General features: G+C 67.9%; 53 protein-coding genes and 1 pseudogene (2 of these 54 cut by a window edge). 19 read left to right on the forward strand and 35 right to left on the reverse strand.

The window, feature by feature from the left end; genetic code table 11:
* The 4 genes and pseudogenes from NQV17_RS05440 to NQV17_RS05455 all read left to right on the forward strand — a co-directional run.
* Positions 1-916, forward strand: partial view of a TrkA family potassium uptake protein gene (locus tag NQV17_RS05440; RefSeq protein WP_257769856.1) — the 3' portion only. The gene continues 179 nt to the left of window position 1, outside the view; the window shows 916 of its 1,095 coding nt (coding positions 180-1,095); its start codon lies beyond the left edge, outside the window; it ends in the stop codon at positions 914-916.
* 142 nt (positions 917-1,058) lie between these two features.
* Positions 1,059-2,537, forward strand: a complete 1,479-nt coding sequence (locus NQV17_RS05445; protein ID WP_257769858.1) for a sensor domain-containing diguanylate cyclase — start codon at positions 1,059-1,061, stop codon at positions 2,535-2,537.
* Positions 2,538-2,615: 78 nt separating this feature from the next.
* A pseudogene (locus tag NQV17_RS05450) lies at positions 2,616-2,873 on the forward strand (MFS transporter); the annotation flags it as partial.
* Positions 2,874-2,977: 104 nt separating this feature from the next.
* Positions 2,978-3,310, forward strand: a complete 333-nt coding sequence (locus NQV17_RS05455; RefSeq protein WP_044843221.1) for a cupin domain-containing protein — start codon at positions 2,978-2,980, stop codon at positions 3,308-3,310.
* A gap of 13 nt (positions 3,311-3,323) precedes the next feature.
* On the opposite strand, the gene NQV17_RS05460 is transcribed toward NQV17_RS05455, so the two are convergent.
* The 3 genes from NQV17_RS05460 to NQV17_RS05470 form a co-directional block, all read right to left on the reverse strand.
* Complete coding sequence (locus tag NQV17_RS05460) at positions 3,324-4,301, reverse strand: helix-turn-helix domain-containing GNAT family N-acetyltransferase (protein ID WP_257769862.1); 978 nt, start codon at positions 4,299-4,301, stop codon at positions 3,324-3,326.
* Positions 4,302-4,434: 133 nt separating this feature from the next.
* Complete coding sequence (locus tag NQV17_RS05465; RefSeq protein ID WP_257769865.1) at positions 4,435-5,193, reverse strand: SDR family oxidoreductase; 759 nt, start codon at positions 5,191-5,193, stop codon at positions 4,435-4,437.
* Between the two features lie 113 nt (positions 5,194-5,306).
* Positions 5,307-6,251, reverse strand: a complete 945-nt coding sequence (locus tag NQV17_RS05470) for a LysR family transcriptional regulator (RefSeq protein WP_257769867.1) — start codon at positions 6,249-6,251, stop codon at positions 5,307-5,309.
* A 183-nt stretch (positions 6,252-6,434) separates the two neighbouring features.
* Here NQV17_RS05470 and NQV17_RS05475 point away from each other — a divergent pair, with 183 nt between their 5' ends.
* Positions 6,435-7,649: an NAD(P)/FAD-dependent oxidoreductase gene (locus NQV17_RS05475; RefSeq protein WP_257769869.1), complete on the forward strand. Its 1,215-nt coding sequence runs from the start codon at positions 6,435-6,437 to the stop codon at positions 7,647-7,649.
* Positions 7,650-7,752: 103 nt separating this feature from the next.
* On the opposite strand, the gene NQV17_RS05480 is transcribed toward NQV17_RS05475, so the two are convergent.
* On the reverse strand, positions 7,753-9,153 hold the full coding sequence (locus tag NQV17_RS05480; RefSeq protein WP_124520711.1) for an LLM class flavin-dependent oxidoreductase: 1,401 nt from the start codon (positions 9,151-9,153) through the stop codon (positions 7,753-7,755).
* Positions 9,150-10,415 (reverse strand): acyl-CoA dehydrogenase family protein, encoded by a 1,266-nt coding sequence (locus NQV17_RS05485; protein WP_257769882.1) that lies wholly within the window; start codon positions 10,413-10,415, stop codon positions 9,150-9,152. Before NQV17_RS05485 ends, NQV17_RS05480 begins: the two co-directional genes overlap by 4 nt.
* Positions 10,416-10,708: 293 nt before the next feature.
* Between NQV17_RS05485 and NQV17_RS05490 the strand changes: the two genes are divergently transcribed.
* A complete protein-coding gene (locus NQV17_RS05490; protein WP_257769884.1) occupies positions 10,709-11,947 on the forward strand; it encodes an SfnB family sulfur acquisition oxidoreductase in 1,239 nt (412 codons plus the stop codon).
* Between the two features lie 130 nt (positions 11,948-12,077).
* Here the strand turns inward: NQV17_RS05490 and NQV17_RS05495 are convergent, their stop codons facing one another.
* Positions 12,078-13,022, reverse strand: a complete 945-nt coding sequence (locus NQV17_RS05495) for an esterase family protein (protein ID WP_257769886.1) — start codon at positions 13,020-13,022, stop codon at positions 12,078-12,080.
* A gap of 61 nt (positions 13,023-13,083) precedes the next feature.
* On the reverse strand, positions 13,084-14,187 hold the full coding sequence (locus NQV17_RS05500; protein WP_257769888.1) for an OpgC domain-containing protein: 1,104 nt from the start codon (positions 14,185-14,187) through the stop codon (positions 13,084-13,086).
* A gap of 381 nt (positions 14,188-14,568) precedes the next feature.
* Here NQV17_RS05500 and NQV17_RS05505 point away from each other — a divergent pair, with 381 nt between their 5' ends.
* Entirely contained in the window at positions 14,569-15,723 is a 1,155-nt protein-coding gene (locus tag NQV17_RS05505) for a porin (protein WP_257769891.1), read from the forward strand.
* A gap of 51 nt (positions 15,724-15,774) precedes the next feature.
* Here the strand turns inward: NQV17_RS05505 and NQV17_RS05510 are convergent, their stop codons facing one another.
* On the reverse strand, positions 15,775-16,686 hold the full coding sequence (locus NQV17_RS05510) for a LysR family transcriptional regulator (protein WP_257769893.1): 912 nt from the start codon (positions 16,684-16,686) through the stop codon (positions 15,775-15,777).
* Positions 16,687-16,826: 140 nt separating this feature from the next.
* Here NQV17_RS05510 and NQV17_RS05515 point away from each other — a divergent pair, with 140 nt between their 5' ends.
* Together NQV17_RS05515 and NQV17_RS05520 are read left to right on the forward strand one after the other, a co-directional pair.
* Complete coding sequence (locus NQV17_RS05515) at positions 16,827-17,843, forward strand: aldo/keto reductase (protein WP_257769915.1); 1,017 nt, start codon at positions 16,827-16,829, stop codon at positions 17,841-17,843.
* A 212-nt stretch (positions 17,844-18,055) separates the two neighbouring features.
* Entirely contained in the window at positions 18,056-18,796 is a 741-nt protein-coding gene (locus NQV17_RS05520) for a sulfite exporter TauE/SafE family protein (RefSeq protein WP_257769918.1), read from the forward strand.
* Positions 18,797-18,815: 19 nt separating this feature from the next.
* Here NQV17_RS05520 and NQV17_RS05525 read toward each other — a convergent pair whose 3' ends face one another.
* A complete protein-coding gene (locus NQV17_RS05525) occupies positions 18,816-19,202 on the reverse strand; it encodes an ester cyclase (protein WP_044843235.1) in 387 nt (128 codons plus the stop codon).
* A 51-nt stretch (positions 19,203-19,253) separates the two neighbouring features.
* Positions 19,254-20,150 (reverse strand): LysR family transcriptional regulator, encoded by an 897-nt coding sequence (locus NQV17_RS05530; protein WP_257769921.1) that lies wholly within the window; start codon positions 20,148-20,150, stop codon positions 19,254-19,256.
* Between the two features lie 536 nt (positions 20,151-20,686).
* On the opposite strand from NQV17_RS05530, the gene NQV17_RS05535 reads away from it, so the two are divergent.
* From NQV17_RS05535 to NQV17_RS05545, 3 genes are all read left to right on the forward strand, one after another.
* Positions 20,687-21,532 (forward strand): peptidoglycan DD-metalloendopeptidase family protein, encoded by an 846-nt coding sequence (locus NQV17_RS05535; RefSeq protein WP_257769923.1) that lies wholly within the window; start codon positions 20,687-20,689, stop codon positions 21,530-21,532.
* A 189-nt stretch (positions 21,533-21,721) separates the two neighbouring features.
* Positions 21,722-22,612, forward strand: a complete 891-nt coding sequence (gene bla, locus NQV17_RS05540) for a class A beta-lactamase (RefSeq protein ID WP_257769925.1) — start codon at positions 21,722-21,724, stop codon at positions 22,610-22,612.
* Between the two features lie 222 nt (positions 22,613-22,834).
* The gene (locus NQV17_RS05545; protein WP_257769935.1) at positions 22,835-23,707 is read left to right on the forward strand and encodes a LysR substrate-binding domain-containing protein; all 873 of its coding nucleotides are present in this window, start codon (positions 22,835-22,837) and stop codon (positions 23,705-23,707) included.
* Between the two features lie 31 nt (positions 23,708-23,738).
* Here NQV17_RS05545 and NQV17_RS05550 read toward each other — a convergent pair whose 3' ends face one another.
* The 9 genes from NQV17_RS05550 to sapR form a co-directional block, all read right to left on the reverse strand.
* Entirely contained in the window at positions 23,739-24,074 is a 336-nt protein-coding gene (locus NQV17_RS05550) for a type 1 fimbrial protein (RefSeq protein WP_257769937.1), read from the reverse strand.
* A gap of 364 nt (positions 24,075-24,438) precedes the next feature.
* Positions 24,439-24,693, reverse strand: coding sequence for a GlsB/YeaQ/YmgE family stress response membrane protein (locus NQV17_RS05555; protein ID WP_057924918.1), 255 nt, complete (start codon positions 24,691-24,693; stop codon positions 24,439-24,441).
* A gap of 145 nt (positions 24,694-24,838) precedes the next feature.
* Positions 24,839-25,600 carry an ABC transporter ATP-binding protein gene (locus tag NQV17_RS05560; RefSeq protein WP_257769939.1) on the reverse strand — a complete coding sequence of 254 codons (762 nt, stop codon included), beginning with the start codon at positions 25,598-25,600 and terminating at the stop codon, positions 24,839-24,841.
* On the reverse strand, positions 25,597-26,511 hold the full coding sequence (locus NQV17_RS05565) for an ABC transporter ATP-binding protein (RefSeq protein ID WP_124921250.1): 915 nt from the start codon (positions 26,509-26,511) through the stop codon (positions 25,597-25,599). The genes NQV17_RS05560 and NQV17_RS05565 overlap by 4 nt, the downstream gene beginning before the upstream one ends.
* Before the next feature lies 1 nt (position 26,512).
* Positions 26,513-27,427, reverse strand: a complete 915-nt coding sequence (nikC, locus tag NQV17_RS05570; protein ID WP_124492228.1) for a nickel transporter permease — start codon at positions 27,425-27,427, stop codon at positions 26,513-26,515.
* Positions 27,428-27,493: 66 nt separating this feature from the next.
* On the reverse strand, positions 27,494-28,564 hold the full coding sequence (locus NQV17_RS05575; protein WP_044843245.1) for an ABC transporter permease: 1,071 nt from the start codon (positions 28,562-28,564) through the stop codon (positions 27,494-27,496).
* A gap of 10 nt (positions 28,565-28,574) precedes the next feature.
* A complete protein-coding gene (locus NQV17_RS05580) occupies positions 28,575-30,176 on the reverse strand; it encodes an ABC transporter substrate-binding protein (RefSeq protein ID WP_257769958.1) in 1,602 nt (533 codons plus the stop codon).
* Between the two features lie 64 nt (positions 30,177-30,240).
* Positions 30,241-30,804: a D-alanyl-D-alanine dipeptidase gene (ddpX, locus tag NQV17_RS05585; RefSeq protein WP_257769979.1), complete on the reverse strand. Its 564-nt coding sequence runs from the start codon at positions 30,802-30,804 to the stop codon at positions 30,241-30,243.
* Positions 30,805-30,818: 14 nt separating this feature from the next.
* Positions 30,819-31,694, reverse strand: coding sequence for a sap1 transcriptional regulator SapR (gene sapR / locus NQV17_RS05590; protein WP_257769981.1), 876 nt, complete (start codon positions 31,692-31,694; stop codon positions 30,819-30,821).
* A gap of 257 nt (positions 31,695-31,951) precedes the next feature.
* Here sapR and NQV17_RS05595 point away from each other — a divergent pair, with 257 nt between their 5' ends.
* Both NQV17_RS05595 and NQV17_RS05600 read left to right on the forward strand, forming a co-directional pair.
* A complete protein-coding gene (locus NQV17_RS05595) occupies positions 31,952-32,200 on the forward strand; it encodes a helix-turn-helix transcriptional regulator (protein ID WP_044843249.1) in 249 nt (82 codons plus the stop codon).
* 3 nt (positions 32,201-32,203) lie between these two features.
* Positions 32,204-33,538, forward strand: coding sequence for a type II toxin-antitoxin system HipA family toxin (locus tag NQV17_RS05600; protein WP_257769994.1), 1,335 nt, complete (start codon positions 32,204-32,206; stop codon positions 33,536-33,538).
* A gap of 36 nt (positions 33,539-33,574) precedes the next feature.
* On the opposite strand, the gene NQV17_RS05605 is transcribed toward NQV17_RS05600, so the two are convergent.
* The 6 genes from NQV17_RS05605 to NQV17_RS05630 all read right to left on the reverse strand — a co-directional run bounded on the left by NQV17_RS05605 (position 33,575) and on the right by NQV17_RS05630 (position 41,045).
* A complete protein-coding gene (locus NQV17_RS05605; RefSeq protein WP_257770006.1) occupies positions 33,575-34,828 on the reverse strand; it encodes a hypothetical protein in 1,254 nt (417 codons plus the stop codon).
* Positions 34,829-34,854: 26 nt separating this feature from the next.
* Positions 34,855-35,397, reverse strand: a complete 543-nt coding sequence (locus tag NQV17_RS05610; RefSeq protein WP_257770017.1) for a class I SAM-dependent methyltransferase — start codon at positions 35,395-35,397, stop codon at positions 34,855-34,857.
* Between the two features lie 79 nt (positions 35,398-35,476).
* The gene (locus NQV17_RS05615; protein ID WP_257770019.1) at positions 35,477-37,066 is read right to left on the reverse strand and encodes an ABC transporter substrate-binding protein; all 1,590 of its coding nucleotides are present in this window, start codon (positions 37,064-37,066) and stop codon (positions 35,477-35,479) included.
* 138 nt (positions 37,067-37,204) lie between these two features.
* Entirely contained in the window at positions 37,205-37,537 is a 333-nt protein-coding gene (locus NQV17_RS05620) for a sugar ABC transporter ATPase (RefSeq protein ID WP_124489635.1), read from the reverse strand.
* Positions 37,538-37,787: 250 nt separating this feature from the next.
* Entirely contained in the window at positions 37,788-38,708 is a 921-nt protein-coding gene (locus tag NQV17_RS05625) for a bestrophin family protein (RefSeq protein WP_257770034.1), read from the reverse strand.
* Positions 38,709-38,720: 12 nt separating this feature from the next.
* On the reverse strand, positions 38,721-41,045 hold the full coding sequence (locus NQV17_RS05630) for an FdhF/YdeP family oxidoreductase (RefSeq protein ID WP_257770036.1): 2,325 nt from the start codon (positions 41,043-41,045) through the stop codon (positions 38,721-38,723).
* A 153-nt stretch (positions 41,046-41,198) separates the two neighbouring features.
* On the opposite strand from NQV17_RS05630, the gene NQV17_RS05635 reads away from it, so the two are divergent.
* The gene (locus NQV17_RS05635) at positions 41,199-42,620 is read left to right on the forward strand and encodes a PLP-dependent aminotransferase family protein (protein WP_257770038.1); all 1,422 of its coding nucleotides are present in this window, start codon (positions 41,199-41,201) and stop codon (positions 42,618-42,620) included.
* A 55-nt stretch (positions 42,621-42,675) separates the two neighbouring features.
* On the opposite strand, the gene NQV17_RS05640 is transcribed toward NQV17_RS05635, so the two are convergent.
* On the reverse strand, positions 42,676-43,917 hold the full coding sequence (locus NQV17_RS05640; RefSeq protein WP_044843259.1) for a mechanosensitive ion channel family protein: 1,242 nt from the start codon (positions 43,915-43,917) through the stop codon (positions 42,676-42,678).
* A gap of 312 nt (positions 43,918-44,229) precedes the next feature.
* On the opposite strand from NQV17_RS05640, the gene NQV17_RS05645 reads away from it, so the two are divergent.
* A complete protein-coding gene (locus NQV17_RS05645) occupies positions 44,230-44,481 on the forward strand; it encodes a hypothetical protein (RefSeq protein WP_257770285.1) in 252 nt (83 codons plus the stop codon).
* On the opposite strand, the gene NQV17_RS05650 is transcribed toward NQV17_RS05645, so the two are convergent.
* Positions 44,478-45,353, reverse strand: a complete 876-nt coding sequence (locus tag NQV17_RS05650) for a LysR substrate-binding domain-containing protein (protein ID WP_257770041.1) — start codon at positions 45,351-45,353, stop codon at positions 44,478-44,480. The two genes, NQV17_RS05645 and NQV17_RS05650, sit on opposite strands and share 4 nt — an antisense overlap.
* Positions 45,354-45,448: 95 nt before the next feature.
* On the opposite strand from NQV17_RS05650, the gene NQV17_RS05655 reads away from it, so the two are divergent.
* Entirely contained in the window at positions 45,449-46,045 is a 597-nt protein-coding gene (locus NQV17_RS05655) for a LysE family translocator (protein WP_257770043.1), read from the forward strand.
* A gap of 34 nt (positions 46,046-46,079) precedes the next feature.
* Here NQV17_RS05655 and NQV17_RS05660 read toward each other — a convergent pair whose 3' ends face one another.
* The 6 genes from NQV17_RS05660 to NQV17_RS05685 all read right to left on the reverse strand — a co-directional run bounded on the left by NQV17_RS05660 (position 46,080) and on the right by NQV17_RS05685 (position 50,562).
* Positions 46,080-47,534 (reverse strand): DHA2 family efflux MFS transporter permease subunit, encoded by a 1,455-nt coding sequence (locus NQV17_RS05660; protein WP_257770045.1) that lies wholly within the window; start codon positions 47,532-47,534, stop codon positions 46,080-46,082.
* Positions 47,531-48,094 (reverse strand): isochorismatase family protein, encoded by a 564-nt coding sequence (locus tag NQV17_RS05665; protein ID WP_257770048.1) that lies wholly within the window; start codon positions 48,092-48,094, stop codon positions 47,531-47,533. Before NQV17_RS05665 ends, NQV17_RS05660 begins: the two co-directional genes overlap by 4 nt.
* A gap of 59 nt (positions 48,095-48,153) precedes the next feature.
* On the reverse strand, positions 48,154-48,609 hold the full coding sequence (locus NQV17_RS05670; protein WP_124666681.1) for a MarR family winged helix-turn-helix transcriptional regulator: 456 nt from the start codon (positions 48,607-48,609) through the stop codon (positions 48,154-48,156).
* A gap of 164 nt (positions 48,610-48,773) precedes the next feature.
* Positions 48,774-49,010, reverse strand: coding sequence for a hypothetical protein (locus tag NQV17_RS05675; protein WP_044843266.1), 237 nt, complete (start codon positions 49,008-49,010; stop codon positions 48,774-48,776).
* Positions 49,011-49,056: 46 nt separating this feature from the next.
* On the reverse strand, positions 49,057-50,130 hold the full coding sequence (locus NQV17_RS05680) for a serine hydrolase (RefSeq protein ID WP_257770083.1): 1,074 nt from the start codon (positions 50,128-50,130) through the stop codon (positions 49,057-49,059).
* 195 nt (positions 50,131-50,325) lie between these two features.
* Positions 50,326-50,562 carry a hypothetical protein gene (locus tag NQV17_RS05685; protein WP_257770085.1) on the reverse strand — a complete coding sequence of 79 codons (237 nt, stop codon included), beginning with the start codon at positions 50,560-50,562 and terminating at the stop codon, positions 50,326-50,328.
* A 93-nt stretch (positions 50,563-50,655) separates the two neighbouring features.
* On the opposite strand from NQV17_RS05685, the gene NQV17_RS05690 reads away from it, so the two are divergent.
* Both NQV17_RS05690 and NQV17_RS05695 read left to right on the forward strand, forming a co-directional pair.
* On the forward strand, positions 50,656-51,531 hold the full coding sequence (locus NQV17_RS05690) for a LysR family transcriptional regulator (RefSeq protein WP_257770088.1): 876 nt from the start codon (positions 50,656-50,658) through the stop codon (positions 51,529-51,531).
* Positions 51,532-51,602: 71 nt separating this feature from the next.
* Complete coding sequence (locus tag NQV17_RS05695; RefSeq protein ID WP_257770090.1) at positions 51,603-51,887, forward strand: transcriptional regulator; 285 nt, start codon at positions 51,603-51,605, stop codon at positions 51,885-51,887.
* 52 nt (positions 51,888-51,939) lie between these two features.
* On the opposite strand, the gene NQV17_RS05700 is transcribed toward NQV17_RS05695, so the two are convergent.
* Together NQV17_RS05700 and mgtA are read right to left on the reverse strand one after the other, a co-directional pair.
* Complete coding sequence (locus NQV17_RS05700; RefSeq protein WP_124570619.1) at positions 51,940-52,683, reverse strand: transporter; 744 nt, start codon at positions 52,681-52,683, stop codon at positions 51,940-51,942.
* A 68-nt stretch (positions 52,684-52,751) separates the two neighbouring features.
* On the reverse strand, positions 52,752-55,531 hold the 3' portion of the coding sequence (gene mgtA, locus NQV17_RS05705; protein WP_257770110.1) for a magnesium-translocating P-type ATPase. The gene runs 1 nt beyond the window's last position; the window shows 2,780 of its 2,781 coding nt (coding positions 2-2,781); the start codon is cut by the window's right edge — 2 of its three bases fall inside, at positions 55,530-55,531; the stop codon is at positions 52,752-52,754.

The following is a 55,531-nucleotide window of genomic DNA, read 5'->3' on the forward strand; positions in this document are numbered from 1 at the left end:
GTATCTCGATCGCGACGGCCTGCGCGATTCGACCAAGAGCACGCCGATGAACGTCGCCGATCTCGTGTACTTCACGATGGTCACGGTCGCGACGGTCGGCTACGGCGACATCGTGCCGGTCACCGCGCGCGCGCGTCTGATCGATGCGTTCTTCATCGTGCCGATCCGCATCGGCATCTGGTTCATCTTCCTGGGCACGGCGTATCAGTTCGTGATCCAGCGCGTCATCGAGGAATTCCGCATGAAACGCCTGCAGAAGCAACTGTCCGATCACATCGTCGTGTGCGGCTACGGCCTGTCGGGGTCGATCGCCGTGCGCGAGCTGCTCGAAAGCGGTGTCGATCCGTCGACGGTCATCGTGATCGATGCGCAGCAGCAGGCGCTCGAGGCCGCGACGTCGCTCGGCGTGACAGGGCTGCTCGGCGATCCCGCGCACGAGGATCTGCTGCAGCAGGCGCAAGTGCGCTCGGCGAAGGCCGTGATCATCTCGGTGACCGACGACCCGACCGCGATCCTGCTGACGCTGTCGGTGCGCAGCATCGCGCCCGAGACGAAGATCGTCGTGCGGATCCAGGAGAACCTGTATCAGCGGCAGCTGCGGCAGGCGGGCGCGGACGTGATCGTGTCGTCGACGAAGATCGGCGCGCTGCTGCTCGCGGATGCGGTGCACAGCCGCTACATCGTGCCGTTCGTGAACGACATGCTGTCGACGCGCGGGCGCGCGACGCTGCTGGAGCGCGAGGCATTGCCGCACGAGATCGGCTGCATGACGAACGTCGTGCCGGGTGCGATCGTCGTCGGGCTCGATCGCTGCGGGAAGATCCATTCGTTCTACGAGGATCCGCCGTGCCGGATCGAGGCGGGGGATACGCTGGTCGTGATTCAGTCGGCGCGGATTCCGGATCCGGATGTGTGAGGGCCGGTTGTGCAGCATCCCGGCATCGCGTGCCCTGCCGCGAGGTGACCGGGGCAACCCCGCTTGATATGTCCCCGCACGTTATTTAGTATGAGGTAATCGCGTCGTGCGCCGCGCACGAGCGTGATCATCGAGGAGACACATGCAATTCAGGTCGGCGGCGCCCTATACCATCGTCGTGATCGGTATCGTGATTGCCTGCGCGCTCATGGGTCTGTGCGTGCTGCAGCTGTTCCAGAGCCGCAACGACGCGCTCGAGCGGGCCAGCGAAACCTCCCGCAATCTCGGGCTGATCGCCGAGCGCGACATCGAACGCAATTTCGAACTCTACGACCTGTCGCTGCAGGCTGTCATCGCGGGGCTTCAACGTCACGACGTGATGACCGCGCCCGCGAGCTTGCGGCGTGCCGTGCTGTTCGATAACGCCATGACGGCAGAGTTTCTCGGCTCGATGCTGGTGCTCGACGCCGGCGGCAACATCGCCCTCGATTCGGGCAGCGACGAGCCGCGCCACGGCAATTTCGCCGATCGAAAGTACTTCACCGTCCACCGCGACAATCCGGATGCGGGGCTCTATGTCAGCGACCCGTTCCACTCCCGCCTGCGTGGCGGCTCACCCAGCATCGGGCTCTCGCGGCGGATCTCGAACCCGGACGGCTCGTTTGCCGGCGTCGTGCTCATTGCGGTCAACCTCGAGTATTTCCACCAACTGTTCGCCGGCCTGTCGCTCGGACAGCACGGCTCGATCTCGCTGATCGGCAACGACGGCGTGATGGTGATGCGCCAGCCGTACGACGTGCATACCATCGGGCGCAACATCAGCAAAGCCGCGACCTTCCGGCGATTCCAGACCGCGCCGGAGGGTTCGTTTTCCGAAACGTCGTCGATCGACGGGGTGCGCCGTCTCTATTACTTCAAACATCTACCCAAGCTCCCGCTGATCATCATGGTCGCGGAAGCGGAGCAGGATATCTATGCGGCCTGGCGGCACCGCGCCGCGACGATCGGCGCGCTGGTGGCGACGTTCGGCGCCGCGTTCATCGGGGTGTCCTTCATGCTCGGCACGCAACTCCGGCACCGGATGCGCGCCGAGTCGGAACTCGTGCTGCTTGCCCGCACCGACGGCCTCACCGGCCTGAACAATCGCCGCAGCTTCGCGGAAGTGCTGGACCGCGAATGGCGTCGCGCGCGGCGCGCGCGATCGGTGTTCTCGTTACTGTTCGTCGATGTCGACCGCTTCAAGTCCTACAACGATACCTACGGCCACCAGGCGGGAGACGATGCGCTGGCTGCGGTTGCGCGCTGCATCGGCGACAACATTCGCCGGCCGGCCGACACCGCAGCCCGCTATGGCGGAGAGGAATTCGTCGTGTTGCTCCCCGATACCGCCGAGACGGGGGCCGCCCAGATTGCCGAGCGGATCCGCGCGGCGATCGACGAGCTGCCGCTCGAACACGCCGGCAGCGAACACGGGCACGTCACGGCCAGTATCGGCCTGGCGAGCTGGACGCCCGAGCACGATGCCGAGGCCGACGCCGTGATCAAGGCTGCCGACGAAGCGTTGTACTACGCGAAAGCGACCGGCCGGAACAAGGTCGTCGCGTTTCAGCCGCCGGCATGACGCGTGGCGCGACACGCAGGCGCATGGCCGCGCTCGAATTGCCTCGGGCCCGCCGCGGTCGCGATTGCGGCTGCGCGTGGCTGCCAGGCGCAGATGATGATCTATCCCACGCTGTCCTATCCGGCGGCGATCCGCGGCACCGGTGTCGGCTTCGGGCGCTCGCTGTGCGGGATCGGCCAGGCGCTCGCGCTGTTCGTGCTGCCGATCCTGCAGGCCCGTCTCGGCACGGACATGTTCTGGGTCGTCGCGGTCAGTGCGGCCATGCCGATCGTGTTCCTCCTGATCGTGCGTCATGAACCGACGGCGCGCGATATCGACGCCGAGGCGGCCGCGTGAATGCAGCGCTTGCCGGAACCCGCAAACAAGTTCGCCGCGATGCCGGCCTTCGCGCTACATTGGCGTCATTCGCCTTCAGCCGAAGGCCGACCCGGAGTCGAACCATGCAACGCCAGACCGGCAACCTGTTCAGCCTCGAAGGCGCGCGCGGCGACGACGAGCGCGTCGACGTGCTCGTCGCGGGATCGCGCCTGAACGTCGAGCGGATCGTGTCGATGGGGCACACGAGTCCCGATGGATTCTGGTACGACGATTCGCGTGCCGAATGGGTCGTGCTGCTGTCAGGCGCCGCGGTGCTCGAGTTCGAAGCGGATGCGACGCTGCACGACATGCGCCCCGGCGACTACGTGCTGATCGAACCGCATTGCCGGCATCGTGTCGCGTGGACGCATCCTGAAGAACGGTCGGTCTGGCTCGCGATCTATCACGATCGATGAAACGTGCGGCGACTTATCGACCTGGCCGCCGCCGGCTGAAGCGCTGCTCGATGACATTGGTTCCCCACTGAGCGCCCTCCGATTCGCTGGTCAGCGTAAAGCCGAACGATTCGTACAGGTGGCGTGCCGAATCCAGCCCCTTGAACGTCCATAGGTAGGTCTCGTCGAACTGCTGCTCATCGACGAAATGCATAGCGCGCGTCATCAGTTGTCGCCCGATACCGGCGCCGCGCAATCCATCGTCGACGATGAACCACCGCAAATGTGCGATTCCCGTGGCTTTATTCCCGTCTATCGCGACCGAGGCGAGCGCGCGGCCGTGTTCGGCATGGAGCCACAGAGCCTTGCCCTCGGCCGGCAGGGTGCCGGCAAATTCCGCGAGTTCGGTCGCCACCTTTTTCTCGAAGAAAGCGCCGAACCCCCAGTGTTCCGAATAGAACCGCGCGTGAAGGCTTGCTATGTCGCCGATACAGCCGGGCTGGTAGCCGTCGACGATCTGCGTGGTGTCCGCTTTAGGCGTGCGCGCGTCGGTGGCATTGTCTTGCGCGAGCGCATCGCTATAAAGCGCGAGGGCGCGGACGAGGGTTTGCTGGTCCGCCGGAACCATCCGGCGTAACGCATTCGACACCTGACGTGTCGCAAACTGGTCGATCTTCTTGCGCAGTTTCTGCCCGTCGGCAGTCAGGTACAGCTGCGTCGCACGCGCATCGTCGGGCGAGATGCGGCGCGTCACGAAGCCGGCCGTTTCGAGCCGGGAAAGCTGCCTGCTCGTGTTTGATTTGTCCAGACGCAGAATGCTGCCCAGATCCTTTGCGCTGATGCCGGGCGCCATGCCTATCTCGAGAACGGCGTGAACGGCAGACGGCGCCAGATCGCTGTCGGCCAATGTCGCCCGCATGAAACCCAGTTCGCGAACCAGTTTGCGCGAGAAGTCCCGAAGCTCGAGGATCGTCGCTTCGCGCGTCTTCGACGGAATATCGATGAGGTCCATGGCGAGCCCGGGAAAGTTGCGTGTCGCAAGTAATATTAGTTGCGACACGCAACTTGTCAAGGACGAGCGTCGCCGGGCAGCCGGGCGACGTGCCCGGCATCGCGGCCCGGCGCGGCAGAAGCGGCGCCGGGCTTTATCCCCGTCCCACGAACGGCATCGTCGTCGCCATGATCGTCATGTTCAGGATGTTCGTATCCAGCGGAAGATTCGCCATCTGAACGACCGCATTCGCGACATGCGTGACGTCCATCCGCGCCTCGGGCGCCATGCGGCCGTCGGCCTGCAGCACGCCTTCCGTCATGCGATCCGTCAGCGACGTCGCCGCGTTGCCGATGTCGATCTGGCTGCACGCGATGTTGTATGCACGGCCGTCGAGCGCGAGCGACTTGGTGATGCCGGCCACCGCATGCTTGGTGGCCGTGTACGCGATCGTGTTCGGGCGCGGCGTATAGGCGGAGATCGAGCCGTTGTTGATGATCCGGCCACCCTGCGGCGTTTGCGCCTTCATCAGGCGCCACGCGGCCCGCGCGCACAGAAAGACGCCCGTCAGGTTCGTCGCGACGACGTCGTTCCACACGTCGAACTCGTGTTCGTCGAGCGGCACGGCCGGCGCATTGCGCCCGGCATTGTTGAAGAGGACGTCCAGCCGCCCGAATCGCTGCGCGATCTGCGCGAACGCGTGTTCGACCGACGCTTCGTCGGTGACGTCGGTCGGAAACGCGTGTGCGTCGCCACCGTCGGCGACGATCGCCTCTTTCGTTTCACGCAGCGAGGCTTCCTTGCGTCCGATCAGCGCGACGGCAAATCCGGCGTTCGCGAGCGCGATCGCCGCGGCACGACCGATGCCGGATCCGGCGCCCGTGACGGCGGCGAACTTCTTCGAGGCAGACATGGCTTGATTTCCTGCGGGTTGGGTGAGGAAAGCGGCGGCGGGCGCGCGATGGACTCGCCGCGCCGGTCGAAGCGACATCCTACCGCGCACGCCGGATTTCGCGACGCGAGCGGCTATGCCTTGCGCGTCGGCGCGGCCTTCCGTCCGCGCGTTCCGGCTTGCGCGAACAAGCTGACCACGACATCCCGGAGCCACCGGTTGCCTTCATCCTGATTCACGCGCGCATGCCACAGCATGTGGATCGGCGCGCCCGGCAGCGTGACCGGCAACGCGCGCCAGCCGAGCGAAAACGGCGCGGCGAGCTGCAGCGCCAGGTGTTCCGGCACGGTCGCGATCAGGTCGGTGCGCTGCAGGATATAGCCGACGCTCATGAAATGCGGCACCGTCAGCCGCACGCGGCGCTTCACGCGGCGGCGTTTCAGCCATTCGTCCACCTGGCCGTGACCGGTGCCCGCCGACACCACGACGAGATGCTCGGCCGCCCGCCATGCGTCGACGGTCAGCGGCGCGTCCGCGAGCGGATGCCCGCGCCGGAACAGGCACACGTAGCGCTGATCGAACAGCCGGCGCTGATAGAACCCGCCCTGCAACTGCGGCAGTAGGCCGATCGCGAGATCGACGCGGCCGTCGGCCATCTCGTCGGCGAGGTTGACGCTCGTGTTGCGCACCGTATTGAGCGCGATGCCCGGTGCCGTGCGCGACAGGTGTTCGAGCAGCGCGGGCAGGAACACGACTTCGCCGATATCGGTCATCCCGATCGTCATCGTGCGCGATGCGCGCAGCGGATCGAAACCGGTCTCGGGGTTGAGCGCGGCATGCAGCGTCGACAGCGCGTGCGCAACCGGTTCGGCCAGGCGCAGCGCGAACGGTGTCGGCACCACGCCGCCCGGCCCGCGCACGAACAGCGGATCGCCGAGCCGGCGGCGCAGCTTCGCGAGCGCGTTGCTGACGCCCGGCTGGCTCATGTTCATCTGCTCGGCGACGCTCGACACGCGCCGTTCCTGCATCAGCCGCTGAAACAGCAGCAACAGATTGAGGTCGATCTCGCTCAGTTCCATGGTTCCGGGTTGTCTCCGATCATTCCGGTCAGTGATGAAGCAGATTCCCTGCATTTTATTGTGGGATAAGGGGGCGCTGCTGAAAATACCGATACGGCGCTCGCATTCGACAGGCGCGCCGGGCGGGGCGCGCGCACCGCGGCCTCGACCACTCACCATCTGAATATCGGAGACACGTTCATCATGCAGACGAATCTGAGGATCGCGATCGTCGGGGCCGGCATCGGCGGCCTGACGCTGGCGCTTGCATTGCGCGAGCTGGGCATCGACGCGCAACTGTACGAGCAGACCGACGTGCTGCGCGAGGTGGGGGCGGCCGTCGCGCTGTCGGCCAACGCGACGCGCTTCTACGAACGGATGGGATTACGGCCGGCTTTCGACGCGGTGTGCGCGGAGATTCCCGGCCTCGTCTATCGCGACGGGCGCAGCGGCGCGGTGATCGGCCATCATCGCGGCGAACCCGACTATCGCCGGCAGTTCGGCGGCGCGTACTGGGGCGTGCATCGCGCGGACCTGCAGGCGATCCTGTCGAAGGCGGTCGGTGTCGAGCAGATTCATCTCGGCCATCGGCTCGTCGATCTCGCGCAGCATCCGGATCGCGTCACGCTGAGCTTCGCCGACGGCGCACGCGTCGACGCCGATCTCGTGATCGGCGCGGACGGCGCGCGTTCGATCACGCGGCGCTGGATGCTCGGCTACGACGACGTGCTGTATTCGGGGTGCTCGGGCTTTCGCGGCGTGGTGCCGGCCGAGCGGATCGACCTGTTGCCCGATCCCGAGACCATTCAGTTCTGGGTCGGGCCGCACGGCCATTTGCTGCACTATCCGATCGGCGACAACGGCGACCAGAACTTCCTGCTGGTCGAGCGTCATCCGTCGCCGTGGCCGTCGCGCGACTGGGTCATGCCGGCGCAAGAGGGCGAGCAGTTGCGCCTGTTCAAGGACTGGCATCCGGCGGTGGTGCAGATGATCACCGCGGTGCCGATCAGCCAACGCTGGGGGCTGTTCCACCGGCCGCCGCTCGGCCGCTGGAGCCGCGGGCGCGTGACGCTGATCGGCGACGCCGCGCATGCGCTGGTGCCGCATCACGGGCAGGGCGCGAACCAGTCGATCGAGGACGCGATGGTGCTGGCCGCGCAGCTGGCGAAGGCCGGGCGCGGCAATTGGCGCGAGGCGCAGGAAGCGTACGAGCGGCTGCGGCGCGGCCGCACGCGCAAGGTGCAGTACGCGTCGATCTCCGCGGCCGACGTGCTGCATCTGCCCGACGGGCCGGCCGCGCAGGCGCGCAATGCGCGTCTCGGCGAGCGCGACAGCGTGCTGCATCACCTGGACTGGATTCACGATTTCGACGCGCTCGCCGATGAACCGAACGAGCGGCAGGGCGGGACGTGGCTGTGAGCGGCAGGGCGCGGCGCGATTGGCGGCAGCGCGTCGAGCGACCGGTCGAATCCGGCCCAGGCACGCGGCCGTTCGTCGGGCATGCTCGCAGCCCGGCTGGCCGTCACGCGTAGTCGGCCACCTGTTGCGCGTCGCGCTTGACCTGTTCGATGTCGCGAAACCGCGCGGCCGGATGGGCGTCCGGCAGCCGCGCCGACGCACCGAACAGCTTCTCGCGCAGCGTGCCCGGCGCATATTCGGTCGGATAGACGCCGCGCCGCTGCAACTCCGGCACGAGGTAGCGCACGATGTCCTCGAAGGTTTCGTGCGCAACGGCATACGCGAGATTGAAGCCGTCGACGTCGGTCGCGGCGACCCATTCCTGCAGGATGTCCGCGACGGTCTGCGCGGAGCCGACGAACACGGGCCCCATCCCGCCGATGCCGCCCCACGCGGCCAGTTCCTCGATCGTCCACGCGGTATCGCCGCCGGCCAGATGCTCGACGGCCGACACGATCGCGTTCGTCTCGACGCGCCGGACGGGATCGGTCGGCGCGTACTGGCCGAAATCGATGCCGGTCCAGCCGGACATGAACACGAGCGAGCCGTCGTACGACACATAGCGGCGGTACTCGTCGAACTTGGCCTGCGCCTTCTCGTCGGTCTCGTCGACGATCACCGTGACGAGGTTGTAGATCAGCACGTCGTGCGGGTCGCGGCCCGCGGCGGCGGCCTGCGCGCGCACGTCGGCGACATAGCGCGCGAGTTGCGGGCGGGTCGGCGCGGCGACGAACACGCATTCGGCGTGCTGCGCGGCGAATGCCTTGCCGGGGCCGGACGCGCCGGCCTGGAACAGCACCGGCGTGCGCTGCGGCGACGGCTCGCACAGGTGATAGCCGGGCACGTCGAAGAAGCGCCCCTTGTGGCCGATCTCGTGCACCTTCTCCGGATGCGTGAACACGCGGCCGTCGCGATCGCGCACGACCGCGCCGTCTTCCCAGCTGCCTTCGAACAGCTTGTACAGCACCTCGACGTATTCGGCCGCGACCGCATAGCGGTCGTCATGGGTGCGCAGTCCGTTGTCGCCGACGTTCTTCGCGCCGCTTTCCAGGTACGACGTGACGATATTCCACGCGAGCCGGCCCTTCGTGTGATGGTCGGCGGTCGACAGCCTGCGCGCGAACGTGTACGGATGCTCGAACGTCGTCGACGCGGTAATGCCGATACCGAGATGCTCGGTCGCCATCGCGATCGGCGCGGCGAGCTGCAGCGGATCGTTGACGGGGATCTGCGCGGCCTGGTGCAGCGCGTGGTAGTTGCTGCCCTGGTAGACGTCGTAATAGCCGATCACGTCCGCGATGAAGATCGCGTCGAAGATCCCGCGTTCGAGCACGCGGGCGAGATCGGTCCAGTAGTCGAGATCCTTGTACTGCCACGAACGATCGCGCGGATGCGCCCACAGGCCGGGCGACTGATGGCCGACGCAATTCATCTCGAACGCGTTGAAGCGGATGGTCTTGCTCATCGCGCGGCTCCCGTTTCCGCGCCGGCTTGCGCACCCGCACCGTTGCCGACGCGCCAGACGAACGGCGGCGTGCGTCCGTTGATGACCCAGTCGCCGACGATCCGCGCCTTGTAGACGAGCGGATTGTGCGACGACACCGTGCGCGCGTTGCGCCAGTGACGGTCGAGCGCGGTCGTGCTGCGCGTCGCGGATGCGCCGAGCGCGTCGAACAGGCGCGTCGCCGCGCGCAGCACGAGTTCCGACACGACGAGCTGGCTCTGCGCGGATTCGATTTCGGCGGCGACGTTGGCGGCATGTTCGGCTTCGTCGTCGCCGCCGAAGCGTGCGACGTATGCCTGCTGCAGCGGCTGCGCGGCGCGCAGCGTGAGCGCATCGGCCGCATAGGCCCACGATGCGATTTCGCCGATCACCTGCTGGAGCTGCGCATCGTCGCCGGCGCGCGCGGCGTTGCCGTGGCTGTACACGCGCGTGCGGCCGCGCACGAGCTCGCCCGCGTCGCGCACGATCGCATGGCCGATGCCGGCCAGCGTAGCGACGTGGAACAGCTGGTAGAACGCGGTCTGGTATTTGAAGCGGCGTGCGAAATCGATCACGTGGTCGGCGTCGACCGCCGCATTCTCGAAGCGCGTCGTGCCGCTGCCGGTCGTTCTCTGGCCGAAGCCGTCCCAGTCGTCTTCGAGTATCACGCCGGGCTGCCCGGTGGCGATCGCGACGATCACGTCGCTGCCATCCTCTTCGCGCTGCGCGAACACGTCGATCCAGTCCGCGAACAGGCTGCCGGTGCTGTAGAACTTCCGGCCGTTCAACACGAGCCGGCCGTTGTGCTCCGATACCTTGGTGATCGTCTGGCCGAGCGGAACGTCGCCGGTCTCCGACCACGCATTGCCGACGAGCTGGCCGCTCGCGAAACGATCGAACCACGTCGTGCGCTGCGGCCCGGGCGGCGCGTTCAGCCAGTCCTCGACGAACGCGAAGTGGCCGCGCAACGCTTGCGGCAGATTGGAGTCGGCGGCGGCGAGTTCGGTCAGCAGCCGGAACAGCTGCGGCAGCGACGCGCCGGCGCCGCCGTCACGCACCGGCAGCCGTAACGCGCCGAAGCCGGCGGCCTTGAGCCAGCCGATCGCTTCGTGCGGCAGTTCGTGGCGGCGTTCGCGCTCGGCGGTGCCGGCGGCAATCCGGTCGAAGATCGGCCGGAACCGGCTCGCGAGTGCGTCGTAGTCGGTGCCGGTGGACAGTTCGGTATCTGCTTGCGACGAAGTCATGCGGGGTTCCTCGTAGGGCGGGGCCGTTTGCACCGGGAGCCCAGTATAGGAAGCACGACGCGCACGTTCCAATAACGGATTCGCAGATCGTTATCGTCGCTGCGCATTACGCGAACGGCGCCGTGAAACGTCGACGCCAGGGCATCGATTGCGACGCCGAAGCGCGGAAGCGGATGCGGTGCCGTGCGATGTCGTTTGTTATCCGAAGGAATATCGTTACGAGAATCGCTCGGTTTGCCGGCCTGCAGCGCGCTGCTAGATTGAATGCTTTCGTGATTCGACAGGAGAGCCCGATGTCAGATACGAGCGCGACGATTCAGGACCGGCCGGCCGACGCAAGACCGCAGGTGGCCCGCGTGATCGCCGACGACGCGCAGGCGATCGCGGTGGCGCAGGCACTCGCGCAACGGCTGGCCGAAGGGGCGGCCGAGCGGGATCGCGCGCGCCGGCTGCCGCGCGACGAGATCGAATGGTTCTCGCAGTCGGGGCTGTGGGCGATCACGGTGCCGAAGGCCTACGGCGGCGCGGGTGTATCGAACGTGACGCTCACCGAGGTGATCAAGATCGTCGCGGCGGCCGATGCGTCGCTCGGGCAGTTGCCGCAGAACCACTTCGGGCTGGTCGACGTGATCGCGCTGACCGGCACCGACGCGCAGAAGCGCCACTTCTTCGCGGAGATCCTGAGCGGCAAGCGCTTCGGCAACGGCTTCTCGGAGAAGGGCACGAAGCACGTGCTCGACCTGAAGACGCGCGTGCGGCGCGATGGCGACGACTATGTCGTCGACGGCACGAAGTTCTATTCGACCGGCGCACTGTTCGCGCACTACGTGCCGGTGCTCGGCCTCGACGATGCGCAGCAGGCATGGCTCGCCTACGTCCCGCAGCCGACGCCGGGGCTGACCGTGATCGACGACTGGTCGGGCTTCGGGCAGCGCACGACCGCGAGCGGCACGGTGGTGCTGGACGGCGTGCGCGTGCCCGCTTCGCATGTGTTGCACGCGCAGCGCGTGTCGGATGAGCCGACGCTCAACGGCCCGCTGTCGCAGATCATCCAGGCGGCGATCGATGCCGGCATCGCGAAGGCCGCGATCGCCGATACGGAGGCGTTCGTGCGCACGCGCACGCGGCCGTGGGTCGACAGCGGCGTCGAGCGGGCGGCCGACGATCCGTTGATCGTCCGCGAGATCGGCCGTCTGCATATCCAGCTGCATGCGGCGGAAGCGCTGCTCGAACGCGCGGCGCGCACGCTCGACGAGATCGGCGCACGCGGCACGGTGACCGACGACGATGTCGCGCGTGCATCGGTCGCGGTCGGCGAGGCGAAGGTGCTGACGACCGAGATCGCGCTGCTCGCGGGCGAGAAGCTGTTCGAGCTGGCGGGCACGCAGTCGACGCTCGCCGAACACAATCTCGACCGGCACTGGCGCAATGCGCGCACGCACACGCTGCATGATCCGGTGCGGTGGAAGTATCACCTCGTCGGCAACTACTACCTGAACGGCGTGCGGCCGGCGCGTCACGCGTGGAATTGAATCGGGCGCGAGTCTGCGCGACAGCGCAGCGCGCGCCTTGTGCCGGCGACGCCGGCGCCGCGAAGGAAGCGGCGTCAGGTGATCGTCGTGCGGTTGCCTGACGCGTCGGCCGGTTCCATTACTTCACGCATTACTTCACGCATTCCAGCGCATACTTCAACCCCGACCCGAGCATCCCGCGCCACACGTCCCACGTGTGCCCGCCATCGACGATGCGCAGTTCGGCCGGGTTCTGCGCGCGGCGCAGCTGCGTGTACAGCACGCTCGATTCGGCCTGGATCGTCAGGTCGTCGTCGCCGGCCGCGATGAACATCGGCACGCGCCAGTTGCGCGCGAAATAGCCGCGCATCAGGGACGGGTAGTTCAGCTCGTGCCACACGCGCGGGTCGAACTGCCGGTCGCCGAACACGCCGACATAGCGCGCGGCGGAATTGAGCGGCGGCTCGTTCGCGTAGATCGCGGGGCTCAGCAGCATCGCGCCGCAGAACAGGCCCGGTTCGAGCAGCGAGAAACGCAGCGCGCCGAAGCCGCCCATCGACACGCCGCCGATCGCGCGGCCCGCGCGCTGGTTCGACACCGCGAAGTGCGCTTCGACTTCCGGCAGCAGGTCGTTCAGGAACGCGCTCTGCATCTTCTCCTTGCGGTCGACGTACCAGTCGGTGCCGCCTTGCGGCATCACGATCACGACGGGCGGGATCTCGCGGCGCTCGATCAGCGTGTCGGCCGTGGCCTGCAGCCGGCCCTGCGTGATCCAGTCGTTCGCATTGCCGGCATTGCCGTGCAGCAGGTACAGCACCGGGTAGCGCGCGCCTTCCGGGTTGTAGCCGGGCGGCAGGTAGACCGTGTACGACCAGTCGCGCTTGAGCGACGCCGACCGGAACGCGCGCAGCACGATGCTGCTGCCCGGATTGACCGGCGGCTCCTGGGTGGCCGGCGCGACCGTTGCGGGCGGGACGATCGCGGCCGCGGGCGCGGACGTCGCCGGCGCAGCCGTGGGCCCGCCCGGCGTGGCGTGGGCGGTGGCGATGGAGCCGGCGATCAGGGCGACGGCGAACGGAAGGGCGAGTCGGCGCATGGCGAAGCGTTTCAGGAGAGGCGCCCGCTATCGTAGCAGCGGCGCGTGACGGCGCGGCACGTCATCGCCGCGTACGGAACGGGAACGACAGCCGCGACACCAGCGGCGCATAAAGCTTCGCGACGAGATACAGCAGGCCCGTCGCGACGACGTCGGCGGCCAGGCCGAGCGGCACGTCCAGATAGCCTTCGGTCGCCTGATAAAGCAGCGAGTCGACCGCGAGCGAGATGCCGGTGCCGGCGACGAAGCACAGCAGCCCCTGGCGGCCGATCGTGCCGATCCACGGCATCGCGTGCGCGACCTTCTTCATCCACCCGAGGTGCACGAGCTTGGCCGCAAGCCACGCGATCGCGAGGAAGTTCGCGAGCCGCAGCGCGCCGAGGTTCTGCTTGATCGACGGATCGGTCGGGAACGGCTCGATGCGCAGCCGGTAGTACGCGCCGGCCGCGACGATCGCGAGCGACACGGCCGTCAGCAGCCAGCCCTGGGGTTTCGGCGCGAGCGTCTGGTAGACGGGCTGGCAGCGCGCGATCACGCCGAGCACGAACAGGAACTGCCACGCGAACGGGTTGAAGTCCCACGGCGCGCCTTCGACGGTCGGCAAGAAGCGCGCGACGTGCGGCGCCGCGTACCAGAGCGAGCCGCTGAACGCGAGCATCAGCCACGGCTGGGTGCGCGCGAGCGGCAGCGCGAGCGGGACGAGCAGCGCGAAGAACGCATACATCGGCAGCACCGACGCGAGATACGGCTGGCGGCGGAACAGCAGGATGTCGCGCAGCGCGGCGAGCGGCCTGTGGAGCAGGCCGTCGAGATCGTTGGTCGGCATGTTCGGGCCGTCGATCGAGAACGCGTTCAGCACGGCTGTGATCAGCAGCATCAGGCCGGCCGTCACGAGGAATGCGCGGTAGATCTCGAACGCACGGCGGATGAAACGCTGGCGCGCGGCGGCCTCGTCGTGGCGCTCGGCGAGCGAATTGTACGCAATGGCGGTCGCGAAGCCGCCGAGGAACACGAACACCTCGGCCGCATCGCACAGCGCGTACGCATGCAGCGTCACGCGCGACAGGATGCTGCCGCCGATGTGGTCGACGACGATCACCAGCAGCACGAGGCCGCGGAAGAAATCGAGTTCGGCGTAGCGGCCGGCCCGGGCGGCGGCGGTCATCGGGCCGCCTCCCGGCGCGCGCCGCGTGCGCGGCCGGCACCAGCCGCGCATGAATCGGGGTGAAGCATGAATTCGTGAAGAAATGACGAACGGATGCGCATTGTGCCACCGATGCGGCGCCGTCCGGGTTTACGCGGATGGCGGGCCGGCCAGCGGTTGCCGACAAGCCTGGTCGGGCACCCGGACGAACGGCGCAGTTGGACGAGCGCAACGCTTTGCTGGCCGCGCCCACGCCCCGATGGACGGGCGGTTTGCGACGTGACACCATTTTGTCCTCGCGGCCGCACACCGCGCAGTCCGCCCTGCGGGCCACCTCTATAAAACAGACCAAACAATCGCCGGGCGAATGGCCTGTCCGGCACCCGGCTCCGGAGATCCGTCATGAAGAAGCACGTCATTTTTGCCGCCGCGCTGGCTGCTTTCGCCGCGCCGGCCTTCGCGCAGGACAGCGTGACGCTGTACGGCCTGATCGACGAGGGCTTCAACTACACGAACAACGTGAACGTGAACGGGGTCGGAAAAACGAATTACCAGCTCGCGAGCGGCTATGCGCAGGGCAGCCGCTGGGGCCTGAAGGGCAGCGAGGACCTCGGCGGCGGGCTGAAGGCGATCTTCACGCTGGAAAACGGCTTCGACGTGAACAACGGCCGGTTCAACCAGGGCGGCCGGATGTTCGGCCGCCAGGCGTTCGTCGGGCTGAGCGCGTCGCGCTTCGGCACGCTGACCTTCGGCCGCCAGTACGATGCGCTCGTCGACTATCTCGCGCCGCTCACCGCGAACGGCAACTGGGGCGGCACGCTGTTCTCGCACCCGTTCGACAACGACAACACGGACAATTCGTTCCGCGTCAACAACACGGTCAAGTACGCGAGCCCCGACTGGAACGGGCTGTCGTTCGGCGGCACCTACAGCTTCAGCAACAGCACGGGCTTCTCGACCAACCGCCAGTACAGCATCGGCGCGCAGTATTCGCTGGCCGGGCTGCAGGTCGCGGCAGCCTATCTGCAGGCGAACAGCCCGGGCGTCGGCAATGCGGGCGCGATCGCGGCCGACGACGCGAACTTCGTCGCCGACCGCCTGCGGATCTTCGGCGGCGGCATCAACTATACGTTCGGTCCGGCGACGGTCGGCTTCGTCTATACGAAGACCGACGTGAAGAACCCGGTGTCGACCGTCTACCTGCCGGCGTCGACGTTCGACGGCCTCGGGCTCACGGCGACCAGGTTCCAGAACTTCGAGATCAACGGCAAGTACCAGCTCACGCCCGACTTCTATCTCGGCGCGCAGTACGTGTATACCGACGGCAAGTTCGACGCCGCGGCCGGTTCGTTCAAGCCGAAGTACCACACCGTCGGGCTGATGGCCGACTACAGCCTGTCGAAGCGCACCGACGTCTACCTGCAGGGCGCATGGCAGAAGGTCGCCGGCGACAAGACGGGCACCGCGGCCGACGGCGGCTACGTGGTCGGGACGGACGGTCCGTCGTCGTCGGCGAACCAGTTTGCGGTGCGCGCCGCGATCCGCCACAAGTTCTGATGCGCTTGACCGGCCGGCGCGCGGGGCGGGTTGCCCTGGTGCCGGCCGTCGTCATTGCGCCCGGTGCGTGTCGTCGAGCGTGTGCGCGAGCCAGTCGACGAAGATCCGCACGCGCGGCGCCAGATGCCGGCCGTTCGGAAACACGACCGACACCGGCAGCGGCGCCGCATGCCATTCGGGCAGCACCTCGACCAGCGAGCCGTCTTCCAGCAGCGGCGCGAGCCCGTCGCGCGGTGCCTGGATCAGCCCGAGGCCCGCGAGGCAGCACGCGAGATACGCGTGCGAGCTGTTCACCGCGACCACGCTGCGCATCTTCACGGTCTGCAGCGCGCCGGAATCCATGTCCGCATATTCCCAGTCCAGCTCGCGGCCCGTGCGGCTCGAGAAATAGCCGACCGCGACGTGGTCGGGCAGATCGTCCGGCGAGCGCGGCGTGCCGTATCGCGCAAGATACGCGGGCGACGCGCAGTTGATCTGCGCCATCTCGCCGACGCGCCGCGCGACCAGCGACGTGTCGGACAGCACGCCGACCCGCACCGCGCAGTCGATCCCGTCGGCGACGAGATCGACGAAGCGGTCGGTCGTGCTCAGCACGACGCGCAGGTCGGGATAGCGTGCGTGGAAATCCGGCAGCGCCGGAATCACCTTGTCGAGTGCAAAGCGCTCGGGGAGGTCGACGCGGATCAGGCCGCGCGGCGACGCACCGGCTTCGTCGAACAGCGTCTCGGCGTCGTCCAGGTCGGCCAGCAGCCGCGTGCAGCGCTCGTAGTAGGTCGCGCCTTCCGCGGTTAGCGCGACGCGCCGCGTCGTCCGCTGCAACAGGCGCACCTTCAGGTGCTTCTCCAGGTACTGAACAGCATTGCTGACGGTCGGGCGCGGCAATTGCAACTGCTCGGCGGCTTTCGTGAAGCTGCCGAGGTGGGCGACGCGCGCAAAGATGCGCATTGCATGCAGATGGTCCATGCGGGGCGGAAACGTGGCGGATCGGGACAGGCTCCATTGTTAATCAGCGTCGAATGATTTGGTTGGGCGTTTCGCGTTTATCGCGCGCCGCGTTACGCCCAGAATCCGGTTCATTCACTCACCACCGCGAGGAAACGGACATGGACAAGCGTCAACTGGGCCGCACGGGCCCGCAGGTATCGGCGATCGGGCTCGGCTGCATGGGGATGTCGGATCTCTACGGGCCCGCGGATCGCGACGAAAGCATCGCGACGCTGCACGCGGCGCTCGACAACGGGATCACGCTGCTCGATACGGGCGACTTCTACGGGATGGGCGACAACGAGATGCTGATCCGCGACGCGCTGCGCGGCCGCACGCGCGACCAGGTGCTGATCAGCGTGAAGTTTGGCGCGCTGCGCGATCCGGCCGGCGCGTTCGTCGGCTACGACGCGCGGCCGCAGGCGATCCGTAATTTCGTCGCGTATTCGCTGAAGCGGCTTGGCACCGACCACATCGACATCTATCGGCCGGCGCGCGTCGATCCGGCGGTGCCGATCGAAGAGACGGTCGGGGCGATCGCCGATCTCGTGAAGGCCGGCTACGTGCGCCACATCGGCCTGTCGGAGGTCGGTGCCGACACGATCCGCCGCGCGGCGGCCGTCGCGCCGATCGCCGACCTGCAGATCGAATACTCGCTGCTGTCGCGCGGGATCGAGACGGACATCCTGCCGGTGTGCCGCGAACTCGGGATCGGCGTGACGGCCTACGGCGTGCTGTCGCGCGGGCTGCTCGGCGGCGGCTGGAGTGCGGCGCGGCAGGGCGAGCGCGATTTCCGCGCGGCCAGCCCGCGGTTCCAGGGCGAGAACCTCGCGCACAACCTCGCGCTGGTCGACGCGCTGCGCGCGATCGCCGACGAGAAGGGCAGCAACCCGGCGCAGATCGCGATCGCATGGGCGCTGTCGCGCGGCGACGACATCGTGCCGCTGATCGGCGCACGCAAGCGCACTCAACTCCAGGACGCGCTTCAGGCATCTAAATTGCAACTAACGGTCGATGATCTCGCCCGCATCGAAACGGCGGTTCCCGCCGGGGCGGCTGCCGGCGAGCGTTATCCGGCCGCGCAGATGGCGCACCTCGACAGCGAGCAGGGACGGGGGCCGGCGCACGGTGCCTGAACGGCGCGCATGGGGCGATTGGCCGACAGGGCGACGCGGCGACGGGGTAGCGGGGCGACGGAGTGACGGAGTGACGGAGTGACAGGTGACAGGGTGACAGGGTGACAGGCCCCGCCGGGCGGGCCCGAGCCAGCCTCAGGCAAAGCCAGATGGCCGACGGCGTGACGGTGGTTCACCATCGGCGCCGAATTCAACCGGACCGAACACCCGCCATGCAAACGCATACGCCGACGATCATCGTGCTGGTTTTTCTGCTCGCCGGCGCGGTCAAGGGCATGATCGGCCTCGGGCTGCCGACGATCGCGATGGGGCTGCTGACGCTCGCGATGCCGCCGTCGGCCGCCGCGAGCCTGCTGCTCGTGCCGTCGTTGATCACCAACGTGTGGCAGTTGTGGCTCGGCCCGTCGTTCGGGCCATTGCTGCGGCGTTTGTGGCCGCTGCTCGCCGGGCTGACGCTCGGCACCCTGACGGGCGGGCTGCCCGCGCTCGCGGCCGGCAGTGCGTGGACCCGCGCGGCACTCGGCATCGTGCTGGTCGCGTACGGCGGCTGGGGGCTCGCCGCCGCACGGCTGCCCGCGCCGGGCCGTCACGAAAAGTGGCTGTCGGCCGCGGTCGGCTACCTGACGGGCGTCGTGACGGCCGCGACCGGCGTGTTCGTCGTGCCGGCCGTGCCTTACCTGCAGACGCTGCGCCTGTCGAAGGACGACCTGATCCAGGCGCTCGGGTTGTCGTTTACCGCGTCGACGATCGCGCTCGGCCTGCAGTTGCGCGTGACGGGCGCGCTGCAGACGGTCGATCTCGGCGTATCGGCGCTGGCACTCGTGCCGGCGCTCGCGGGGATGATCGGCGGGCAGTACGCGCGGCGCGTGATGAGCGAGAAGGCGTTCAAGCGCTGCTTCTTCGTCGGGATGATCGCGCTCGGCGCCTACATGGCCGTGTCGGGGCTGCGGTAAGCCGTGACGGCCGGCAGCGTCACAGCTGCGCTTCGATCGCGGCCTTGTCGATCACCGACCACACCTGCCGGATCCTGCCGTCATGAAATTCGTAGAAGACGTTCTCGGCGAACGTGACGCGCGTGCCGTCGACGGCGAGCCCCATGAAGGTCCCTTTCGGCGCACAGGCGAAGCGCAGCCGGCATGCGATGCGCGGCGGTTCGCACACGAGCAGCCGGACCTCGAAATGGAGATCCGGAATGTCGCGGAAATCCTGCTCCAGCATCGCGCGATAGCCGGCCAGGCCGAGCGGCCGGTCGTTGTGGATCACGTTGTCGGCGACGTACCGGCCGAGCGCCGGCCAGTCCTGCCGGTTCAGGCAGTCGATGTAGGCGCGATAGTGCATCGCGAGTTCGGGTCCGGTCATGGCTGCGATGTCTCCTCGGGTATCGCCACGCTGTTGCGGAGCGCGCGACGTTCAGCGTGGCGGCATGTCGCCCGACAGATACGACACGAACGCCTGCGTATATTTCGGCAACGCATCGAACGAGCGCGCGCAGAGCGTCAGCTTGCGGTGGCTCCACGCATCGGACAGCTCGACGAGCCGCACGTCCATCGTCTGCATCGCGCGTTCGGCCGCATGGCGCGACACGATGCCGATCCCCACGCCGCTTGCGATCACGCGGCAGATCGCATCGAAACTCTTCAGTTGCACACGGTAGCGGATCCGCTTGCCGAGCGCACGCGCCTGGTCCGCCAGATGGACCTGCAGCGCGCTGCCGTCGGTCAGCCCGATGAAATCCGCGTCGGCGATCTCGTCGAACGCGACCTTGTCGCGCGCGGCGAGCGGATGACCGGCCGGCACGACCGCGATCAGCCAGTCCTCTCTGAACGGCTTCTGCTCGAGCCCGCCGAGCCCGACCGAATCGGCGACGATGCCGACCTCGGCCGTCCTGTTGCGGATCGCATGCACGATGTCCTGGCTCGAGCGCTCCTCGACGCTGATCGACAGTTTCGGGTGAAGCGGCAGATACGCGGCGAGCGCGTCGGGCAGGTATTCGCTCAGCGACGCCGTGTTGCACAGCAGCCGGATATGCCCGCGCAGCCCCTGGCCGTATTGCTGCAACTCGCCGCGCATGTGGTCGATCTGCTGCAGCACCGTGCGCGCGTGGTGCTCGAGCGCGCGGCCGGCGTCGGTTACCTGCGCGCCCGACTTGGTCCGGTGCAGCAGCGGCACGCCGAGCTCGTCCTCCATCCCGCGGATGCGCTCGCTGGCGGCCTGCAGCGTGATGTGGGTGCGCTCGGCGCCGCCCGTGATCGTGCCGGCCTCGCAGATGTTCAGGAAGAGCCGCAGGTCGGTCAGGTCGAAGCGCATGATCGGTGGGGGCGCGTAAGGATGGGTATGGCCGATACGTTAGCAGGAACCGCCGCACCGGTCTCAGGCTGGGCCTGAGGCCCGGTTCGCCGGTTCCGCATTTTCGGGGCGGGATCGATGCCGGATCATGGCCGCATATCAACCGGGGGAGACTGTCATGCGGGTCGATTCGTCGTGGGGCGTGTCGTTCAAGATCGCGCTGCACCTGCTGTTCCTGTGCATCGGCATCGCGTGGGCCTGCGCGGAGCTGATCGACTGGCTGCGTTGAGCGGGCGGGCGGCGCGGGCTGCATCGGCTGGCCGGCGCGGTCACGCGCGCAATGAAAGCTTTTCGAAATAATCGGCGCATCGCGAAATTTCTTCCGCATCGCTCATCCAATACCGTCAAGTTTTTCCGAATCCGACCGTATTCCCGGTAACAAGCGTTTGCCGGCGCCCGGTTCGTGATCGTTTGTCATCATTGTTTGCATCCGGTTACACGTCGGCCGTTCCGTTTTTGAGATGCTCGAAAGATTGTCAAACCGGAGTCGATCGTCCATGAAACAGCGCGAGATTTGCCGCAAGTCGGCGTGGCTGTCCGGCCTGGCCGCGGTGCTCGTCATGGCCGGTTGCGCCAGCACGTCGTCCGTCCCGCCGAGCGATACGCTGGCGGGCTCGACGTCGGGCCAGCCCGCCGCCGCGCCGGCGGCCACGCCTGCGGCGGCGGCGCCCATTCTCGTCGCGCAGAAGTACGTGGTGAAACGCGGCGACACGCTGTCGGGCATCGCGTCCGCCAACGACTGCAGCGTCGCCGACCTGCGGACCTGGAACAAGCTCGACGGGCGCGGCAGGCTGCGTATGGGGCAGGTGCTGCGCATCGTCCGGCAGCAGCCGTTGCCGGCGCCGGGCGCGTCGGCCAGCGCGCAGGCGGCCGCGCCGGCCGCCGCGAGCAATGCGGCGGGCGCCGCGCAGGCGAGCGCGTCGACGGCGAGCGACCGGCAGGTCGTGAAGGAAACCCGGCGGCATGCGGGCGCGGTGGCGCTCAAATGGCCCGCGCAGGGCAAGATCGTCGATGCATTCAAGCCGGGGCAGAACCGCGGCATCCAGATCGCCGGCCGGCCGGGCGACCCGGTTCGCGCGGCCGCCGACGGCCGCGTGATGTACGCGGGCACCGGCCTGAACGATTACGGCACCTTGATCATCGTCCAGCACAACGCCGATTTCCTCACGGCCTATGCGCACAACCGCAAGCTGCTCGTGAAGACCGGCGACATCGTGCGCCAGGGTGACGAGATCGCCGAGATGGGCGACCTCGACAACTCGCGTGTCGCGCTGTTGTTCGAGGTGCGGCGCGACGGCAAGCCCGTCAATCCGATGCCGTACCTGCCTTCGTCGCAAGGCTGACGCGGGCCGCGCGCGCTGCTACGCTAGGGTCTGTTCATGTGAGTCCCGCCGCATGCGGGGCCGACGGACGCCTTCGGGGATGCGCGGCGAATGCCGTCGCGAGCCGGCCGTCGGCGTGAACACGCGCGCATCGCCGATGCGCGCGTGCGTTGCTCCGTGCCACCGTTTCCGACCGAACAGCCTTCATCCATGGAACACTCTCCGACACGCCGCTCGCTGTTGCTCGCCGCCGTCGCCGCGCCGTTCGTCGCCGCCTGCTCGTCGGCACCCGTCGCCGACCAGGGGCGCGCCCATGCGGCCCAGGCCGAACTCGCCGCGCTCGAAAAGGCGTCGAACGGCCGGCTCGGCGTCGCCGCATTCGATACGTCGAACGGCACGCGCATCGCGCATCACGCGCGCGAGCGCTTCCCGCTGTGCGGTACCTATGCGGTCGTTGCTGCCGCCGCGATACTGGCGCGCGGTTCGCTCGACGCATCGCTGCTGCCGCGCCGCATCCTGTACCGCCGCTACGAGGTCGTGGTCGGGTCGCCGGTGACGGAAAGCCACGTGGATACGGGGATGACGATCGCGCAGCTCTGCACCGCGCTGCTGCAGTCGGGCGACAAGGGCGCGGGGAACCTGTTGATGGGCGTGCTCGGCGGCCCGCAGGCCGTCACGTCGTTCGCGCATGAAAGCGGCGACACCGCGTTCCGGCTCGACCGCTGGGAACCCGAACTGAACCAGGCCGCGCCCGGCGACGAGCGCGATACGTCGACGCCGGTGGCGATGGTCGACATGCTGCAGCGGCTGCTGCTCGGCGACACGCTGCGCGAGCCGCAGCGTGCGCAGCTCACCGAATGGATGACCGGCGGCGCGACCGGGATCGCGGCCGGCGTGCCGCCCGGCTGGCGCAGTGCCGGCAAGACCGGCACCGGCGGCTACGGCACGACGACCGACGTCGCGGTGCTGTGGCCGCCGTCGCGCGCGCCGATCGTGCTGGCCGTGTCGTTCACGCAGCCGCGTGCCGACGCGGCGGCACGTGCGGACGTCGTCGCGTCGGCGGCGCGCATCGCGACGGGTGCGCTCGCCCCCACCGCCTGAGCGCGGCGGCACGCGCGGACATCGTCGTATCGGCGGCGCGCATCGCAGTGGGCGCGCTCGTTCACGCGACCTGAGCGCCCGGCGCACCTCGCGTAAAGCCCGCGTTTGGCTTATCGTGTCGATCAGCGCGCGCCGATGGCGACGCGTGGTCCTGCCGCGCCGTCGTTCGGCGCGGTCGATCCGCGATCCGCGGTCCGTTTACCCCGCCTTACCCGCTTCGTCATGCGCCGACTTCCGCCCCTGCACGCGCTGCAGATCTTCTCGACCGTGGCTCGCCACCGCAGCTTCACGCGCGCGGCCGAGCAGCTGTGCCTCACGCAGGGCGCGGTGAGCCGGCAGATCCTGACACTCGAGGCGCACTACGGCTTTCCGTTGTTCAAGCGCCACGCGAAGGGCCTCACGCTGACGGCGGAGGGCGAGCAATTGCTGCCGGTCGTCAACGAGAGCTTCGCGCGGATCGAGGACATCTCGATGAAGCTCACGCGGCAGCGCACCGATCTCGCGCTGAAGGTGCCGACCTGCGTGATGCGCTGGATGCTGCCGCGCATCATGCGCTTCCAGGGCGAGCATCCCGATCTCCACGTGCAAATCACGACCGCGTGGCAGCACGTCGTCGATTTCTCGACCGAGCCGTTCGATGCGGCGGTCGTCTATGGCACATCGCCGGGCGCGGGCGTGTTCGCGCTGCCGCTGTTCGACGAGCGGCTGACGCCGGTGTGCGCACCCGAGCTGCGGCACGCGACGCCGCTCGATGCGGTCGGCGATCTCGCGCGCCATACGCTGCTGCATCCGACGCGCGACCATCGCGACTGGCGCGCGTGGCTCGATTACGCGGGCGAGCGTGCCGTCGACGCGGAGCGCGGCCCGACCTTCGACACGCTCGATCTCGCGACGAACGCGGCGATGCAGGGCTTCGGCGTCGCGATCGGCGACGTGACGCTCGTCGACGACGACGTCAGCGCGCGCCGGCTCGAACGGCCGTTCGACATCGTGCTCGAGACCGGTGCCCGCTATTTCTTCGTCTATCCCGAGAGCATCGGCAGCCAGCAGAAGATTCGCGCGTTCAGCGACTGGATCGCCAGCCATCGCGACTGACGCGCGACGCGACGCCGGCGGCGCATGTTGCTTACTGATAGGTGACGACGGCGATCATCGGCGCATGCGCGTTGCCCGGACGGTCCGGTAAAACGATTGCGCGCGACGCCTGCGTAAAGGTCGTGGTCTTGATCGTGCGCAGGCTGGCCGCGTCGACGAACGCGACTTGTCCGGTCGCCGGACGCGGGCAGTCGGCGCGCACGTGCGCATGTGCGGTGTCGGCGGTGTCGAATGCGAACGAGCACGGCGGCTCGACGATCATGCCGGTGAAGTGGATGATGCCGGACGTGCCGGCGGCATATGACGAGGACGAGGCCAGAAGCGCGGCAGCCAGGGCAAACGAGGCGGCAAACAGGCGATGCTTCATGACAGGCTCCAGAGAGGAAGCGCGTCGCAGCGGGGCCGCTCGAATGGCAGTCCGTCAACGCTGCGGTGCTGTATGCGTAAACGGCAAATCCATCGGACCTCTTGAATGAAAAGACGGAAATAACGGCAATAGGCAAATGACGCCGTATTCCTTCAATCAATTTATCTCAAATTTGTGCGGCCGCAAGTCAGGGTATTGCCAGTGGCGTAAGCTCGCGGAAGGGGCGTCAATGGATGCGGCGTTTGCCGGTAAATCGTTGAGGATTCAACGATCCGCGGGTGGCGCGAATTGAGGTGTGCAAAAAGAAAAACGGCCGCTCGTGTGAACGAGCGGCCGTTGTGCATCGACGCGGGCGATGCGGCGGTCAGCCCGCGCGCTTGCGCACCGCGCCGACGATCACGAGCAGCACGATCGCGCCGATGATCGACGCGATCCAGCCCGCGCCCTGGCCCGGCGCATACCAGCCGGCAGCGCGGCCGACGTAGCCCGCGACGAGCGAGCCCACGACGCCGAGCACGACGGTCATCAGGATGCCCATCTTGTCGTCGCCGGGCTTGAGTGCACGGGCGAGGAGGCCGACGATGAGCCCGACCACCAGGGTTTCGATGAATTGCAGCATGAACGCCTCCCTATAGCTGTTGAGCTGTTGACGAAAGGACATGGACCCGCGCGGCGCGCGAGGGTTCCATTCGGCGGCGCGTCGGCGCACTGGCGCACCGACGCACGGGGTGCCGAGTATCGCACGCCCGCGCGTCGCGCACATGTCAGGCGACCGGATCGAGCCGCCGGTAACCTTCGGTCGCACGCAGCAGCGTGCGCGTGTAGTCGCGTGAGACCTGCCCGGCGCGCACGTCCTCGATCCGCAGCTGTTCGACGATCTCGCCATGCTGCATCACCGCGACGCGCTGGCACAGGAAGCCGATCACCGCGAGGTTGTGGCTGACGAGGATCATCGTCAGGTTGCGTTCGCGATGCAGGCGGCGCAGCAGGTTCAGGATCTCCGCCTGCACCGACACGTCGAGCGCGGAGGTCGGCTCGTCGAGCAGCAGCACGCGCGGCTCGACGATCAGCGCGCGCGCGATCGCGACACGCTGGCGCTGGCCGCCCGACAGCTGGTGCGGATAGCGGAAGCGGAACGCCGGGCCGAGCCCGACTTCGGACAGCGCGCGGGCGATGCGCGCGTCGGCGTCGTCGATCCTGTGGATCGACAGCGGCTCGCGCAGCGTCTGGTCGACCGTGAAGCGCGGATGCAGCGACGCGTACGGATCCTGGAACACCATCTGCACGTGGCGGCGGAAAGCGCGGTCGGGCGTGCCGCCGACGGGCCGGCCGTCGATCGACAGGCTGCCGCCCGCGAGCGGCACGAGGCCGGTCAGCGCACGCAGCAGCGTCGACTTGCCGGAGCCCGATTCGCCGACGAGCCCGAACACTTCACCGTCGCGCACCGCGAAGCTCGCATCGCGCACGGCGTCGACATGGCCCGTGCGGGTCGGAAAACGGATCGAGGCGTGATCGACGTCGATCATCGTGCGGACTCCTGTTGTGCCGTCGCGGCGCTTGCAGGCGAAACGGTATCGAGCCATGCCGGATCGCGCCGCAGCACCGGCAGTTCGTCGGGCGGGTTCGCGAGCGGCGGGTTCGCCGCGAGCAGCCCGCGTGTGTAGGGATGCGTGGCGTTGCGCAGGTCGCGCGCGGCGCAGGTTTCGACGACGCGGCCCGCATACATCACCGCGACGCGATCGCAGAACGACATCACGAGCGGCAGGTCGTGGCTGATGAACATCAGGCCGGTGCCGTGCCGCGCGATCATCGCGTCGAGCACCGCGAGCACCTGCATCGATACCGCGACGTCGAGCGCGGAGGTCGGTTCGTCGGCGATCAACAGGCGCGGGCCGGTCGACACCATCATCGCGATCATCACGCGCTGGCCCATGCCGCCCGACAACTCGTGCGGATACGCATCGGCGACGCGCGCCGGATCGCGGATCTGCACGGCCGCGAGCGCATCGACGATCCGTTCGCGCAGCGCGCGGCCGCGCAGCCCCGGCTCATGCAGCCGGAATGCTTCGCCCATCTGCTTCGCGACGGTCATCACCGGGTTCAGCGAATACTTCGGATCCTGCAGGATCATCCCCATCTGGCTGCCGCACAGGCGCCGGCGTTCGCTCGCCGACATCGCGAGCAGGTCGTGGCCCGCGAAGCGCATCGTGCGGGCCGACCAGCGCGCGGCTTCGGGCAGCAGGCCGAGCAGCGCGCGGCCCGTCAGCGACTTGCCGGAGCCCGATTCGCCGACGATGCCGAGCCGTTCGCCCGGCGCGAGCGTCAGCGACAGGTCGCGCACCGCGTCGGACACGACGCCGTCGTGTCCGCGAAACCCGATCTTCAGGCCGTCGATCTCGCAGAGCGGCGCGGCGGCGTTGACGGAATTCAGTGACATGTCACGCTCCATGACGCGGATCGAAGACGTCGCGCAGCCCGTCGCCGAGCAGGTTGAACGCGAGGCTGACGAGCAGGATCGCCGCGCCGGGCAGCGTCGCGACCCACCACGCGTCGAGCAGCACGTTGCGGCCGGACGCGACCATGAAGCCCCATTCGGGGCTCGGCGGCTGCGCGCCGAGGCCGAGGAAGCCGAGGCCCGCGACGGTCAGGATGATGCCGGCCATGTCGAGCGTCGCGCGCACGATCACCGACGACATGCACAGCGGCACGATGTAGCGCAGCAGGATCCGCGGGCCCGATGCGCCTTGCAGGCGCGCGGCGTGGATGTAGTCGGCCTGCGCGATGCGGATCGTCTCCGCGCGCGCGAGCCGCGCATAGGCGGGCCACGCGGTGATCGAGATCGCGACGACCGCGTTGATCACGCCGGGCCCGAGCGCGGCCGCGAAAGCGAGCGCGAGCACGATCTTCGGGAACGCGAGCGCGATGTCGGTGATGCGCATCAGCACGCTGTCGACGAAACCGCCGCAATAGCCGGCCGTCGTGCCGATCGCGAGGCCGATCGGCACGACGATCACGACCACGAGCAGCGCGATGCCGAGCGTGAGGCGCGAGCCGTCGATCAGCCGCGAGAGGATGTCGCGGCCGAGCTGGTCGGTGCCGAGCCAGTGCGACGGCGAGCCGGGCGGCAGCAGGCGGTCGGACAGCACCTGGCGCAGCGGATCGTGCGGCATGATCAGCGGGCCGACGATCGCGACGACGATCAGCGCGACCAGGATCGCGAGCCCGAACAGGTTGAGCGGATTGGCGGCGAAGCGGCGCCAGCGGCGATACGCAAGGCCGAACGCGGCCTGCGCGCGCGACGCGGGCGCATCGGAAAGCAGCCACGCGCGCAGCGTGAGACGCTCGGCATTCATGATCGGGACACCTTCGGCATGGACGGGAAAGGAAGCAGGGCGGCAGCAGTCATGTTGCGGCAGCCCTCAGCGCGCACGCGGATCGAACACGCGGTACAGCGCGTCGGTCAGCAGGTTGACGGTGATGAACATCGCGCCGATCACGAGCGTCGCGCCGAGCACCGCGTTCATGTCGGCGTTCAGCAGCGCGCCCGTCAGGTACGAGCCGAGCCCCGGCCACGCGAACACGATCTCGGTCAGCACCGAGCCTTCGAGCAGGTTGCTGTACGTGAGCGCGATCACGGTCAGGAGCGGCACCGCGATGTTCCCGAACGCGTGCCGCCAGATCACGCGGCGCTCGGACAGGCCCTTCGCGCGCGCGGTGACGATGTATTCCTGGCTCAGCTGGTCGAGCATGAACGAGCGCGTCATCCGGCTCAGGTACGCGACCGAGTAGTAGCCGAGGATCGCGGCCGGCAGCGCGATGTGCGACACCGCGTTGCGGAACACGTCCCACTCGCCCGCGAGCGCCGCGTCGATCAGCAGGCTGCCCGTGCGCGGGTCGACCATGCCGTCGTACACCGGGTCGAGCCGGCCGGGGCCGCCGACCCAGTGCAGCCGCGCATAGAACAGCAGCAGCCCCATTAGCCCGAGCCAGAACACCGGCACCGAATTGCCGATCAGGCCGACGAAGCGCGCGACGTGGTCGATCGGCCGGTTGTGCTTCACCGCGGCTGCGACGCCGAGCGGCACGCCGATCGCGATGCCGATCAGCGTCGCGATCGTCGCGAGTTCGAGCGTGGCGGGGAACACGCGCCTGATGTCGTCGAGCACCGGGTTCGACGTCAGCAGCGACATGCCGAGATCGCCGTGCAGCACGTCGCGCGCGTAGATCAGGAACTGCGTGACGAGCGGCTTGTCGAGGCCCAGCGCGATGCGCTCGGCCGCGTACGCCTCGGCCGACGCGCGATCGCCGAGGATTGCGAGCACGGGATCGATCGGCACCTTGCGGCCGATCACGAACGTCAGCGCGAGCAGCCCCGCGAACGTGACGGCGAGCGTGAGCGCCCAGCGCAGCACGCGCAGCGCCCAGCGTACGGCCGGGCGGCGCGCGGGCAGCGTGCGCAGTGCTTCGAGGGAGGAGGCGGGAGTCGACATGCGGCGAATCTTATTGCTTCTTCAGGTTACGGTACGACACGAGATCGTTGATCGGTCCGACTTCGAGCCCGCTCACGCCGGGCCGCGTCGCGACTTGCGCGACCTTCTCGAACGTGATCACGAACGGCGAGCGCGCGAGCAGGTCCTTCTGCATCGCCTGATACCGTTGCGCGCGTTGCGCGGCGGTCGGCTCGGCGAGCGCGGCGTCGGTCTCCTTCGTCAGTTGCGGAATGTCCCAGCTGTTGCGCCAAGCCAGCATTTTATAGCTCGACTTGTCGGAGTTGTCGGGGTTCCATGCGAAACCCTGCGCGTTGCTGTGCGGGTCGATGTAGTCGGCCGACCATTCGCCGATATAGATGTCGTGCTGGCGCGCACGGTATTTCGCGAGCGTCTGCTTGTTGTCGCCGGGAATCAGCTGCACCTTGACACCCGCCTGCGCGAAGTTCGCCTGCACGGCCTGCGCGATTTCCGTATACGGATAGTCGTTGCGCACGTCCATCGTCACCGAGAAGCCGTTCGGCACGCCGGCCTTCGCGAGCAGCGCCTTCGCCTTCGCGACGTCGAGCTTGTACGGGTTCGCCTTCAGCGTGCCGAGGAAGCCTTCGGGCAGGAAGGTCTGGTGCACCTTGTAAGTCGTCTTTACGACGTTGCTCTGGATGCCGGAATAATCGACCAGCCACTTCAGCGCTTCCTGCACGTCAGGTTTCGCAAGCGTCGGGTTCTTCGTGTTCAGGCCGAGATAGAGCAGCGTCGCCTGCGGCGAGGCCATGACCTTCGCCTTGCCGGATTTCACGACCGACGCGAGATCGTCGGGGCTCAGGTCGCGCGCCGCATCGACGTCGCCGTTTTCCAGCAGCAGGCGCTGGCTCGCCGCTTCGGGCACGTGGCGCAGCACGATGCGCTTCATCGCGAGCGGCAGCCGGTAGCCGTCGAAGCGCTGCAGCACGATGCTGTCGCCGGCTGCCCACTTGACCAGCTTGTACGCGCCGGAGCCGGCCTCGTTGGTTTTCAGCCATGCGTTGCCGAAGTCGTCGCCCTGCTGGTGCGACAGCAGCAGCTTCCTGTCGAGCACCGACGCGGGCCACGCGCCGAGCACGTTCAGCACGAAGGTCGGCGCGTATTTGTGGTCGGTCGTGATCGACACCGTCTGGTCGTCGAGCTTCTTCACGTTCGCGACGACGTTCGCCTTCGTGAGGCCGATGCCGGTCAGCACGGCGGCCGGGCCCTTGTCGAGCAGCACCGCGCGCTGGATCGACCAGGCGACGTCGTCGGCCGTCAGCGGGTTGCCCGAGTGGAACTTGAGGCCCGGGCGCAGCTTGAACGTATAGGTCAGCCCGTCGGGGCTCACCGTCCACGACTGCGCGACGTCGCCGTTGAATTTCGACGGATCGCGCAGGTCGACGCGCACGAGCCGGTCGTACGTGTTCGCGACGTATTCCTCCGGCACCAGCTCGTAGATCTCGCCGGGATCGAGCGTCGTGAATTCGTCGAGCAGCGTGGCCATCACGAACATGTCCTTCGGTGTTTCCGCGCGTGCGGCGGCAAGCGGAACGGCGGCGAGCACGGACGCGGCGGCCAGCGCCGCGGCGAGCCGGGAGGTCAGGGGCTTCATGTGCGTTTCTCCATGTGTCGTTGAAGTCGTTGAACGTGAACGGTGAAGGGAACGTGCAGTGTCGTTACATCAGGCGCCACGGGCCGCTCGCGTCGTTGTCGATCTGCGGCAACGCATGCGAACCGGGCAGCTCGTAGTGCCACCACTCGCTGTCGATATGCGCGAAGCCGGCCGCGTGCATCACGCCGAGCAGCAGCAGCCGGTTGCGTTGCACGGCTTCGGGCAGCCCCGCGTGGAAGTGGCCCGACGCGGCCACCATCTCGTCGAAGCCGGTGCCCATGTCGAGCGCCTCGCCGTTCGCGTCGACGAGTGTCAGGTCGAGTGCGGTGCCGCGGCTGTGGTTCGAGCCGCGGCCGAGATCGGCGACGAAGTTCGGGTCGGGCAGGAAATCCCACAGCACCTGCTGCGCCTGCGGCGGCCGGTACGCATCGTAGACGCGCAGCGTGAAGCCGGCCTGCGCGGCGACGTCGACCGCGCGGCGCAGCGCGGCTTCGGCCGGCTCGAGCAGCAGGCAATGCGCGCGGCGGTAGATCGCCTTGCCGGTCAGGTTGCGCTCGGTCGCGTAGACGAGATCGATCTCGACGCGATGCGTGGCGGGTGTGATTTCGACGAGGCGGGGAGGGTTCATCGGCGGTCGGGCGCTCAGGATTCGAATTGGTCGAACGTGCGCTGCAGTTCGCGGTTGCGCGCGACGCGCCGGTCGATCGCGGGGCCGAGGCGGTCGACCACGGCGGTGATCAGCAGGTTGAACAGGCAGGTGAGCGGCGCGAGCGAATCCCAGAACTGGCCGACGTCGGTCTTCACCTGCAGCAGGTCGGCCGGCCATTCACGCGCCCACGGGCAATAGAGATCGGTGACCAGCGCGAACGGCTGGCCGCGCTCGGCGGCCGCCTGGCAATAGCGGCGCGCGCTGCGCGAATAGGCACGCGTATCGGTGACGATACAGTACGGCCGCTCGAATTCGGAATTCAGCGAATCGACGTACGAGCCCGACTGGCCGTCGGAATAGAACACGCGAGGGCGCAGGTATTCGAGATAGCTGCTGAACGCATTGCTGATGCCGCGGGTCGACTGGATGCCGAGGATGAACACGGCGTCGGCATGCGCGATCCGATCCGCGACCTGTGCGAACACCGGTTCTTCCGCGAGCCGGTAGACGTGGCGGATCGCGTCGAGTTCGCGATCGAGCGACGATGCCAGCGTGCCATCGCTGCGGGTGCCGTCGCTCACGTGTGTGCCGGCGGCGCGGCGATATTCGTCGAGGCGATCGGTGATCATCCACGGGCGATCGCTGCCGCCGCGCAGTTCGCGTTTCAGGTCGTCGAGGTTCCGGTAGCCGATGCTGCGCAGGAAGCGCCCGACCGAGATGCCGCTGGTGCCGGCCTGCTGCGCGATCTGGTCGGCCGTTTCGAGCCCGAGACGGTCGAGGTTCGCGAGCATGTAGCTCGCGATGCGCTTCGCGGTCGGCGTCAGCTCGGCAAAGCGGGATTCGACGGTATGGGCGAACACGCAGGTCATCGGTATGTTAGATATTTGTCATCGGATGATTCGGTGTCATCCATCTAACAAAACCAAAATCATTCGCGCCAGCGGATAAAAACTATGGTTTAGCGGAAAGTGATAGGGTCGGGTACGCGTGCCCGACGGCAACGTCGCGATGCGCGACCATGCGAATTATTTCTGATAGAGATATTTTGCACTTATGTCTGTCAGCAATAATTTGCGTTTATGCCTGTCAGAGATATACTGCATTTATTGCCTACTGGACCCGAGCCGTGGATTTCATCGTCAATACGCCCGCGCAACTGGGCGAAATCCTGTCGTCCGCGCGTCAGGCCAAGGGGCTGACGCAAGCCGAGGCGGCGGCACGCATCGGCGTCGGCCAGTCGCGCCTGTCGTCGCTCGAGACCACGCGCACCGCCAGCCTGTCGCTCAGCCAATTGCTCGAACTGACCGCGCTGTACGGGCTCGAGCTCAGCGTCCGCACGAAGGATGGGCGCGACGCTGCCGACATCGACTGGTAAGCGATGGGGCGCAACTCGCACAGCCGCGCGCTATCGATCTGGGCCAACGGCCAGCGGGTCGGGACATGGCGGATTCCGGCGCGCGGCGACATGGAGTTGCGGTACGACGCCGGCTGGAAGCAATCCGCGGCGGGCCGCCCGTTGTCGCTGTCGCTGCCGTTCGGCGTCGGCGATGCGCCGTTGCGTGGCGAGCGCGTGAACCACTATTTCGACAATCTGCTGCCGGACAGCGATGCCATTCGTCGCCGGCTGGCGTCCCGGTTCGGCACGGCGACGATCGAGCCGTTCGATCTGCTCGCCGCGCTCGGCCGCGACTGCGTCGGCGCGGTGCAACTGCTCGGCGAAGACGAAACACCGGCCGGCCATGATCGCATCGACGGTACGCCGTTGTCGGACGACGAGGTCGCGCGCGTGCTCGATCAGGCGAGCGGGGTGGCAGGTGGCGCACAGGACGACGACGACTTCCGCCTGTCGCTCGCCGGCGCGCAGGAAAAGACCGCGCTGCTGTTTCACGAAGGGCGATGGATGCGCCCGCATGGCGCGACACCGACGACGCATATCCTCAAGCTGCCGCTCGGTCTGGTCGGCAACAAGCGTGCGGATCTCACCGCTTCCGTCGAAAACGAGTGGCTGTGTCTCGCGATTCTGCGCGCGTACGGCCTGCCGACGGCCGATGCCGAAATCGTGCGTTTCGGCGAACACAAGGTACTGTCGGTCGCGCGTTTCGATCGTGCGCTGCATCGTGACGGTGGATGGCTGTTGCGCTTGCCGCAGGAGGACTTCTGCCAGGCGCTCGGTGTGCCGCCGCATCTGAAGTACGAATCGCACGGCGGTCCCGGCGTGCCGGATCTGGCCGCCATCCTGCGCCGGTCGGAAACGGCGCAGGACGACCTCGACACGCTGTTTGCCGCGCTGATCGTGTTCTGGATGCTCGCCGCACCGGACGGGCATGCGAAGAACTTCAGCCTGCGCCTGCTGCCGGGCGGTCGGTTCCGGTTGACGCCGCTCTACGACGTGATGTCGATCTGGCCGGTCGAGGGCGACGGCGCGAACCAGTGGTCGTGGCATAAGGCGAAGCTTGCGATGGCCGTGCACGGCAAGCGCAAGCACTACGCGATGCGCGACATCACGCGCCGGCACTTCAGCGCAATGGCCGAACACTGTCTGCTCGGCGATATCGCGACGCCGATCATCGAACGGCTGGTCGCCGCGACGCCGCACGTGATCGAGTCGGTCGGCGCGACGCTGCCGGCCGGGTTTCCGGCGCGGATCGCCGAACGCATTCTGGGCGGATTGCGGTTCGCCGCCGAACGTCTCGCCGAAACACCGCGCGCCTGACGTCGGGGGGCGAACCGCCTACGCGTCGTCCACTGCCTACTGCTGCATGTCCGGCGCCTCGCGCAGCCGCCAGATCGCGTTGCACTGCTGGCCGCCGAGGCTCGTCGAGCGCAGCGTGATGACGGTGCCGGCCGAGATCCGATACCAGAAATGGGTCATCAGATCAGGGCCCTTGTGCTGCGCCTGCCCATCGATCAGCACCTCGCATCGCAGCGGCGACGGCGAGCCGGACGGGTGCGTGATGTACACGTTCAGCCGCGCGATGTCGCGGGTCGCGGTCAACACGATCTCGTGGTTCCCGCTGCCGACGAGCATCGTGCCGCCCGGTTCGTCGAGCGCCTGCAGGTACGCGCCCGCGCTGCCCTCGATCGCGGCGGAGCTAACGGTCAGCCCGGCCGAACGCACGTATTCGGTCGCGGCGATGCGGGCGGCGGCCGTGTCGGACGGTGCCGGCGTGCTGTCCGACAGCGCGAACGGCATGCCGTCGCGCAATGCGGCGTCGACGTGATTCGAGTAGTAGCGCCAGCGGTCGAAGAAACGGATGTCGCCGGTCATGTGCAGCGCGCGGATCGGTTCGCCCTGATAGCGCAACGTCGTGGCGCCGTTGCTCGGATCGAACGATTCGTGAATGCCGTTCTTGCTGACGAAGTTCTGGACCGGGTCGAGCAGCACGGTTTCGCCGCGCGCGCCCCACAGGTGCAGGAACGTCGTGTCGATCCCGAAGCATTCCTGGAAGTCGGTGCCGATGCGGGCGACGCAGTCGCGCAGATGCGCCGCGAAACGCGCCCACGCGGTGGCCGTGCCGGCGACGAGCCCGGCCTGCAGCGCGCCGCCGTGACGCGCTTTCACTTCGTCCACGACGAGACGCCAGTGCGCGTCGCGCCGCTCGCCGATCAGCGGCGTGACGACGAACGTGCAGAACAGCGGGTCGGGGCACGCGTACAGGCGGTCGTCGGCGATCCGGGAGAACAGGTCGAACGAGGACGCGCTGAACCAGATGTCCGCGTCGTACAGCGCGAGTTTCGTGATGTGCGGATTGCGCGCGCAATAGTCGGCGGCCTCGATGAAGCGGCCGACCGGCAGCGCATGCGCGCTCGACGCTTCGATCACGTCGACCGACTGGCTTTCCAGGATGCGCCGCTTGCGTTCGGACAGCCCGTAGCCGATGACGGCCACCTGCCCGTCGTAGCCTGTCTGCCGCAGCGACAGCAGGAACGGCACGAGCATCTCGTACCACGCGCGGTTATTGTCGTTGATCGCCACGCAGACCGCGTGTCCGTTCGCATGCATGGTGCCTCCCGTTGCGCGTGCGCGGCTCAATAGCCGACGTGACGCTCGCACACGACCGCGCCGCAGCCGCGGCTGTCGTGATACGTGATGTGAAACTGCTTGTTGTCCCACAGCCATTGGAATACGGCCTGGTAGACGCCCGACGTGTTCATGTCGTGCAGCACGATCTTCTTGCGCGCGAGCGGGCCGAATCGGTTCAGTTCGGCGAGCGTCTGTTCGTACGTGTGCGTGGTGTCGATGAACAGCAGGTCGCACGCGAGCGGCTCCATCGCGAGATCGTCTGCAATCCTGAATTCGAAGTCGATCTCCAGTTCATGCGCCGCGTGCTTCAGTTCGTCCTGGATGTGGAAATACTGATCGGTGATGTCGACCGACACGAGCCGCTTCGGCTGTGCGAGCATGAAGGCCGTCGTGGTCAGTCCGGTGAACACGCCCAGCTCGAGGATGCTGTCGCATCCGGCGGCCGTGCGGGTATAGAAGTCGAAGCGCGACGGGCTGTCGCCGAGCCAGCCGATCGGCTCGATCTTGTACTGGAGGAATTCCAGCCGCAGTTCTTGTAATGAGCGCATTGCGTAGTCCCCGAGCGAAGCGTATTGGATGACGGATGCACCCGCGCGCCGGCGTCGCCGGTCGCGCGGGCAGCCGGCCTTATTTCGCGAGCGTCCGGTACGACACGAGGTCGTTGATCGGGCCGATCTCCGGCCCGGTCGTGCCGGGACGCGTCGCGACCTGCACGACTTTCTCGAACATGATGATGAACGGCGAGTTCGCGAGCACGGCCTTCTGCAGCGCCTCGTAACGCTGCGCGCGCTTCGCGGGCGACGGCTCGACCAGCGCGGCCTCGGTGTCCTTCGTCAGCTGCGGGATGTCCCAGCTGTTGCGCCACGCGAGCATCTTCGTCTTCGACTGGTCGGAATTGTCCGGATTCCAGGCGAAGCCGCGTGCATTGCTGTTCGGGTCCATGTAGTCGGGCGACCATTCGCCGATGAAGATGTCGTGCTGGCGCGCACGGTACTTGCCGATCGCCTGCTTCGCATCGCCCGGGATCAGCTTCACGCGGATACCGCCCTGCGCGAAGTTGGCCTGCAGTGCCTGCGCGATCTCGAGGTACGGATAATCGTTCGGCATGTCCATCGTCACGTCGAAGCCGTTCGCCAGGCCGGCCTTCGCGAGCAGCGCCTTCGCCTTCGCGACGTCGAGCTTGTACGGGTTCGCCTTCAGCGTGCCGAGGAAGCCTTCCGGCAGGAAGGTTTCGTGCACCTTGTACGTCGTGCTGACGATGTTGCGCTGGATGCCGTCGTAGTCGACCAGCCACTTCATCGCCTGCTGCACCTCGGGCTTCGCGAGATTCGGGTTCTTCGTGTTCAGGCTCAGGTACAGCAGCGCGGACACCGGCCACGACGCGACCTTGATCTTGCCGGCCTTGGTCAGCGCGGCGAGGCTGTCGGGGCTCAGGTTGCGCGCGGCGTCGACGTCGCCGTTTTCCAGCAGCAGCCGCTGCGCGGATGCCTCGGGCACGTGGCGCAGCACGACGCGTTTCATCGGGTACGGCGCGCGGTACTTGTCGAAACGCTGCAACACGATGCTTTCGTTCGGCGTCCACTTGGCGAGCTGGTACGGGCCCGAGCCCGCGTCGTTGGTCTTCAGCCAGCCGCTGCCGAAATCGTTGCCCTGCTGGTGCGACATCAGCAGCTTCTTGTCGAGCACCGACGCCGGGCACGCGCTCAGCACGTTGAGCACGAAGCTCGGCGCGTACTTGCGGTCGGTTTCGAGCACGAACGTCTGCGGGTCGACCGCGCGCACCTTCTGCATCACGTTCGCCTTCGTGAGGCCGAGATCGGCGAGCACGCCGGCCGGGCCCTTGTCGAGCAGGACGGTGCGCTGCAGCGACCATGCGACGTCGTCGGCGGTGACCGGGTTGCCGGAGTGGAACGCGAGGCCGGAGCGCAGCTTGAACGTATAGGTGAGCCCGTCGGCGCCGACCGTCCAGGATTGTGCGATCTGCCCGTCGAAGCGCGTCGGGTCCTTCAGGTCGACCCGCACGAGCCGTTCGTAGGTGTTCGCGACGTACTCGGACGGCACGAGCTCGTAGATCTCGCTCGGATCGAGGGTCGTGAATTCGCCGAGCTGGGTGGCGACGACGAAAATGCCGGGCGGCGTCGCGGCCTGCGCCGGCAACGCCGGAACAAGCGCGACGAGCGCGGCGCTGACGAACAGCCGGGACAGCAGGTGCTTCATGCGGGCTCCGTGGAAAGGGAATCGTGGTGCGATTCTCTCATCGACGGCCGCCCGGATGAAAAAATTCGACGGGCGCGCGGAACGGCGCCCGGGGGAAGCGGCTTGCGTGCCGGGCGGGGTGCCCGGCAGCGGCGGCGGTCAGATCACGCAGCGCGCGATCGCGAAGCGCATCGCTTCCTCGGCCGGCTCGCTGCCCGAGCCGCGCACGACCTTGACGACCGAACCGTGGCCCGACGGCGTGAGCGTGACGAAGTACGAGCGCGACCCGACGGTGATGTCGGTCACGCCGTTGTGCTGTGACTGCTCGGTGCCGGACAGGCGGCTGTCGAGGCAGTTGGCGATCGCGTGGGCCGGGCGCGCCGACGACACGTAGATCATCGGCGCCGGGCCGGACGCGGCCGAGTCGGACGAGGGCGCGGAACCGCAGGCGGCGAGCAGGGCGGCGGGAAGGAGCAGCAGGAATCGTTTCATGATCGGAATCGTCGTGTGTCTCGTGTCGAGGCTGGGGCGCGGGGTACGCGAAACGCGAAGCTTCGCGACGAAACCGCCGCAATCGTGCCGTTTTTGACGGTCGATACGGGCGGCGGATGACGTCGGAGTATACCCGCGGCACTTGACACGAACGGCCGGCTGAAACGATTCGATACAACAACAAGCGCCCGCTGTCGCGCGGCGGCAGCGGGCGTTTCAAGCGATGGCGAATCGACGTTTGCCGGCGTTGTCAGGTGAGCCGATACGCCGGGCCCGGCGTCACTTCCGCCGGCAGCGGCTCGCGGTTCAGTTCGAGCAGCGTGCGCTCGATCGTGCGCGTCATCGCATCGAGCGCGAGGTGGTTCGGCCCGTCGCCGAACGGCTCGGCGATCGCATGCGCGATCGCGTCGAGCGCGATCAGCGTATAGGCGACGAACACGGTGACGAACGGCGTCGCCGCGCCGATCGAATCGACGAGGCCGAACGGCAGCAGCACGCAGTACGCATAGATGGTCCGGTGCAGCAGCACGTCGTACGAGAACGGGATCGGGGTCGACGCGATGCGCTCGCAGCCGCTCACCATCGACACCAGATCGTCGAGGCGCGCGTCGAGCATCCACAGCCGCGTATCGGCGAGACGGCCCGCATCGGCGCGCGCGGCGAAGGCTTCGCGCAATTCGTGAACGATCGCGATCGGCGCAAACCGGGCGGCAACGATGCGCGTATAGGTCGCGTCGTCGAGCAGCGTGCGCAGGTCCGGCGCCGGAGCGGTGCCGCGCAGCTGATGCTTCAGCGCATAGACGAACGCGACGACCTTGCGCACGAACGCCTGCCGTGAGGCATCGTCGCCGTCGACCGCGCCGTAGCAGAGCGCCTGGGACACCAGCGTGCGCGTGGCGGTCAGCACGCCACCCCACAGCTGCCGGCCCTCGCGATAGCGTTCGTAGCTCGCGTTGTTGCGAAACCCCGCGAAGATCGCGAGCGTGAGACCGATCAGCGTGAACGGCGTCGGGTTCAGCGGCACCTTCTCGCCGAGCACGCGGCCGCCGCCCCACACCGCGACGAGGCTGATCGCGAGCGTCAGCACGAGCTGCGGCAGGATGGTCGGCAGCACCGACCCGTTCCAGACGAGCAGCATCCGCAGCCAGTGCTCGCGCGGCCGGACGATCATCGCGGCGCTCCGTCAGGCGGCAGCCGACGCCGGCGCGGCCGCGCGATGCAGCAGCACCGGCACCGACTTCGACGTCGGCGTGTTGCACACGTCGCCGACGCTGTCGAGCGGCACCAGCGGGTTCGTTTCCGGGTAATACGCGCCGATGCAGCCGCGCGGGATGTCGTATTCGACGAGCAGGAAGCCGTCCGCGCGCCGCTCGATGCCGTCGTGCCACACGGTTTCCATGTCGACCCAGTCGCCGGCCTTCAGTCCGAGCATCGCGAGGTCGTCGCGGTTGGCGAACACCACGCGGCGCTGGCCGTACACGCCGCGATAGCGGTCGTCGAGCCCGTAGACGGTCGTGTTGTACTGGTCGTGCGAGCGCGTCGTCATCAGCGTCATCAGGCGCTCGCCGTGCAGTGCGCGGGCGCGCTGGATCGGCGTGTCGGTCGGCAGCGCATGCGCGATGAAGTTCGCCTTGCCCGTCGGCGTCAGCCATTCGCGATCGCGCGACGCGACGCGCAGGTGGAAGCCGCCCGGGCGCGCGATGCGGGTGTTGTAGTCGTAGAAGTCGTCGAAGGTCGCCTCGATCGCGTCGCGAATCTTCGCGTAGTCGTCCTTGTACGCGAGCCAGTCGATCTTGCCGCTGCCGAACAGCGCATGGCCGATATGCGCGACGATCGCCGGCTCCGACATCAGGTTCGCGGACGCCGGCTTGTTCATCCCGTACGACACGTGGACCATGCTCATCGAATCCTCGACCGTCACGCCCTGCGCGACGTTGTCCTGCAGGTCGATCTCGGTGCGGCCGAGCGTCGGCAGGATCAGCGCGTCGCGGCCGTGGATCAGGTGGCTGCGGTTCAGCTTCGTCGTGATGTGCACGGAGAGATCGCAGCGGCGCATGCCTGCCCACGTGCGCGGCGTGTCGGGCGTCGCCATCGCGAAGTTGCCGCCGAGGCCGATCAGCACCTTCACGTGGCCTTCGAGCATCCCTTCGATGGTTTCGACGACGTCGTAGCCGTGGTGACGCGGCGGCTCGAAGTCGAACACGTGGCCGAGCCGGTCGAGGAACGCCTGCGACGGCTTTTCCTCGATCCCGACCGTGCGGTTGCCCTGCACGTTCGAGTGGCCGCGCACCGGGCACAGGCCCGCGCCGGGGCGGCCGATGTTGCCGCGCATCAGCATCAGGTTCGTCAGCATCTGCACGGTCGCGACCGAATGCTTGTGCTGCGTGATGCCCATGCCCCACGTCGCGATCACGCGCTCGCTGCGCGCATAGCGCTGCGCAAGGCTATCGATCTGCTCGTACGGCACGCCGCTTTCGGCCGTCAGCGCGGACCAGCTTTCATTGCGCAGATCGTCGGCGAACGCGTCGAAGCCGGCCGTGTGCTCGCCGAGGAACGCGGTATCGAGCACGCGCGGCGCGCCGGCGGCGCGCGCGTCGTCGTCGAGCTCCAGCACGCGCTTCGCCATCCCCTTGATCAGCGCGAAATCGCCGCCGATCGTCGGCTGGATGAAGGTCGACGCGATCTTCGTGCCCGACATCGTCAGCATCTCGAGCGGGCTTTGCGGATCGGCGAAACGCTCGAGCCCGCGTTCCTTCAGCGGGTTGATCGACACGATCGTCGCGCCGCGCTTCGCGCATTCGCGCAGCTCGCCCATCATCCGCGGATGGTTGGTCGCCGGGTTCTGGCCGAAGATCAGCAGCATGTCCGCGTGCTCGAAATCGTCGAGCGTGACGGTGCCTTTGCCGACGCCGACCGACGCCGGCAGCCCGCGGCTCGTCGCCTCGTGGCACATGTTCGAGCAGTCGGGGAAGTTGTTCGTGCCGTACAGCCGCACCAGCAACTGGTACAGGAACGCCGCCTCGTTGCTCGCGCGGCCGGACGTGTAGAACGCGGCCTGGTTCGGGTCCGGCAGCGCGCGCAGGTGGCGCGCGATCAGCTCGAACGCGTCGTCCCACGCGATCGGCACGTAGCGGTCGGTCTGCGCGTCGTACACCATCGGGTCGGTCAGGCGGCCATGCTGTTCGAGCTCGAAATCCGACTGTTCGAGCAGCTCGGTGACCGTATGCGCGGCGAAGAACTCGGGCGTCACGCGCTTGCTCGTCGCTTCGGCGGCCACGGCCTTCACGCCGTTCTCGCAGAATTCGAACGTCGATGCGTGCTGGCGGTCCGGCCACGCGCAACCCGGGCAGTCGAAGCCGTCGGGCTGGTTCTGGCGCAGCAGCGTGCGGTAGTTGCCGCCGGTGACCTTTTCCTTGATCAGGTTGATCGTGACGGCTTTCAGCGCGCCCCAGCCGGCAGCCGGGTGGGTGTACGGTTCGATGCGCGCGGCAGCGGATTTCTTTTTCATGATGCAGGGTGTCAGGGGCGATGCACGCAGAGTACGCGCGGCGCTCCGGCCGCTGTGTGTACACCTTTCGTCTTCAAAAAAGAGTACAGTTTCGGCCATCCGGGCAGTGCGGACCGCAACTGTGTTGTTGAAGGGAAGTTGAAAGGGAGGCGCGTGAAGCGTTATGAACAACTGGCCGACGATCTGCAGGCGCAGATCGAGCGCGGCGTGTACCGGCCCGGCGAGCGGATTCCGTCGGTGCGCCAGGCGAGCCGGCAGCAGCAGCTCAGCGTCACGACCGTGCTGCGCGCGTATCTCGTGCTGGAGAGCCGCGGCCTGATCGAGAGCCGGCCGCAGTCGGGCTACTTCGTGCGGGCGCGCGCCGCAGCGCCGGCCGAGGCAGAGCTGCACATGTCGGCGCCGGCCGCCGAGCCGTCGGCGGTGGACGTGAGCCGGCTCGTGCTGTCGACGCTGCGCACGATCTCGCGCGACGACGCGGTGCCGCTCGGCTCGCCGTATCCCGACGCGTCGCAGTTCCCGGTGCAGCGTCTCGCGCGCTACGCGCAGGCGATCGGGCGGCGCCGCACGCGCTGGGGCGTGATCGACGACCTGCCGCCCGGCAACCCGGAGCTGATCCGCCAGATCGCGCGGCGCTACGCGGAGCGCGGAATTCCGGTCGAGCCGGGCGAGATCGTGATGACGATCGGCGCGACCGAGGCGATCAACCTGTGCCTGCAGGCGGTCGCCAAGCCCGGCGACACGATCGCGGTGGAGTCGCCGACGTTCTACGCGATGCTGCACGCGATCGAGCGGATGGGCATGCGCGCGCTGGAGGTGGCGACCCATCCGGGCGACGGCATCGATCTCGACGCGCTCGAACGGATCCTCGCGCGCGAGCGCATCGCCGCGTGCATGGTGATGCCGAATTTCCAGAACCCGCTCGGCTTCCAGATGCCCGATGCACGCAAGCGCGCGCTCGTCGAGCTGCTCGCGAAGCACGGTGTGCCCGCGATCGAGAGCGACGTCTATCACGAGCTGCATTTCGGCGACACGACGCCGAGCGCGCTGAAGTCGTACGACCGCGACGGGCTCGTGCTGCATTGCGCATCGTTCACGAAGAGCCTGTCGCCGCGCTACCGGATCGGCTGGGCGATGCCCGGCCGCTACCGCGACCAGGTCGAGAAACTGAAATTCCTGAACACGCTCGCGACGCCCGCGATCGAGCAGCTCGCGATCGCCGAATACCTGAAGCACGACGGCTACGATTTTCACCTGCGGCGGATGCGCAAGCAGTATGCGCAGCAGGCGAGCCTGATGAGCGCGATGGTACGGCGCTTCTTCCCGGCAGGTACGCGGTTGTCGCAGCCGCAGGGCGGGTACGTGCTGTGGGTCGAGCTGCCGCGGCAGGTCGATGCGATGAAGCTGTATGCGCTCGCGCTCGCGCAAGGGATCACGATCGGGCCCGGCCACATGTTCTCGGCAACCGCCGATTATCGGCACTTCATCCGGCTCAACTACAGCTATCCGTGGTCGCGGCAGATCGAGGAGGCGCTGAAGGTGGTGGGGCGGCTCGCATCCGAGTGCGCGGGGCGGTGAGCGGCGCGACACCGCGTTGCCGGCGGCGACCCGTCGGCGGCCGCGCAGGCAAGCGTCATCGCGCGGACGGCGCGGGCAGTCCGGCTTGCGCCGTGTCGACCATCCGGCGCATGTCGAAGCCCGACGGATGCTGGTACACACGCAGCCCGAACTCCGGCAGCACCGCGATCAGGTGATCGAACAGGTCGGACTGGATCGCCTCGTAATCGACCCAGGTCGTCGTGTCGGTGAAGCAGTACAGTTCGAGCGGAATGCCTTCGGCCGTCAGCGGCAGCTGGCGCGCCATGCACGTCATGTCGCGGCGAATGTGCGGATGGCCCTTCAGGTAGTTCGCGACATACGCGCGGAAGGTGCCGAGATTCGTCAGCTGGCGGCGGTTCGCCGGGCATTCGCCGGCCGCGCCGAGCGTGCCGTTCCATTGCGCGATCGCGTCGACCTTGTCTGCCAGGTAGTCCTTCAGCAGCGTCAGGCGTTCGAGCCGTTCGATCTCGTCGTTGCCGAGAAAGCGCACGCTCGTCGCGTCGATGAACAGCGCGCGCTTGATGCGGCGCCCGCCGGCCTCGGTCATCCCGCGCCAGTTCTGGTAGCTCTCGGTGATCAGCTTCCAGGTCGGCACCGTGATGATCGTGTGATCGAAGTTCGCGACCTTGACCGTGTTCAGCGTGATGTCGATGACGGTGCCGTCCGCGCCGGCCGACGGCATCGTGATCCAGTCGCCGATCCGCAGCATGTCGTTCGACGACAGCTGCACGCCGGCGACGAGGCCGAGCAGCGTGTCCTTGAAGATCAGCATCAGCACCGCCGACATCGCGCCGATGCCCGACAGCAGCAGGCCGATCTGCTTGCCGGTCGCGTCGCCGATCACGACGAGCGCGGCCGTGATGAACATCACGAGCTTGACGAGCTGCATCGCGCCTTTCAGCGACAGGCGCGGCTGGTCACGCCGGCTCGTGCGATGCGAGTGTTCGAGCGCGGACAGCGTCGCGCTGATCGTCATCGACACCAGGAACACGATCAGCGCGAACAGCACCTTGTCGGCGGCCTGCGCGGCCACGGCGGGAATGCCGGGCACCGCGCCGAGTCCGAGCTTGATCACGACGAACGGCACGATGCGGTTCAGCCATTTGAATGCGCCGAACTCGAACAGCGCGTCGTCGATGCGGGTGGCCGACAGCCGCGCGAGGCGCGCGACCACGCGAAACAGCAGGAAATGGACGGCGGCGGCGATCGCGCCGGCGGCGGCGAGCAGGATGAGGATGCCGACGAGCGGCGCAAACCAGGATTCGTTCAGGGTCATAAGGGTGGACAGGGGCTTTCTCGTGCGTTGAATCTGCACCGCGACGCGGCGCGCGCCCGGTGAAGGGCACATGAAAGGGACCGTGATTGTGCCATCGGGTTCCGGCCGGAGGCCGCGAATGCATGACGCAGGGCTCCTCAACATTCTCACCGTTGCGCGGAGTTTCCTTGTGGCCTTGTGTCCTCGAGTCCGTGTGTTCACGCCGCGCAACATACTGTGCACTTGCCACGCATCGCCCGCTCGGGGCACGATGCGCGAACGGCTTCGCGAACCCCGCTTCCACGTCGTTCCGGTCAACCACGCATTTCATGCATGCAAGGTTCCAATGAAAGCCAGCGGTCACGCGTGCGGCTGCTGAAGGGCATTCTGCCGATTCGGCGCGCGTCGGCCATCCGCGACGTGTTCGCGGGCATCTCGCTCGCGTCGATGGATATCCCGCAGGTGCTCGGCTATGCGCGCATCGCCGGCATGCCGGGGCCGAACGCGGAAGTCGGAAGCCGGAAGTCGGAAGCCGGAAGCCGGAAGCCGGGAGGCGGGAGGCGGGAGGCGGGAGGCGGGCGCTAGGCGGCTGCGCGCACGCGCGCGAAGCCGTTACGCAAATGGCGGGCCAGTTCCGCCGCGGCCGGCGCGTGCTGGCCGCGCGGCAGATGCAGGTTGATCGCGAAGTTCGGCAGGGCGGGCAGGCCGCTGTCGGCCGGCAGGATGTCGAGATCGGCCGGCACGGTGGACGCGAGCCAGACGGTCACCGCGAGATCGGAGCGCACGGTCGCGACCGTCGCGTCGATGCTGCCGTTCTCGAACACGGTGCGCCACGAGCGATCGCAGGCCCGCAGCGCGTCGAGCACGGTCGGGCGGAACGCGCAGGTCTGGTCGACCATCGACACGGGCAGCGGCGTCTGCAGATGGGCGCTGCCGCCTTTCGCGCCGACCCAGACCAGACGGTCGACGGCGATGCATTCGCCGCGCGACGGCCCGACCGGCGCCTCGATCAGCGCGACATCGATCTCGCCTTGCCTGAGCGCCTTGCGCAGGGCGGGCGACGCCGCGCACACGAGCGACAGCGCGACTTGCGGATGCGCGTGCGCATAGCCTTTCAGGATCGGCGCGAGACAGCTGCCGACGAGATCCTGCGGCGCACCGATGCGCACGGCGCCCTCCATCGCACCGGCCGTCAGCTCGGTCAGCAGCGCGTCGTGCGCGGCGAGCAGCCGGCGCGCCTGCGCGAGCAGACGCTCGCCGTCCGCCGTGAGCAGCAGGTTGCGATGCTCGCGCACGAACAGCGGGCCGGACAGCGTTTCGAGCCGCGCGACCTGCTGGCTGACCGCGCCTTGCGTCAGGTGCAGCGCGCGGCTCGCCGCCGTCATGCTGCCGTGATCGGCGACCGTGACGAAGGCGCGAAGCAGGGCGATGTCGAGGTTGCGTGCCATGGGGCGCATTATGAACGCTAATGGCAGGTATAAAAAGCTTTCGCTGTCGTAATGCATGGATCGCGGGTAAAACGGAGCTTCGACGACCCGAACCGGGAGCCCGTGTGCCGCTTCAAGACTATTTGCCGCTGCTGCTGTTCGTGATCGTGTCCACGGTGACGCCGGGTGGCGCGACGACCCTCGCCACCGCATCGGGCGCGCATTTCGGCTATCGGCGTTCGCTGCCGATGATGATGGGCATCGCGGCCGGCCTGGCATCGATGGCGGCCGCCGCCGCGGCCGGGCTCGGCAGCGTGTTGCTGGCCCTGCCCGCGCTGCAGCTCGGGATGAAGGTGCTCGGCTCGCTGTATCTGCTGTGGCTGGCCACGCGCATCGCGCGCGGCGGCAGGCCCGGCGTCGACGCGGCCGTGCAGCGGCCGCAAGGATTCGTCAGCGGCGTATGGATGCTGTGGCACAACCCGAAGGGCTGGGCGATGACGCTCGGCGCGGCCGCGTCGTTCGCCGCGCTCGCGTCCGGCCCCGTGCGGCTCGGCGCGTTGCTCGGGCTGGCGTTCGGCGTGGCGGCGATGGCGTCGCTGTCGCTCTGGTGTTGTGCCGGGCTGCTGTTCGCGCGCGTGCTGCGCACGGAGCGGCAGTGGCGTTGCGTGAATGCGGGGTTGGGGATCCTGCTCGCGGCGTCGATCGTGCCGATGTGGTTGTAGCAGCGGCGCTGCGCGCACGGCGCAGCCCCGACACTCAGCGCGAACCGGCCCGCGCAGCTCCCGCCGGCCGTCCGCCCGCGCCGCTCGACCATCGCGGCAGCCGCAGCGTCGTCGCGAAGCTCGCCGCATGCAGCGCGCAAAGCAGGCCGAACGTCCACGCGTAGGCGGCGCCGTGCGTGCCACCCGTCGACGCGGATTCGGCCTGCAGCCGCCACGCGAGAAACAGCGTGCACATCGTCGTGAAGGTCGGGCCGCCGAGGCGCTGGACGATATTGAGCGACGTCGTCGCCATCGGCAGGTTGTGCCGCTCGACCGACGCATACGCGGCGGAAATCGACGGTGCGCCGATCGCGCTCTGGCCCATCCCGCGCAGAAACAGCGCGGGCACCAGCACGGCGGGATCGTAGCCGGCCAGCGCGAGATACACGAACGGCAGCGTCGCGGCGAGCGCGAGCAGCGCGCCGGCGGCGGCCAGCCGGCGCACGCCGAACCGGCTGGTCAGCGCGCCCATCGACGGATAGGTGACGAGCATGCCGAGCCCGAGCGGCGCCAGCAGCCAGCCCATCTCGCCGGGCGAGCGGCCGCACGCCTCGATCAGGAACACCGGAATCAGCATCTGGCCCGCGTAGATCGCGCCGTTCGACAGAAACTGCGTGGCCGCCGCCGCGCCGAACACGCGCGAGCGAAACAGCGCGAGGTCGATCAGCGCTCGCTCGCCTTTGTGCAGCTGGACGCGCAGGAACGCGGCGAGCAGCAGCACCGAGCCCGCGATCGCGGCGATGCCGGGCACCGCGTCGATGCGCTCCGCGCCATACAGGAACAGGACGAGCGCCGGCGACAGCAGCGCGAGGCCGACCCAGTCGAGTTCGCGCCGCTGCGTTTCCTCGCGGTCGCCGGGCAGGAACCACACTGCCAGTGCCAGCGCCAGCCCGCCGACCGGCAGGTTCACGAGAAACAGCCAGCGCCACGACGCGTACTGCAGGATCGTACCGGCGACGACCGGCCCCAGCATCGGTGCGATCAGCACGGGTACCGCCGCATAGCCGATCACGCGCGCCATCTGCTGGCCGGCCACGCGCGCGATCATCATCTGCGCCATCGGCGCGAGCAGCCCGCCGCTGAAGCCTTGCAGCACGCGGAACGCGATCAGCGACGGCGCGGACCACGCGAGCCCGCACAGCGCCGACGTCAGCGTGAACGCGGAGAAACACCACAGGTACAGCGCCTTCGCGCCGATGCGATCGACCAGCCAGCCGTTCAGCGGCAACACCAGCGTGAGCGCGAGCAGGTAGCCGCTCGTCACCCACTGGATCGTCGACAGGCTCGCGTGCAGGTCGGTCGCGAGGCTTGACAGCGAGACGTTGACGATCGTCGCGTCGAGTTGCGACAGCAGCGAGCCGAGCGTCGCGACCGCGCTGACTTTCCAGATCGACGGACCGAGCCGTTCGGCCGCACGGCCCGGCGCCGGCCGCGCGCGTTGGTCGTTCACGCGCCGCGGCGGTCGAGCAGCGCGACGACCTCGTGCGTCGAGCCCGTCTCGCCGAGACGCGGGAACAGCCGTTCGACGCTGTTTGTGTGCGTGTCCGCGTTGAGGTCGGTCATCGCGTCGACCGCGAGCGTCACGTTGTAGCCGAGTTCGTGCGCCTGGCGGGCCGTCGATTCGACGCCGATGCTCGTCGCGATGCCGGCCAGCACGATCTGCGTGACGCCGGCCGTTTTCAGGTGCGCGTCGAGATCGGTGCCCGTGAACGCGCCCCAGGTTTTCTTCGTCACGACGTGGTCGCCCGGCTGGCGGTTCAGTTCGGGCAGGAGCTCGGCCCAGTCGGCCGGGAACGGATCCTTGCGCGGCGGCAGTTGCGTGCGGCCCGGCGCGCCGCCGGCGACGTTGACGAGCACGACCGGCAGGCCGCGGCTGCGGAAGGCGTCGAGCAGTTCGCGCGTGCGCTCGATCACCGGTGCGACCGGGTGGGCGGTGGGCAGCGCGACGATGCCCTTTTGCAGGTCGATCACGACGAGTGCCGTATGCGTGTCGAGACGGGTTGTGCTCATGATGCGGATGCTCCATGCATAGGGAGAAGGGACACGTGCCGCACGGCACGCACGCGGGGTCACTGCTCGCCGATGCGCCGGATCAGCGGAATCGCGGCGGCGAGTGTGCGGAGGTCTTCGGCATCGAGCTTCTCGATCGCGGCGCCGAGCCACTTGTGCTTCGCGGTGTCGCGCTTGCGCCGTGCCGCCAGGCCGGCCGCGGTCAGCAGGAACAGGATCTGGCGGCCGTCGGTCGGATGCGGCTCGCGTTCGACGAGCCCGTCTTCCTCGAGACTCGCGAGAATCGCCTTCATCGACTGCGGCTTCATCGCCTCGGCGCGCGCGAGATCGGCGGTCGTCATGGGGCCCTGTCGTTCGAGCCGCGCGAGCGCACTCGTCTGCGACATGCCGAGCCCTTCGGACTCGATCTCGGCGCGCAGCCGTCGAATCAGCTGGCCGACCGCGAGGGTCAAGTCGGCGGCGACGGTGTCGGCGGAAATGCGGGGTGTGCGTGGCGGAGTCATGCGGCGGATCATAGAGCACGACAGTTAAACTTGCAAGTTTAACTGTCTAGTTTGGCGGGCGTTCGTGATGCGCGGCGCATGACGTACGACGCACCGTGCACCGACGCACGATGCGTCGGCGAGGCCGGTTGGGGAGAACCGCGGAGGCTCGGCGACAGCCGATTGGCGGCCGGACGCTACGCGCGGCGCGGCAACGGAACCGGCACGACGTCGTTGTACTTCGGCGACGCATTTTCGTGCAGCAGGTCGCCGAGATATTGCGCGAGTTCGTCCGCGGCGAGCGCGGACGGAACGTGCAGGTTGGCCGGTCGCCGCTTGCCTTCGGTGCCGAGATCGAACACCGCCCAGCGGCCGTTCGTCCGCACGACGGCGAGCAGGCGTCCGAATGCGTTGAAACGGTATTCGTCCTGCATGGCGTCGCTCCTTCGTGGATGAGCGCGCCGGCCGCGCGCGTCGTGTTTACCGGATCGAGCAGGTCAGCCAGCGATGGATCTTCAGCGCATCGCTCGACACGCCGGCGCGGGTCGGCGCGCCGAGCAGCACGACCGTCTCGCGACGGCCGTTCACGCGCATGCGCATCACGACGCCGTGCCCCGATTCGTTGATGAAGCCGGTTTTCTGCAGCCGGATCGGCAGGCGGCCGTCACGCACGAGCGGATCGGAGTTCACGTACAGCAGCTCGCCGTCGCCGGCCTGCACGGTGGTCGACGTGTCCGTCGAGAAATAGCGGATCAGCGGATCCTGCGCGGCCGCGCCGACGAGCCGCGCGAGATCCTCGGCGGTCGACACGTTGTGCGGCGACAGGCCGGTCGGTTCGCGGAAATGCGTATCGCGCATCCCGAGCCGGCGCGCCTCGCGGTTCATCGCCTTCACGAACGCGGCACGGCCGCCCGGATAGTCGCGGCTCAGCGCGGCGGCCGCGCGATTTTCCGACGACATCAGGGCGATATGGAACATCTGGCGGCGCGACAGTTCGGCACCGATCGGCAGCCGCGAACCGGTGAACTTGATCGTGTCGCGATCGCGAGAGGTGACGCGCAGCACGCCGTTCATCGGCCGGTCCGCGTCGCGTGCGACGACGGCGGTCATCAGCTTCGAGATCGACGCGATCGGTCGCACCGTGCGTGCGTTGCGGGCGAGCAGCGGCGTGCCGGAGTCGACGTCGAGCACGTAGGCCGCGCGCGAATGCAGCGAACTCACCGCGCGCGGGCTGTAGCCGCAGCTCGCGAGCAGGCGCGGCTGCGCGGCGGGGCGTGGGCGAACCGCGTTCGTGCGTTTCGCGCGCCGGTGCTGCGGTGCGGGTGCCGCGTGACGCTTGACCGCATGATGCGTCACGCGCGGGCGGCGGTGCTTGACGGCCTTGTGCTTGCTGTGGGCGGGTTGTTTCTTGACGACTTTCGCATGCGCATGGGGCGTCGCCGTGCGATGCGGCTGCGCACGCTGCGCCGACGCGTTCGTTGCGAATGCAAGTGTCAGGAAGGTGATGAGCAGGGTGGTCCGGGCGCGAGGCAGGCGCGCGATGAGGCCGGTCAAGCGAAAGTCTCCTTTTCACGCGCGTTGCGGCGGCGCGAAATGCGTGGGCGGTCAGCGGGTGCGGGAAATTATAAGGTCGATTGTGTGGCGATGACGATGGATGTGCGCGCAATCGTGTGCGATACCGGCGGAATGTCGAGGCTTTTGTGAAGCGCCGAACGCGTGCGGCGGGCGAAAGGCGTCCGCTGCGTCGAATCAGCGCGGCCAGTTCCGCCGCGACACGACCGCGAAGCTGATCGCGATCGAACCGGTGACGACACGCGGCGGCGTGTCGTCCAGCGCATCGCCGAAGCGGAAGCGGCGGCCGCGTCCGTCAGAGCGTGCGGTACGACGCTCGGGCACCGGCGTGTCGGGCTCGACACCACCCGTGTCGGCGACGACCGTATCGCACGACATATCGGTCAGGCACTCGGCTAGATGATCAACAGGCATGACAGTGAATTCCGCGAAGGGCATGCCCGTATTGAACGTCACGCCGTTCGATCAGTAAAATGAATGTTTCGATCGCTACGATTCCTTAAAAGAATGGAATTGAAACTGCTCCGAACCTTCCTGACGGTCACCGAACTCTGCCACTTCAGCCGCGCGGCCGACACGCTGCACATGAGCCAGCCGGCGCTGAGCAAGCAGATCGGCGCACTCGAGGCGAGCCTCGGCGGCAAGCTGTTCGAACGCGGCAGGCATGGCGCGGAGCTGACCCCGTTCGGCGAACGCTTCCTGCCCGACGCGCAGGCGCTCGTGCGCGATGCCGACGAAATCCTCGCGCGGGCACGGGAGGCGACCAGCGGGCAACGCGGCCATCTGCGGCTCGGCATCTGCCTGTCCGTGCTGACGCTTGTGCCGAAACTCGTCGCGGAATTCCGGCGCCGCAATCCGGGTGTCGCGGTCACGTTGAGCGACCTGTCGTCGTCCGAGCAAACCCGTCGGCTGCGCGCCGGCAAGCTCGACGCCGGGTTCCTGCGTTTGCCGTCGGATGAAGGGTTGTCGTCGTTCAAGGTGATCGACGAGGCGCTCGCGCTCGCGGTTCCGCCGCATCTCGGCTTCAAGCGCGTGCCGGCCGATCTCGACGTGCTCAACGAGATCGGCTTCATCGCGCTGCAGCGCGCACGCGGCCCCGGGCTCGCCGCGCAGATCGACCGGTGGTGCGTCGAGCGGCACTTCGTGCCACAGGTCACGCAGCAGGCGGAGGACGTGCAATCGGTGCTCACGTCGGTCGCGGCCGGGGTCGGCGTCGCGTTCATTCCGTCGCACGCGCAGTACCTGCTGCGCGACGCGACCGTGTTGCCGCTCGCCGGCAGGGACGCGAAATGGCGCGTCGGGCTCGCGTGGCTGTCCGGCCGCGACGATCCCGTGACCACGCGTTTCGTGTCGTTCATGCGCGCCGCGATCAAGGGCGCATGACCGGGCGTATAGTGTCCGCGATCGCCTTCTGCCCGAATGCCGGCCCGGCGCCGGCTCACGAACCCGAACCGATGACTTCAGAACCCGACGACTCCCCGCTCGATCCCGCACTCGTTGCGACGCTCGCGACGCTGCATGAAGCCGCGACCGATCCGTCCGGCAAAACGTGGTCGCTGCCGAAGATCGCGAAGCGCACGCAATTGCCGATGAGCACGCTGCGCCGCGTGCTGACGCAGCTCGACGCCGCCGGCCTGAGCGCGACGACGCTGAACGACGACGGCACCGGCAGCGCCGCCTTGACCGAAGAGGGTCGTGCCGTGTGCGCGCAACTGTTCGGTGCGAGCGACCGCGGATGAAAAAACGGGTCGCCCGAAGGCGACCCGTCATATTGCGGTTCGACATGCGGCATCACCACCGCGCCGTCACCCCACCCATGACGGAATGACGGTAGGTCTGGTCGTTCAGCCCATGCCGGTAGCCGACGTCGAGATCGAGCCAGGGCTTCGGCGAGTAGATCGCGCCCGCGATCACGAACGCCGGATTCGCGCCGGCCGTGCTCTCGGTGTTGCGCGACAGGCCGATGTCGGCCACGAGCTGCACCTTGTCGGTCGCCTTGTAGAGCGCCGCGGCCGACACGGCCCAGACCGAGCGCAGGTCGCCCTGGCGGTTCGGCTGGTACGCGAGGCCCGCATTCGCGAGCAGCGAGAAGCGCGCGACGTCGGCTTGCGCGAGCAGCGTGGCGCCGGTGCCGACGCGGCCGGTGCCGAGCCCGCGATCGTCGTTGCCGGTCGGCATCGTCACCTGCGGTTTCAGCGCAAGCGACAGCGGCCCGCGTTCGACGAAGCGCCACTTCATGCCGATCTCGACATCGCCGATGCCTGCACCGTGGTCGTCGGTGCGCGTTTGCAGATGCGTGTAAGGCGCGTTCACATAGAGATCGACGTGCTCGCCGAACCCGCGCGTGAGCGTCGCGTTCCACAATTGATGGCGGCCGTTTTCGTCCTGTTTCGAGGTTTGCTCGCCGTTGAACTCGAACTGCCAGTTCGCGTTGCCCTGCGTACCCGTGTCGTCGCTGACGAGCGGATGGGCCGCGTACGCGTACAACGGCGCGAGGAGGGTGCTCGCGGCCGCGAGCGAAAGCATTCTTTTCATGAAGTCACCGTTGTTGCGTCGTGGGCGGCCGGCCCGCGCGGGCCGGCACGCCGTCGTTTCGAAGGCGATCAGAACCACTGCTTGTAGCGACGCACATAGATCGTCTTGACGATCTGCGCGAGCAGGATGTAGCCGACCATCGTCGCCGCAAGCCACAGCCAGTAGGTGCCCGGCAGGTGCATGAAGCCGAGCGACTCCGCGAACGGCGAGAACGGCAGCCAGCAGCCGATCGCGATCGCGGTGAACGTCGACAGCAGCACCGGCAGCGCGGCCGTGCTCTGCAGGAACGGGATCTTCTGCGTGCGCAGCAGGTGCACGACGAGCGTCTGCGACACGAGGCTCTCGATGAACCAGCCCGAGTTCATCACGATCTGGCCGCCCGAACCGCCGTGCAGGTGATACATCGCGCCCGCGCCGAACACGGTCCACATCAGCACGTAGGTCGTGATGTCGAACACCGACGACGTCGGCCCGACCCACAGCATGAAGCGGCCGATGTTGCCGGCTTCCCACTTGCGCGGCTTCTTCAGGAACTCCGGATCCATCCGGTCCCACGGCAGCAGCATCTGCGACGTGTCGTAGATCAGGTTCAGCACGAGCAGCTGGGTCGCGAGCATCGGCTCCCACGGCAGGAACGCGCTGGCGACGAGCACCGAGAACACGTTGCCGAAGTTCGAGCTGGCGGTCATGTTCAGGTACTTCAGGATGTTGCCGAACGTCTCGCGGCCCTTGATCACGCCTTCCTCGAGCACCATCAGGCTCTTTTCGAGCAGGATGATGTCGGCGGTTTCCTTCGCGATGTCGGCGCCGCTGTCGACCGAGATGCCGACGTCGGCGTCGCGCAGCGCCGGTGCGTCGTTGATGCCGTCGCCGAGGAAGCCGACCGTGTGGCCGTTCGCCTGCAGCGCCTTCACGATGCGCGCCTTCTGCAGCGGCGTGAGCTTCGCGAACACCGTCGTGCGTTCGACGACCTCGGCGAGCGTCGCGTCGTCGAGCGCCTCGATTTCGGCGCCGAGCATCGGCTTGCCCGGTTCGAGGCCGACCTGGCGGCAGACCTTCATCGTGACGGTCGGGTTGTCGCCCGTCAGCACCTTCACCGACACGCCGTTCTCGCGCAGCGCGGCGAGCGCCGGCGCGGCCGATTCCTTCGGCGGATCGAGGAAGGTCAGGAAGCCGCGCACGACGAGATCGCGCTCGTCGGCGGTGCGGTATTGTTCGCGTTCGTCGCCGCGCGGGATCGTGCGCGTCGCGAGCACCAGCACGCGAAAGCCGTCCTCGTTGTACGCGTTCGCCTGTTCGAGCAGCCGCTTGCGTGCGACGAAGTCGAGCGGGCGCACGCCGTCTTCGTCCTGCACGTGGGTCGACACCGCGAGCATTTCCTCGACCGCGCCCTTGCAGATCAGCTGGTGCGTGCCGTGCGTGTCCTCGACCACGACCGACAGGCGGCGCCGCACGAAGTCGAACGGCAGCTCGTCGATCTTCTTGTAGCCGTGCGGCTTCACGCGATCGCCGATCTCGTCGGCGCGCGCGACCACCGCGATGTCGATCAGGTTCTTCTGGCCGCTCTGATGAAAGCTGTTCAGCCAGCCGAGCCGCAGGATGTCCTCGTTCTTGTGGCCGGACAGGTCGAGATGATGCTCGAGGATGATCTTGTCTTGCGTGAGCGTGCCGGTCTTGTCGGTGCACAGCACGTCCATCGCGCCGAAGTTCTGCACCGAGTTCAGCCGCTTCACGACGACCTTGCGACGCGCCATCGCGATCGCGCCGCGCGCGAGGTTCGCGCTCACGATCATCGGCAGCATCTCGGGCGTGAGGCCGACGGCCACCGCGAGCGCGAACGTGAGCGCGCTCAGCCAGTCGCCCTTGGTCAGGCCGTTGATCATGAACACGATCGGCACCATCACGAACATGAACTTGATCAGCAGCCAGCTCACGCTCGCGACGCCGCGGTCGAAGCTCGTTTCGATGCGCTTGTGGCTCACGACGTTGCGTGCGAGCGAACCGAAGTAGGTGTCTTCGCCGGTCGCGACGACCACGGCCGTCGCGGTGCCGCTCACCACGTTGGTGCCCATGAAGCACACGTTCTCGAGATCGAGCAGCGACTTCGACGCATCGTTCGCGGCGGCGGACGAGCCCGTCGCGCCTGCGCCGGCCGACTTGCCGGCGACCGCGCCGAGCGTGTCGTACTTCTCGACCGGCAGCGCTTCGCCGGTCAGCACGGCCTGGCTGATGAACAGGTCGCGCGACGCGAGCAGGCGCACGTCGGCGGGGATCATGTCGCCGGCCGACAGGTGCACGATGTCGCCGACCACCACTTCACGCATCGGCACCTCGCGGCGCGCGGGCTCGGACACGTCGGTCACCGCGCGCTGCACGGTCGCCGTCGTGCGGACCATCGCCTTGAGCTTTTCGGCCGCGCGCAGCGACCGGAATTCCTGCACGAAGCGCAGCAGCGCGCTGATCGTGACCATCGTCAGCAGGATCGTCATGCCGACGAAGTCGCGATCGCCGGGCGCCGCGAAGTAGACGTCGGTGCAGAAGCTGATCGTGGCCAGCACCAGCAGCACGTAGACGAACGGATTGTGAAACGCGTGCAGCAGCTGGCGCGTCCAGTGCGGCGGCTTGTCGTGCGCGATCTCGTTCGGACCGTTGTGCTGCAGGCGATCGGCGGCCTGGTCATAGGTGAGGCCGCGCGTGCTGGTGCGCAGCGACTTGAAGGTTTCTTCGAGCGGGCGGGCCGCTTCCTGCGCGGCGCGCATGTTGCGCGGTTCGTTCTGCTGACCGGGGCCGGCGTTGATGAAGCCGCGCTGTTTCTTTTGCGATGTTTGCGAAGTGTTGTGTCGTGTCA

This window comes from Burkholderia sp. SCN-KJ (genome assembly GCF_024656005.1).
Lineage (GTDB): Bacteria > Pseudomonadota > Gammaproteobacteria > Burkholderiales > Burkholderiaceae > Burkholderia.

What these genes read in the sequence shown, in the direction of transcription:
- NQV17_RS05545 (WP_257769935.1), top strand. Translation starts at nt 22,835, where the DNA reads ATGCGCCGACTTCCGCCCCTGCACGCGCTGCAGATCTTCTCGACCGTG.
- NQV17_RS05695 (WP_257770090.1), top strand. Translation starts at nt 51,603, where the DNA reads ATGACTTCAGAACCCGACGACTCCCCGCTCGATCCCGCACTCGTTGCG.
- NQV17_RS05530 (WP_257769921.1), bottom strand. Translation starts at nt 20,150, where the DNA reads ATGCGCTTCGACCTGACCGACCTGCGGCTCTTCCTGAACATCTGCGAG.
- NQV17_RS05645 (WP_257770285.1), top strand. Translation starts at nt 44,230, where the DNA reads ATGCAAGGTTCCAATGAAAGCCAGCGGTCACGCGTGCGGCTGCTGAAG.
- NQV17_RS05600 (WP_257769994.1), top strand. Translation starts at nt 32,204, where the DNA reads ATGGGGCGCAACTCGCACAGCCGCGCGCTATCGATCTGGGCCAACGGC.
- NQV17_RS05620 (WP_124489635.1), bottom strand. Translation starts at nt 37,537, where the DNA reads ATGAAACGATTCCTGCTGCTCCTTCCCGCCGCCCTGCTCGCCGCCTGC.
- NQV17_RS05490 (WP_257769884.1), top strand. Translation starts at nt 10,709, where the DNA reads ATGTCAGATACGAGCGCGACGATTCAGGACCGGCCGGCCGACGCAAGA.
- NQV17_RS05550 (WP_257769937.1), bottom strand. Translation starts at nt 24,074, where the DNA reads ATGAAGCATCGCCTGTTTGCCGCCTCGTTTGCCCTGGCTGCCGCGCTT.
- NQV17_RS05565 (WP_124921250.1), bottom strand. Translation starts at nt 26,511, where the DNA reads ATGTCACTGAATTCCGTCAACGCCGCCGCGCCGCTCTGCGAGATCGAC.
- NQV17_RS05465 (WP_257769865.1), bottom strand. Translation starts at nt 5,193, where the DNA reads ATGTCTGCCTCGAAGAAGTTCGCCGCCGTCACGGGCGCCGGATCCGGC.
- NQV17_RS05445 (WP_257769858.1), top strand. Translation starts at nt 1,059, where the DNA reads ATGCAATTCAGGTCGGCGGCGCCCTATACCATCGTCGTGATCGGTATC.
- NQV17_RS05555 (WP_057924918.1), bottom strand. Translation starts at nt 24,693, where the DNA reads ATGCTGCAATTCATCGAAACCCTGGTGGTCGGGCTCATCGTCGGCCTC.
- NQV17_RS05675 (WP_044843266.1), bottom strand. Translation starts at nt 49,010, where the DNA reads ATGCAGGACGAATACCGTTTCAACGCATTCGGACGCCTGCTCGCCGTC.
- NQV17_RS05640 (WP_044843259.1), bottom strand. Translation starts at nt 43,917, where the DNA reads ATGACCCTGAACGAATCCTGGTTTGCGCCGCTCGTCGGCATCCTCATC.
- NQV17_RS05520 (WP_257769918.1), top strand. Translation starts at nt 18,056, where the DNA reads ATGCAAACGCATACGCCGACGATCATCGTGCTGGTTTTTCTGCTCGCC.
- NQV17_RS05510 (WP_257769893.1), bottom strand. Translation starts at nt 16,686, where the DNA reads ATGGACCATCTGCATGCAATGCGCATCTTTGCGCGCGTCGCCCACCTC.
- NQV17_RS05670 (WP_124666681.1), bottom strand. Translation starts at nt 48,609, where the DNA reads ATGATCCGCCGCATGACTCCGCCACGCACACCCCGCATTTCCGCCGAC.
- NQV17_RS05630 (WP_257770036.1), bottom strand. Translation starts at nt 41,045, where the DNA reads ATGAAAAAGAAATCCGCTGCCGCGCGCATCGAACCGTACACCCACCCG.
- NQV17_RS05605 (WP_257770006.1), bottom strand. Translation starts at nt 34,828, where the DNA reads ATGCATGCGAACGGACACGCGGTCTGCGTGGCGATCAACGACAATAAC.
- NQV17_RS05580 (WP_257769958.1), bottom strand. Translation starts at nt 30,176, where the DNA reads ATGAAGCCCCTGACCTCCCGGCTCGCCGCGGCGCTGGCCGCCGCGTCC.
- NQV17_RS05610 (WP_257770017.1), bottom strand. Translation starts at nt 35,397, where the DNA reads ATGCGCTCATTACAAGAACTGCGGCTGGAATTCCTCCAGTACAAGATC.
- NQV17_RS05460 (WP_257769862.1), bottom strand. Translation starts at nt 4,301, where the DNA reads ATGGACCTCATCGATATTCCGTCGAAGACGCGCGAAGCGACGATCCTC.
- NQV17_RS05525 (WP_044843235.1), bottom strand. Translation starts at nt 19,202, where the DNA reads ATGACCGGACCCGAACTCGCGATGCACTATCGCGCCTACATCGACTGC.
- NQV17_RS05650 (WP_257770041.1), bottom strand. Translation starts at nt 45,353, where the DNA reads ATGCGCCCCATGGCACGCAACCTCGACATCGCCCTGCTTCGCGCCTTC.
- NQV17_RS05535 (WP_257769923.1), top strand. Translation starts at nt 20,687, where the DNA reads ATGAAACAGCGCGAGATTTGCCGCAAGTCGGCGTGGCTGTCCGGCCTG.
- NQV17_RS05515 (WP_257769915.1), top strand. Translation starts at nt 16,827, where the DNA reads ATGGACAAGCGTCAACTGGGCCGCACGGGCCCGCAGGTATCGGCGATC.
- sapR (WP_257769981.1), bottom strand. Translation starts at nt 31,694, where the DNA reads ATGACCTGCGTGTTCGCCCATACCGTCGAATCCCGCTTTGCCGAGCTG.
- NQV17_RS05575 (WP_044843245.1), bottom strand. Translation starts at nt 28,564, where the DNA reads ATGTCGACTCCCGCCTCCTCCCTCGAAGCACTGCGCACGCTGCCCGCG.
- NQV17_RS05500 (WP_257769888.1), bottom strand. Translation starts at nt 14,187, where the DNA reads ATGACCGCCGCCGCCCGGGCCGGCCGCTACGCCGAACTCGATTTCTTC.
- NQV17_RS05615 (WP_257770019.1), bottom strand. Translation starts at nt 37,066, where the DNA reads ATGAAGCACCTGCTGTCCCGGCTGTTCGTCAGCGCCGCGCTCGTCGCG.
- NQV17_RS05700 (WP_124570619.1), bottom strand. Translation starts at nt 52,683, where the DNA reads ATGAAAAGAATGCTTTCGCTCGCGGCCGCGAGCACCCTCCTCGCGCCG.
- NQV17_RS05455 (WP_044843221.1), top strand. Translation starts at nt 2,978, where the DNA reads ATGCAACGCCAGACCGGCAACCTGTTCAGCCTCGAAGGCGCGCGCGGC.
- NQV17_RS05470 (WP_257769867.1), bottom strand. Translation starts at nt 6,251, where the DNA reads ATGGAACTGAGCGAGATCGACCTCAATCTGTTGCTGCTGTTTCAGCGG.
- nikC (WP_124492228.1), bottom strand. Translation starts at nt 27,427, where the DNA reads ATGAATGCCGAGCGTCTCACGCTGCGCGCGTGGCTGCTTTCCGATGCG.
- NQV17_RS05505 (WP_257769891.1), top strand. Translation starts at nt 14,569, where the DNA reads ATGAAGAAGCACGTCATTTTTGCCGCCGCGCTGGCTGCTTTCGCCGCG.
- ddpX (WP_257769979.1), bottom strand. Translation starts at nt 30,804, where the DNA reads ATGAACCCTCCCCGCCTCGTCGAAATCACACCCGCCACGCATCGCGTC.
- NQV17_RS05475 (WP_257769869.1), top strand. Translation starts at nt 6,435, where the DNA reads ATGCAGACGAATCTGAGGATCGCGATCGTCGGGGCCGGCATCGGCGGC.
- NQV17_RS05625 (WP_257770034.1), bottom strand. Translation starts at nt 38,708, where the DNA reads ATGATCGTCCGGCCGCGCGAGCACTGGCTGCGGATGCTGCTCGTCTGG.
- NQV17_RS05665 (WP_257770048.1), bottom strand. Translation starts at nt 48,094, where the DNA reads ATGAGCACAACCCGTCTCGACACGCATACGGCACTCGTCGTGATCGAC.
- bla (WP_257769925.1), top strand. Translation starts at nt 21,722, where the DNA reads ATGGAACACTCTCCGACACGCCGCTCGCTGTTGCTCGCCGCCGTCGCC.
- NQV17_RS05480 (WP_124520711.1), bottom strand. Translation starts at nt 9,153, where the DNA reads ATGAGCAAGACCATCCGCTTCAACGCGTTCGAGATGAATTGCGTCGGC.
- NQV17_RS05495 (WP_257769886.1), bottom strand. Translation starts at nt 13,022, where the DNA reads ATGCGCCGACTCGCCCTTCCGTTCGCCGTCGCCCTGATCGCCGGCTCC.
- NQV17_RS05690 (WP_257770088.1), top strand. Translation starts at nt 50,656, where the DNA reads ATGGAATTGAAACTGCTCCGAACCTTCCTGACGGTCACCGAACTCTGC.
- NQV17_RS05560 (WP_257769939.1), bottom strand. Translation starts at nt 25,600, where the DNA reads ATGATCGACGTCGATCACGCCTCGATCCGTTTTCCGACCCGCACGGGC.
- NQV17_RS05685 (WP_257770085.1), bottom strand. Translation starts at nt 50,562, where the DNA reads ATGCCTGTTGATCATCTAGCCGAGTGCCTGACCGATATGTCGTGCGAT.
- NQV17_RS05485 (WP_257769882.1), bottom strand. Translation starts at nt 10,415, where the DNA reads ATGACTTCGTCGCAAGCAGATACCGAACTGTCCACCGGCACCGACTAC.